This is a genomic window from Pseudomonas sp. GD03903, from assembly GCF_029840045.1.
Classification (GTDB): Bacteria; Pseudomonadota; Gammaproteobacteria; order Pseudomonadales; family Pseudomonadaceae; genus Pseudomonas; species Pseudomonas pseudonitroreducens.
The window spans coordinates 110500-168170 of record NZ_JAOCBT010000001.1 but is presented as its reverse complement, the minus strand read 5'-3'; the positions used below and the strand labels follow the sequence as shown (position 1 = coordinate 168170).

The following is a 57671-nucleotide window of genomic DNA, read 5'->3' as shown; positions in this document are numbered from 1 at the left end:
ACCCTCCTCGGCCCGTCGGGCTGCGGCAAGACCACCTTGCTGCGACTGATCGCCGGCTTCGAACAACCCTCCTCCGGCAGCATTCGCCTGTATGGCGACCCGATGGAAGGTCTTCCGCCCTTCCGCCGTCCGGTCAATACCGTCTTCCAGAGCTACGCCCTGTTCCCCCACATGACCGTGGCGGAAAACATCGCCTTCGGCCTGGAAATGCAGGGCAAGCAGCGCAACGACATCGACGCCACCGTGCAGAAGATGCTCGACCTGGTACGCCTGCCCGACGTCGGCAAGCGCCGCGCCGACCAGCTTTCCGGCGGCCAGCAACAGCGCATCGCCCTGGCCCGCGCGCTGGCCAGCCGCCCCAAGGTGCTGCTGCTCGACGAATCGCTTTCCGCGCTGGACCTCAAGCTGCGCAAGGAAATGCAGATCGAGCTCAAGCGCCTGCAGCACGAGACTGGCATCACCTTCATCTTCGTCACCCATGACCAGGAAGAAGCGCTGACCATGTCCGACCGCATCGCCGTGATGAGCCGCGGCAAGGTCATGCAGATCGGCACGCCCACCGAGATCTACGAAGCGCCGGTCAACCGCCTGGTGGCCGACTTCATCGGCGAGACCAACTTCCTTGAAGGCGAATCCAGCGGTGACAGCGTGCGCCTGGCCGATGGCCAGACGCTGCCGGCCGCCACCACCCTGCCCGGCAAGGTGACCCTGGCGATCCGCCCGGAACGTACCGAGCTGGCTCAGGATGGCCAACTCGAAGGCGTGGTCGAGAACATCGTCTACGTCGGCACCGACACCGTGTACCACCTCAACGTCGCCGGTCAGGGCGGCTTCCGGGTCCGTCAGCAGAACCGCGACGGCGCCCTTTCCACCCACGCGCCCGGCGCGCGGGTGCGGGTCCGCATTCCCGCCACCGCCATCCGGGTGCTGGCCGAATGAGTACACTGCGCGCACAAGCGGAACGCCAATCACTGTTCAAGCGCCTGGCCCTGACCAGCCCGGCGATGATCATGCTGGTGGTGTTCCTGGTCCTGCCGCTTGGCATCATGTTCGCCGTGTCGATCCAGGCACCGGGGGACTACGGCGGCGTGAAATGGGGCCAGCACACCGTCGAGGCCTACATCAACTTCCTCTGGGAACGCGACCTGGACGACAGCCTGGCGTTCAACGCCGACTACCTGGGCATCTTCCAGCGCTCGTTCTGGCTGTCGATCCTGACCACCCTGGGCTGCGTGCTGATCGGCTTCCCCACCGCGCTGTACCTGGCGCTGCAGGACGAACGCCGGCGCAACCTGTTGCTGTTCCTGGTCACCGTGCCGTTCTGGACCAACCTGCTGGTGCGCGTCTACGCCTGGATGCTGCTGCTGCGCAACGGCGGGCTGATCGACGAAGGCCTGCACGGCCTGGGCTTCTCCAACGCGTCGCTGGGCATTCTCTACACCGACAACGCGGTGATCATCGGCCTGCTCTACACCTACCTGCCGTTCATGGTCCTGCCCATCTACACCAGCCTGGAGAAGATGGACTGGCGCCTGGTGGAAGCGGCCTTCGACCTCGGCGCCAACCGCTGGAAGGCCCTGAAGCGAATCATCATCCCGCTGGCCATGCCCGGCATCGTCGCCGGCTGCATCCTGGTGTTCATCCCTTCGCTGGGCAGCTACATCATTCCCGAACTGCTGGGGGCGGTAAGTCGCTGATGATCGGCAACCTGATCCAGTTGCAGTTCGGTACGGCGCACAACTGGCCGTTCGGCGCGGCGCTGTCCTTCGCCCTGCTGGCCTTCGTGCTGCTGGCGATGCTGATCTACAGCATGCGCTTCAAGCAGGGCGCGTCGGGAGGTCATCCATGAAGTCGGCCAATCCGCTCTGGCGATTCACCGGGGTCCGGCCCGCCGCCTGGCTGTTCTTCGCCTTCCTCTATATCCCGATCTTCGTGCTGGTAGTGCTGAGCTTCAACAGCGGCCAGTCGGCGACGCTGTGGGAAAGCTTCAGCCTGAAGTGGTACGCCGTCGTGGCGGACGACCCGGAAATCCTCCGTGCGGCAAAGAACTCGCTGATCGTCGCCACGCTGGCCACCGTGGTCGCCACCACCCTGGCCACGCTCGCCGCGCTGGGCATGCGCGGCCGCTCGTTCCGCGGGCAGACGCTGATGAGTGGCGTGCTGGGCCTGCCACTGCTGGTGCCGGAGATCGTCACCGCCGTGGCGACCCTGATGTTCTTCGCCTTCATCGGCCTGAAGCTGTCGCTGTTCACCATCCTGCTGGCGCACATCGTGTTCTGCATTCCCTTCGCCTACCTGCCGATCCGCGCCCGCCTCGAAGGCATGGACCCACGGCTGGCGGAAGCGGCGGCAGACCTCTACGCCTCGCCGTGGAAAACCTTCTGGAAGGTGACCTTCCCGCTGCTGACGCCGGGGATCGTGTCCGGGGCGATGCTGGCGTTCATCATCTCGATGGACGACTTCGTCATCACCTACTTCGTCGCTGGCGCCGGGGCCACTACCCTGCCGGTGTACATCTTCAGCTCTATCCGAATGGGGATTTCCCCGAAGATCAACGCCATATCTTCAATAATACTGTTGATTTCCATCGCGTTCGTTGCGTTGTCGTACTACGTCGGCCAGCGTCGCCGCTGACCTCCTGCCGCCAAACAAAACAACATTGCAAGGAGCTTCACCGATGAAATTCCGCCGTACCCCACTCGCCCGCACGCTCGTCGCCGCCAGCCTGTTGCTGGCCGGCAGCGCCCATGCCGAAGGCACCCTGCACTTCGCCAACTGGTCCGACTACTTCCCGCCGGAACTGCTGAAGAAGTTCGAGAAGGACACCGGCATCCACGCCACCCTGGACTCCTACGACAGCAACGAAACCCTGCTGGCCAAACTGAAAGCCGGCGGCGGCGCCTACGACGTCGTAGTGCCGTCGGACAGCTTCATCGAGATCTTCGTCAAGGAAGGCCTGCTGCAGAAGCTCGACAAGGCGCAGCTGCCGAACCTGGCCAACCTCAAGGACAAGTTCAAGACCCTGACCTACGACCCGGGCCACGACTACTCCGTACCCTACCTGTGGGGCACCACCGGCTACAGCTACGACAGCGCCAAGGTTCCCGGCGGCAAGCTGGACGAAAGCTGGAAGCCGTTCTTCGAGCCGCCGGAGGAGCTGAAAGGCAAGGTCGTCGCGCTCAACTCCATCGAGGAACTCTACGCCCCGGCCTCCTACTTCCTGGGCATCGACGAGTGCACCGAGGACCCGAAAGAGGCGGCGAAGATCCAGGACCTGCTGCTCAAGCAGAAACCGATGCTGGCCATGTACAACAGCGATGGCACCATCGAGCGCATGGCCGCTGGCGAAGTCTCCATGCACCAGCAATGGAACGGCGCCTTCCACCGCGCCCACGCGCAGCGCGCCAGCCTGGTCTACGTCTATCCGAAGGAAGGTGTGCGCCTGTTCATCGACAACCTGACCATTCCCAAGGACGCCACCAACATCAAGGAGGCCCACGCCTTCCTGAACTGGATGATGCAGCCTGAAAACATTGCCCTGGCCTCCAACTTCGCCAAGTACAACAACGCCATCGAAGGTTCGGACAAATTCATGGACAAGGAGCTGTTCGACGATCCGGCGATCAACACCCCGGCGGACAAGCTGGATCGCCTGAAGCCCTTCAAGCTCTGCTCGCCGAAAGCGCTGCAACTGCGCTCCAAGGTCTGGACCAAGCTGAAGAAATGACCCGCAGGTCACCCGGCGTGGCGGTGCGCGCCGGGTGACCCTGACAGCCATTTTGGCCATTTCGATCCCTTTTTGACCCTTTGCAGGGTTCTGCCCGGTGACCTCGGTTGCTAGAGTCGGGCGGCTCGCGCAGGGAGCGGCTGGAAAGGCGGCCAGCCCTTGCACCATCACTGATGGCGCAGGGAAATCCCGAGGGAACGCGAGCGCGTTATCCACAAGAACAAATGCCCCGAGAACGCCCATGACCAGCTTTTGCGTCACCCTGCAGCAAACACCCTCACTCCTCGCGCGTCGTCATCGCTGCGGCTGAGCCGTAAGCCGATGACTTCAGGACGGCCACCGAACGCCGCCCGCCCGCAAGACAACAACAATCGCGAGGACTCCCCCATGGCCAGCCAACACAGCGCCAGCACTGCAAACATTCAACAAAGCACCCAACAGGGCACCCCGGCCAACGCCGACGCCCGCCTGAAACGCGTCCTCGGCCTGCCCGCCCTGGTCTTCTTCGGCCTGGTCTACATGGTCCCGCTGACCATGTTCACCACCTACGGCGTGGTCACCGAGATGACCGGCGGCCGTACCGCCAGCGCCTACCTGATCACCCTGCTGGCGATGCTGTTCACCGCCGCCTCCTACAGCTTCATGGTGCGCAAGTATCCGATCTCGGGTTCCGCGTATTCCTACACCAGCCTGAGCTTCGGCCCGGTGGTCGGCTTCCTGTCCGGCTGGTCGTTGCTGCTCGATTACCTGTTCCTGCCGATGATCAACTACCTGCTCATCGGCCTGTTCATGAATATCGCCTTCCCGGAAATCCCGGCCTGGATATTCGTGGTCGCCTCCATCGCGCTGGTCACCGTGCTCAATGTGGTCGGCATCAGCCAGGTCGCCGGCATGAGCAACGTCATCGTCGGTGCGCAGCTGGTATTCATCGCCGTCTTCGTGGTCATGTCGATCAAGACCCTGGCTGGCGGCGCCGCGATCGACTTCAGCCTGCCCTTCGTCGGCGACGGCAGCCAGCCCGGCTTTGCCCCGCTGATGGCCGGCGCCGCAGTGCTGTGCCTGTCGTTCCTGGGCTTCGACGCGGTCTCCACCATGGCCGAGGAAACCCGTGACGCACGCCGCGACATCCCCCGCGCGATCATCATCACCACCGTCATCGCCGGCCTGATGTTCACCCTGCTGGCGGTCATCAGCCAGTTGGTCTTCCCCGGCAGCGTATTCCAGAACGCCGACTCGGCGGCCAACGAAGTGATGCTCAAGGCTGGCGGCCAGTTCCTCGGCAACTTCTTCACCTCCGCCTACATCGCCGGCTGCATCGGCTCGGCGCTGGCCTCCCAGGCTTCGGTGTCGCGCATCATCTTCACCATGGGCCGCGATGGCATCCTGCCGCGCAGCCTGTTCGGTGTCCTCCATGCGCGCTTCCAGACCCCGGTGGTGGCAATCCTGGTGGTATCGGCGATCTCCCTGCTGGCGGTGGTGCTGGACCTGACCACACTCGCCTCGATGATCAGCTTCGGCGCGCTGGTGGCCTTCTCCGTGGTCAACCTGGCGGTGATCCGCACCTACCTGGGCGTCGAACGCCGCCGCGGTGCGAAGAACATCCTGGTGTACGGGGCGATTCCGTTCATCGGCCTGTGCCTGACCCTGTGGCTGTGGACCAGCCTCTCGCAGCTGACGCTGGTCGTCGGCCTGAGCTGGTTCGCAGTCGGCTTCGCTTACCTGGCGGTGCATACCGGCGGCTTCCGTCGCAAGGCACCGAGCGTGAATTTCGAGGAAAACGCCTGACGGCAGAGCTATTCAGAACCCAACGGGCGCCCGGAGGCGCCCTCAGGAGCGCGTGATGTTGACGATCTATACCGACGACCATCGCTTGCACCACGGTCAGCACGAGCTGATCGGCGGCCAGTTCACCCCCTGCTTCGAAAAGCCCAGCCGCGCCGACATGGTGCTGGACCGGGCCAAGGCGGTGAAACTGGGCAACATCCAGGCCCCGCGCGATTTCGGCCTGGAGCCCATCCTGAGGGTGCACAGCGAAGGTTTCGTGCGGTTCCTGCAGCACGCCTGGCGTGACTGGCTGGCCACCGGCCGGACCCACGACATGCTGCCGATCTGCTGGCCTACCCGCCGCCTGCGGCAGAAGGAACCGGACAGCATCGACGGGCGCCTGGGCTACTACAGCCTGGACGCCGGCGCGCCGATCACTGCCGGCACCTGGCAGGCGGTGCTCAGCTCGGTGAACGTGGCGATGACCGGCCAGGCCGAACTGGCCAAGGGCGCGCGTTCGGTGTTCTCGCTCTGCCGTCCGCCGGGGCACCACGCCTCGGCGGACTTCATGGGCGGTTACTGCTTCTTCAACAACGCGGCCGTCGCCGCCCAGTCGATCCTCGACCAGGGCGCCAACCGCGTGGCCATCCTCGACGTCGACTACCACCACGGCAACGGCACCCAAGACATCTTCTACGACCGCGCCGACGTGCTGTTCACCTCGATCCACGGTGATCCGCGCTTCGAGTATCCCTACTTCCTCGGCTACGCCGATGAAAAGGGCCAGGGCGTGGGCGAAGGCTTCAACTTCAACTACCCGCTGGCCTCGGGCAGCGACTGGTCGGTGTGGAGCCTGGCGCTGCAGGCGGCGATCCGGCAGATCTCGGCGTACAAGCCGGACGTGCTGATCGTCTCGCTGGGGGTGGATACCTACAAGGAAGACCCGATCTCCCAGTTCAAGCTGGACAGCCCGGACTACCTGCGCATGGGCGAGGCCATCGGCAAGCTCGGCCTGCCGACCCTGTTCGTGATGGAAGGGGGTTATGCGGTGGAAGAGATCGGTATCAATGCGATCAACGTGCTGCAGGGCTTCGAAAGCATCGGTTGAGGGCTGTTTGTAGGAGCGAGCTTGCTCGCGAACCCTGGCAATCCCCAGATAACCCGGCGTGCGCTGGGAAATGTTCGCGAGCAAGCTCGCTCCTACGAAGATCAAATGCGATAAGCCAAAAAGCCGCGCCGGGGATGGGGTTCCCGGCGCGGCTTTTTTATCGAGAGTGGATTACTGGAGGATTTCCACGCGATCCACATCGATATCGGTGGGCTTCTGCTTGTGGTGATCCACTTCACCGGTAAGGCGCACCTTGGTGTTCTCGGAGACCGAGGTGCCGGCCGGCCAATCGTCGTGGTCGATCTCGACCTGGATGCTGCCGGTGGCGTCCTTGAACTCGTAGTGCTCGCTGCTGATGCGCTTGGTGATGGTGCCTTCGAGCACAACCTTGGTGTCATCGGCGGCGGCCTGGGCCTGTTTCACCGTGGTGATCTGTCCGGCAGCCGCGGTAGCGGGCTGGGCATCGCTGCCCGGGCCGGTGTAGCCGCCGGCGGCGAGGGTAACGGTGGAGAACAGGCCAACGGCAGCGATCAGGGGGAGATGACGGAGTTTCATGGAATTGCCTCCTGGGGCGTTTTCGATGGGTTCAGCTTAGTGTCCATGGCTGAAACCAGCCTGAATCAGGACTTAATCCAAGCTTAAGACCGCAGAACCGCCATTTACTCCGATCCGGATCAATCCTTGGCCGGCTGCTCCTCACGCTTGAACACGTAGAACAGGTCCGGCTCGCTGACCATGTAGATGGTGCCCTGCTCGTCGATGGCCACGCCTTCCGCGCGCGGAATCTTGTCGTGCAGGCCGTTCAGTCCACCGAGCAGGCTGATGAAGCTGACCGGCTCGCCCTTCTCGTCCAGCTCCAGCAGCAGGTGCGACTCCGCGGACAGCACCAGGGTGTGCCCGGTACGCGGGTCGATGCTCAGCGCCGAGACGTTGCGCATCATCAACTGCTCGCTGGGCAGCGCCTGCAACGCGCCGCTCAGGCTGGCGCTGCCATCGCTGGCGAGGCTGAACAGGGTCAGCGGGTCGCGCTCCTGGCCGAGCAGCAGGCGATGTTGGCGCGGGTCCCAGGCGATGCCCTCGATGCCTTTGTTTTTCTTGCCACGCTCGCCCAGGTCGAAGCTGGAAAGCTTCTCGGTGCTCAGCTCGCGAGTCTGCGGATCGACGTGGAAGATGGTCAGGGAGTTCTTGCGCTCGTCGGTCACCGCGACGTTGCCGCCTTCGAGCACCGCCACGCCTTCGGGGTTGGCCATGCCCAGCAGCGGAATCACCCGCAGCACGTCGCCGCTGAGCGAGAGCTCGGCCAGCAGGGGCTTCTTGCCGGTGACGGTGAACAGGGTGCGGGTGACCGGATTGTAGGCCAGGTCGGAAGTCTCCTGCCCTTCGATGCCACCCTTGAGCGGTTTGGCCTGGATCACCGCCGTATAGCCCGGCAACCAGATGCTCTCGGCGCGCGCCTGCGCGCTGGTGTCCTGCTCGCGCAGCCACAGGCGCGCACGGTCATCCCAGTGGAAGAGGAAGGTCAGGACGCCGAGCACCACCAGGGCAATCAGCAGGGCCAGCAGCAGCCAGCGAGGACGAAGGACGGACATGGTCATGGCGACTCTTGTTGATCAGCACGGACAAGGCATCCCGCAATAAGCGAAGGCCGCACAAACGGCGGCCTTCGGCGGGACAACGGTGTTAAAGCACGCGGCTTTCGAAGCGGCTGGCGCCGGGAAGTTCCAGCACCACGTCACTGCCGCTCTGCAGCGGGCCGACACCCACTGGCGTGCCGGTGGACACCACATCGCCCGGCTGCAGCGAGAAGTGCCCGCAGATGTGCTGGATCAGCGGCACGATGGGGTTGAGCATGTCGCGGCTGTTGCCGTCCTGGCGGACTTCACCGTCGATGGTCAGGCGAATACCGATGTCAGTCGGATCCGGGAAGTGATCAGCACTGACGAAGGGCGCCAGCACGAAGGCGCCGTCGAAGGACTTGGCCAGCTCCCAGGGCAGGCCCTTTTCCTTCAGCTTGGCCTGCACGTCGCGCAGGGTCAGGTCCAGGGCTGGGGCGTAGCCGGAGATGGCGTCCAGCACTTCCTCGGCACTCGGCTTGCGCGACAGCGGCTTGCCGATCAGCACGGCGATTTCCGCCTCGTAGTGCACCGAGCCACGATCCTCGGGAATGGAGAATCCGCCCGCCTGGGAAACCGTGCAGGAACCGGGCTTGATGAACAGCAAAGGCTCGGTCGGTACCGGGTTGTTCAGCTCCTTGGCGTGCTCCGCATAATTGCGGCCGACGCATACCACCTTGCCCAGGGTGAAATGGATCGGGGTGCCATCGACATACTGATGCTGGTAACTCATGACCGACTCCTGCAACGGATGGAAGAGATGATCCGCGCGGGGCTCGTGATCCCGCGCGGTTGCCCGCATCCTGCCGGCGTACGCGCCACTTCCCGTGACGCTGACGTGCGAAGGGCCGGTAAACCGGCCCTCCTCTATATGCAGCGACTTATTCGGCGAAGATCTTGCCAGGGTTCATGATCCCGTTCGGGTCGAACACCGCCTTGACCGCCTTCATGTAGCCGATTTCAGCCTCGGAGCGAGAGTAACCCAGGTAATCGCGCTTGGTCATGCCCACGCCGTGCTCGGCGGAGATCGAGCCGTTGTACTTCTGCACAGTCTCGAACACCCACTTGTTGACGGTCGCGCACTTGGCGAAGAACTCGTCCTTGGAGAGGTTCTCGGGCTTGAGGATGTTCAGGTGCAGGTTGCCGTCGCCGATGTGGCCGAACCACACGACTTCGAAGTCGGGGTAGTTGGCTTCGACGATGGTGTCGATGTCCTTGAGGAAGGCCGGGACCTTGCTGACGGTGACCGAGATGTCGTTCTTGTACGGCGTCCAGTGGGAGATGGTCTCGGAGATGTACTCGCGCAGCTTCCACAGGTTCTGCAGCTGCTGCTCGCTCTGGCTCATCACGCCGTCCAGCACCCAGCCCTGCTCTACACAATGTTCGAAAGTCGCCAGTGCCTCGTTGGCCACTTCCTCGGTGGTCGCCTCGAATTCCAGCAGCGCGTAGAACGGGCAGTCGGTCTCGAAGGCCGGCGGCACGTCGCCACGGGCCATGATCTTGGCCAGGGCCTTGTCGGAGAAGAATTCGAAGGCGGTCAGGTCCAGCTTGCTCTGGAAAGCATGCAGCACCGGCATGATCGAATCGAAGTCCGGGGTGCCGAGGACCATCGCGGTGAGGTTCTTCGGCTGGCGCTCCAGGCGCATGGTGGCCTCGACCACGAAGCCCAGGGTGCCTTCGGCGCCGATGAACAGTTGGCGCAGGTCGTAGCCGGTGGCGTTCTTGATCAGGTCCTTGTTCAGCTCCAGCAGGTCGCCCTTGCCGGTGACGACCTTCATGCCGGCCACCCAGTTACGGGTCATGCCGTAGCGAATGACCTTGATCCCGCCGGCATTGGTGCCGATGTTGCCGCCAATCTGACTGGAGCCGGACGATGCGAAATCCACCGGGTAATACAGGCCATGCTCTTCGGCGAAGGTCTGCAGCTGCTTGGTGATCACGCCCGGCTGGCAGACCGCGGTGCGGTCGAATTCGTTGAATTCGACGATCTTGTTCATGTAGTCGAAGGCCACGACCACTTCGCCGTTGGCGGCGACGGCGGCGGCGGAGAGACCGGTACGGCCGCCCGAGGGAACCAGCGCGACCTTGTGCTCATTGGCCCAGCGGACGATGGCCTGGACCTGCTCGGTGCTCTTGGGGAAGGCGATCGCCAGGGGTGCCGGGGCGAAATGTTTGGTCCAGTCCTTGCCATAGGTGTCGAGGGAATCGGCGTCTGTCAGCAGCTTCCCGGCATCCAGCAGGGGCTTGAGCGATTCGATCAGGGCGTCGCGGGTCATTGGAGGAACTCTCAAATGGTTCATGGTCGTCCTGAGAACAGCTCAGGTCGCAACCGGGCAAGGAAAAGGGAGAACATGCTAGCATACGCACCCCACGCAGATCGCCACCTGGCGCCAAGCTTGGCACCGGCCGGTCCGGCCTGAGCTGTTCAATTTCTCGCCACATCCCGGGACTACAGGTTCAAAGCAGATGAGCAAGACTTCTCTCGACAAGAGCAAGATCAAATTCCTTCTCCTTGAAGGCGTGCACCAGAACGCCGTCGACACCCTCAAGGCGGCCGGCTACTCCAACATCGAGTACCTCAAGACCGCACTGTCCGGTGACGAGCTGAAGGAAAAGATTGCCGATGCACACTTCATCGGTATCCGCTCCCGCACCCAGCTGACCGAAGAAGTCTTCGACGCTGCCAAGAAGCTGATCGCCGTCGGTTGCTTCTGCATCGGCACCAACCAGGTCAACCTGAACGCGGCCCGCGAGCGCGGCATCGCCGTGTTCAACGCGCCCTACTCCAACACCCGCTCGGTCGCCGAACTGGTGCTGGCCGAAGCCATCCTGCTGCTGCGCGGCATCCCGGAGAAGAATGCCTCCTGCCACCGTGGTGGCTGGATCAAGTCCGCTGCCAACTCCTTCGAGATTCGCGGCAAGAAGCTGGGCATCGTCGGCTACGGTTCGATCGGCACCCAGCTCTCGGTCCTGGCCGAAGCCCTGGGCATGCAGGTGTTCTTCTACGACGTAGTCACCAAGCTGCCGCTGGGTAACGCCCAGCAGGTCGGCAACCTGCACGAGCTGCTCGGCATGTCCGACATCGTCTCGCTGCACGTGCCGGAGCTGCCGTCCACCCAGTGGATGATCGGCGAGAAGGAAATCCGCGCCATCAAGAAAGGCGGCATCCTGATCAACGCCGCCCGTGGCACCGTGGTCGAGCTGGACCACCTGGCCGCCGCGATCAAGGACGAGCACCTGATCGGCGCCGCCATCGACGTGTTCCCGGTCGAGCCCAAGTCCAACGACGACGAGTTCGAAAGCCCGCTGCGCGGCCTGGATCGCGTGATCCTGACGCCGCACATCGGCGGCTCCACCGCCGAAGCCCAGGCCAACATCGGCCTGGAAGTGGCCGAGAAGCTGGTCAAGTACAGCGACAACGGTACCTCGGTATCTTCCGTCAACTTCCCGGAAGTCGCCCTGCCGTCGCACCCGGGCAAACACCGCCTGCTGCACATCCACGAGAACATTCCGGGTGTGATGAGCGAAATCAACAAGGTGTTCGCCGACAACGGCATCAACATCTCCGGCCAGTACCTGCAGACCAACGACAAGGTCGGCTACGTGGTGATCGACGTCGACGCCGAGTACTCGGACCTGGCGCTGGAGAAGCTGCAGCACGTCAACGGCACCATCCGTAGCCGCGTGCTGTTCTAAGCGCTGATTGCGGTAAAGAAAAAGGAGGCCTTCGGGCCTCCTTTTTCGTTTCTGCTCGCTTTGGAATGGCATTCCATGCAGCGTAGGAGCGGACTTTGTCCGCGATCGGCGTCCGGCGCGATGCGAACCTATCGCGGACGGAGTCCGCGCCTGCGCGGATGCCAATCCGGCGCGCGAGGGTGAATCATCACTTCACATTGACGGTGATCTGCTGCGACTCCACCGGCGGGTCGAACGGCACGTGGTTCTTGTCGCCCACCAGCAGTTGCAGGGTGTGCTTGCCCGGCGGCAGCGTTACCTGGGTTTCGGTCTGGCCCTTGCCGAAATGCTTGATCTGGTCGGTCATCGGCAGCGGCATATTCATCGCCGGCTGCTCCTTGAGGTCGATCAGCAGGTGGTGGTGGCCGGTGGCCGGCGAGTCCACGCCAGCGGGCGCGACGCCCATGCCCTTGAGGCCGAATTTGACGGTGAAGGTCTTGTCCACCGTGGCGCCGTCGGCTGGCTCGATGAAGTACACCTTGGCGCCTTCCGGGGCCGGGGTGCGCGGGATATCGGCGGCGACTGCGGAAGTGCCGGCGAGCAGCGCGGCAAGGCCCAGGCAAGGCAGCAGGGTTCTCATGTTCTTCTCCTTCTACTTGGATGACGAAAAGGCGAAGGACCGCTCAGGCCGCCTTCGCCTCCCGCATGGAACGCACAAGCATAGGCGCCCAGGCGCGAGGCTCAAGGAAAATAGTGCGTCTTCGAGTGTCGCCGGGCGCTCTAGCCTCCGGCTTCCAGCCCGGCCAGGCAGACGGCGGCGGCATCCAGCTCTTCCTCGCTGAACACCAGCACGCCCATGCGCTTGAGCGCCGCGGCGGTGACGCCTTCGCCAGCGACCTTCTGGCCACTGAAGCTGCCGTCGTAGTTCTCGCGATTGCCGCAGGAAGGGCTGCGTGCCTTGAGCACCGCCAGGCGGATGTCATGGCGGCGCACCAGCGCCATGGCTTCCTCGGCGCCGAGCAGGAACGCGTCGCTGACGTCTTCGCCCTCCACCGTCAGCACCGGTCGGGCGCGCTCCAGCACGGCCATGCCCTGCCCGCCGGGGATCTCCGCCGGGGCGCGGGGCGTCGGCAGGCCGCCGGCGACTTCCGGGCACAGCGCTACCACCCGCCCCTGGTCCAGCCAGCGTGACAGCAGGTCGAACGGCCCGTGCGCGCCGCCGTCGTAGCGGACGCGATGGCCAAGCAGGCAGCGGCTGACGAGAACCTTCTGCATAGGCGAATCACTCCCTTTTGGAAGGGGACAGACTAGCCGCTCGCCGTTTGGTGGTCACGCCGGGTAACGCAACTTTCATCGGCGCGTGTGTCGCAACAGGTTTCCGCCCCGCCGAAAGTCGGGTTTCAGAGCGGCGCGCCGGTCGTCGGCACAGCGCTGAAACACAACCTTCGACGGGAACAGCCGCCCGGCACTGGCTGCCAGGCGGGCCGCCACCCAGACTCGCGCATCGGCCATTCGCCAAGGAGCCTCTGCCATGCCTCGTCTCTTGCTCTGCACCGCCACCTTTGCTGCGCTGTCCTACCTGCCCCTGGCCTTCGCCGAGCTGCAGGCGCTGGACAACGAGCGCCTCGGCGCCGTCACCGGCCAGGACGGCATCAGCATCCGCGCCGACGTGCTGGCGCACATGGACAGCGTTGCCTGGAATGACGACGGCGGCAGCGTCTCGCTGCGCAACGTATTCATCGACAACGGCTGCGTGAGCGCCGGTGACTGCCCCGACGGTCGCGGCGGCAGCCTGCCCTACGGCCCCGCGCAACTGGGCCTGAGCCTGCCGATCTTCGGCATCGAGCAGCCGACCCTGCAGGTGGACGTGGTGCAGGGCGCCGGGGGCCAGCAGCAACTCGCGCTGACGCTGCCCGATCTCACCACCATCAACCAGCAACTCAACGCCAGCGGCCTGCCCTCGCAGACCATCCGTATGCGGGTGACCGGTGATCTCTACGTGGGCGGCGGAAAGCTGGGGAGCATCGAAGTGCGCGACATCCAGGACATCAGCGGCACCCTGAAGATCTGGGGCCATTGAAGCCTTGCGGGCTTAGCGCAGAGCGTCACCGCGGCGGCGGAACCAGCCGGTGAGCGACAGCCGCTCGTGGCTGGCCGGCAGCACTTCGTGGGGGAAGTCGCCGGAGAGGAATACCACCAGCCGGCCGGCCAGTGGCGGCAGGTCCAGCGTCCGTTCGTCGGGGAGATACATCCGCAGCTCGCCCCCCTGCGCCGCCGACCAGTCGCGGTTGAGGTAGAAGACCGCCGAGACGGTGCGGCGATCATCATCGCGAAAGCGATCCAGGTGCTTCTGGTAGAACGCCCCCGGCGGGTAGAGCGCGAAGTGCCCTTCGAAGTCTCCCAGGCCCAGGAAGAGCGTGCGGTTGATCTGCCGGCGCAACTCGTCCAGTGCATTCAGGTAGAGGTCGCAGGCCTCGGACTGGCCGGGCTCCAGCCACTGGATGCGGTCGCCGCGGACGCCTTCGCGCACGGCCTGCCCGTCGCCCCGGCCAATCGCGGCGGCGGCCAGCTTGCCGGCCGCATCGCGGGCACGGCACTCGCTCGCCAGCTGGGCGATCAGGGCATCGGGAAGGAAGGCGTCCTGCTGCGACCAGCCCTTGTCGGCGAGGTCGTCAACGATGCTTTGTAGAGGAAGGGAATCGGCGTCGAATTGCATGGCGCATTGTAACGTCCGGCGCCAGTGTCTCGACAAGCAGGGCAAGCCTTGCCGACAATAGCCCCCGGCGAGCGAACCCTGCCGCCCAAAAGGAGTTGCAATGCGCGTACTGCTGGCCCTCACCCTTCTTGTACTGGGCATGCCTGCCCTGGCCGACAACTACCAGCGCCTGTACCAGGCCGCCGGCTGGCCGGAACAGCGAGCGCACTTCAATGACGCCCTGCACGCCGCGCAGAAGCGCTACCAGGGCAACCTGCCGCCTGCGCTGTACCAGACGCTGGTGGACAACAGCAACCAGCGCTTCGCCCCCGCCGACATCGACCAGCGTGCCCTCAACGGCCTGCGCCAGAACCTGCCGGACAGCACGGCAGCGGTGAATTTCTTCGAATCCCCGCTGGGCCGCAAGGTCGCCGGTGCGGAGACCCTGGCCACCCGCAGCGACCAGCTGCAGAAATACGCCGGCGGCCTGCCACGCCAGCAGGCCAGCGATGTACGCAAGCAGGTCATTCATCGCCTGAGCCAGGTGCTGCCGGCCCGCGAAGCTGGCGCCGAAGTCAGCCTGGCGTTGGCCAGCGTGGCCGCCGACAGCCTCAGCCAGATGCTCCCCGGCCTGCTGGGTGGCGGCACCACCCAGGGCATGCTCGAAGGCCAACGGCAGAAGCTGATGGGCCAGATCGGCGCCGATCTCGACAACACCCTGCTCTACGTCTATCGCGACCTGAGCGATGCCGAGCTGGGCCAGTTCGCCGACTTCAGCGAATCGCCAGCCGGCCGCAACTACTACCGGGCAGCCCTGGCCGCGCTCAAGGCAGGCTTGTCGGTTTCCTCCAGCGGGCAGTGATAGGAATAGACCTACGCTGCTTGAGGACCACTCCGAGGAACGCTCCCCCTAGAATGGCACCCGCTGTACAGAGGGTGGCGCCTGAGGATCATGGCGCAAGGAGTGAAGGACACACCCTCAACTACAGCGACCCCCTTCCCCGATTTACCCCTGCTACGCCATCCGCTCGCTGAGAAAATCGAAGTAACGCCGCCGCAGCGTTTCGCTCTCGTTCGCCAGATGATGCCGAGCGCCGGTGAGCAGCAGGCATTCGATCTTCTCGAACTTCTCCTCCAGCACTTTCAGGTTGTAGCGCCAGTCCACCGTCTCGTCGGCGTCGCCCTGCACCACCAGCAGACTCTGCGCACCATGGCCAGCCGCCTCGATGCGCGGAATCCAGCGCGCCAGCGCACCGACCCACGCCGTGGGCAGGGTCTTCGGCTGCAGCGGATCCTGGTCGCGCAGGAAAGCGAGGAATTCGGCGTCGTTGGAATTCTCGCTGAAGCGTCGCGGGATGGAGTCCACGAAGGGCCGCAGCAGCTGGTAGCTGAACTTCGACCAAGCCCAGGCGCGTGGTCGCACCAACGGTGCCAGCAGGATGGTCCGCCCGAGCTCCGGACGGGGCGTGCCAGTCAGCAGGTAGTCCAGCAGGATCGCGCCGCCGGTGCTCTGTCCGCAGAGATGCCAGGGCTGCGGCAGGTCCAGCACCTGGGCCTGGTTGAGCAGCGCACCCAGCACTACCTGATATTCAGCGAAGTCGCCGATGCTGGCAGCAGCGCCGCCCGACAGGCCGTGGCCCGGCAGGTCACAGGCGAGCACCGCGAAGCCCATGCCCAGCGCCCAGTCGATCACGTGGCGGTACAGGCCCATGTGGTCGTAGTAGCCGTGCAGCAGCACGACGGTCCCGCGCGCCAGCAACGGCCGCCAGTATTGCGCGGCGATCTGGTAGCCGCCGGCCTCGAAGGTGCCCAGGCGGCTCTGCAGGCCCGGATGCCGCAGGTGCAGGTCCAGGCCGTAGAAATGCTGGTACAGCGCGATGCCGACCTCGTTCGCCTCTGCGGTCAGAGGTCGCAGCAAGGTGCGCAGCAGATCGGGCTGGAAGGCTTCAGGCATGGGCTTTTCGCTTCTGGCAGGCGGGTGACGAAGGTAGCGCGCGCAACGAGGGGATATTCTCGTCGCGCCCGCCCCCGTGGCAAGCTTGTCGGCTATCTTACCGACTCTGCCCCTGGTCGACGCCATGTCCTCACGCCGCAAACCGTTGCTCACCTGGCTGATCGCCGCGCTCTGCCTGGGCGCGCTGCTCGCCACCTACTGGTGGTACGAGAACCGCTACATCCGTCCGTTCAGCCACCAGCCGCAACTGTTTTCCGGCGACCATCTGATGCTGCCCGCGCAACTGGCAGGCCCGGGCAAGATCCGCCTGGTGCACTTCTGGGACCCGGCCTGCCCCTGCAACGTCGGCAACCAGCAGCACCTCGCCGAGCTGATCCAGCGCTTCGGCCCGCAAGGCGTGGAGTTCTTCGCCGTGCAGAAGCCCGGCAGCCGCGGCCAGCTGCCCGATACGCTGAACGCCATGCGCGCGCTGGACTCGCTGCCCGGCGCCGAGCAGTTACCGGCCAGCCCCGCCGTGGCGATCTGGGACGCCCAGGGCAAGCTGGCCTACGTCGGGCCCTACAGCGAGGGCGCGGTATGCACCTCGGGCAACAGCTTCATCGAGCCGATCCTCGACGCCCTGGTGCAGGGGCGCCAGGTGAACGCCACCCATACCCTGGCGGTGGGCTGCTATTGCCCCTGGGGCAGCGCGAAGCACTGAGCCGCATCAACGAAGACGAAGGCCAATCCGTGACTACACTTGGTTCGCCGGCCCATGAAGGGCCGATCGCTACCAAGGAGCTTTTCGCATGCGTCTTCATTCCGCACTCGCCTTCTGCGCCGCTCTCTCCACCGGACTTGTCCTGCCACTGGCCGCCCACGCCGAAGATACTCCCAGCAGCAGCCAGGTCATGCAGCAGCACAAGCAGGCCATCAACAATCGCATCGCCGACATCGACTACAAGCGCAAGCGCATCGTCGAAGCCAACATGAAGCTCACCCCGCAGGAAACCGAGAAGTTCTGGCCGATCTACAACAGCTACCGCACCGAAGCGGACAAGCTGAGCAAGCAGACCCTGGCGATCATCATCGACTACGCCAACAGCTATAACACCGGCACCGTGAGCAACGACGACGCGGCCAAGCTGCAGAAGCAGGTGCTGGAGTTGCAGGACGACCGCCAGGAGCTGAAGGAGAAGTACCTCAAGCGCATCGCCAAGGAAGTCTCGCCGCAGCGCGCATTGCGCTTCCTGCAGATCGAAGACCAGCTCGATGCCATGGCGCTGCTGGAAGTCAGCCGGGAAATCCCGCTGGCCGAGTAACCCTCAGCCTTCGGTGCCGCCCTGCAGGCGCTGGCGATAGCGCTCAGGCGGCACCGAGTACCAGCGCTTGAACGCGCGATAGAACGGCGACAGCTCGGCGAAGCCACAGGCCCGCGCCACTTCACGAATCGCCACGCCTTGCTCCAGCAATTGCGCCGCACGCTGCCGGCGCACCTCTTCCCGCACCTCCCTGAAGGTTTGCGCGCGGCTCGCCAAGTTGCGTTGCAGCAACCCGGGACGCACGCCGAGCTCACGGGCGCAACTCTGCAGCGTGCATGCCTCCTCCCCCAGCCGAATGGCGAGCAGGTAGCGCAGGCGATTGAGCAGGTCATTTTCGTCCAGCGTCCCCAGTTGCTCCCGTGCGTGCTCGGTGAGCAAACGGTGCAGTACCGGGTTGCCGGTGCGTGATGGCCGGGCCAGCAGGGCGCGGTCGAACAGCAATGCATCATTGGCTTTGGCGAAGCTCGGCGTCATGCCGAACAGCCGCCGATGCTCGCTCAACCGGCGTGGCTGGGGATGGCGAAACTCGATGGCCAGGGGCTGGAACTCGTCATCGGTGATCAGTGCCAGTTGCTTGAGGAACAGCAACATCAGGCACTCCATCTGCTGGCGCAGGTTGCTGATGCCCAGGTAGTTGAGGTCGAGGATCAGCCGCACCTGTTCGCCCTCCTCGCGCATCTGTGCGGCAAAGCCGCCGGAAAGGATGTGCTGGAAGCGCAGGAAGCTGTGCAGGGCCTCGCGCAGGTCGCCGCTGGCCATCTGCAGGTAACCCACCACATCGAGCAGGCGCGGCTTCATCGCCTCGCCCAGATGCAGGCCGATGTCGGGGTCGCCGGTGATGTCGTCGAGCGTGGTCCAGAACAGCGGGGCGTCGTCATGCACCAGTCGACCACTCTGCGCCGGCGGCGGCAGGCGCACCTTCTGCAGGGCCTGGCGGTAGACGTCGGTCGGGTCGAAGCCCAGCACCGAGAGCGCCTCGTACAGTTGCCGGCGCAGTGTGGCGGACTGGGTCAGCGCCGGAGTGGCGAGAAAGTTCAACTCTGAGGCGGCCATGATCACTCCTTGGATTGACCAGAGAATTCCAGTCAAGAGACATTTGGTCAATGAGCGACAAGCGACATCCGCTGCAGAATCGCGGCATAACAACAAGGAGTTGCCGCATGAAACGCACTTTGACTGTCCTCGATGTCGTGGTCGCCGCTGCCGCGGCGGGCGCTGGCTGGTACCTGCATGGCAAACAGCCGGTACGCGACGGACAACTGTCCCTCGCCGGCCTTGCCAGCGAAGTCACGGTTCGCTACGACGAACGTGGCGTGCCGCATATCAAGGCTGGCAGTGAGGAGGACATGTACCGGGCGATTGGCTATGTCCACGCCCAGGACCGCCTGTTCCAGATGGAAATCCTGCGACGCCTGTCCCGTGGCGAACTGGCCGAGGTGCTCGGACCCAAGCTGGTGGATACCGACCGCATGTTCCGTAGCCTGCGCATCCGCGACCACGCGGCGGAGTACGTAAAGACGCAGGACAAGAATTCTCCGGCCTGGAAGGCGCTGGTCGCCTATCTGGACGGTGTCAACCAGTTCCAGGACAGCCACCCGCGCCCGGTGGAGTTCGACATCCTCGGCATTCCCAAGCGCCCGTTCACCCCAGAGGACACCGTCAGTGTCGCCGGCTACATGGCCTACAGCTTCGCCGCCGCCTTCCGTACCGAACCGGTGCTGACCTACGTGCGCGACGAGCTGGGCGCGGACTACCTGAAAGTCTTCGATCTCGACTGGCACCCCGAAGGCGTGATGAACCCCAAGGCACTGGCCGCTGCCGACTGGCAGGACCTGAGCGCCATCGCCCGCCTGAGCCATGCCGCGCTGGAAAAGGCCGGCCTGCCTCAGTTCGAGGGCAGCAACGCCTGGGCGGTGTCCGGTAGCCGCACCAAGAGCGGCAAGCCGCTTCTGGCGGGTGACCCGCACATCCGCTTCGCCGTGCCGGCGGTGTGGTACGAGATGCAGGCCAGCGCGCCGGGCTTCGAGCTGTACGGCCACTACCAGGCGCTCAACCCGTTCGCCTCGCTGGGCCACAACCTGCAGTTCGGCTGGAGCCTGACCATGTTCCAGAACGACGACGTCGACCTGGTCGCCGAGAAGGTCAACCCGGACAACCCCAACCAGGTCTGGTACCACGGCCAGTGGGTCGACCTGAAGAGCGAGGAGCAGAGCATCGCCGTGAAAGGCGAGGCACCGGTGAAGATCACCCTGCGCAGCTCGCCCCACGGCCCGCTGGTCAACGACGCGCTGGGCACTGCCGCGGGCAAGACCCCGGTGGCCATGTGGTGGGCCTTCCTGGAGACGCAGAACCCGATCCTCGACGCCTTCTACGAGCTGAACCGTGCCGATACTCTGACCAAGGCGCGCACCGCGGCTTCGAAGATCCAGTCGCCGGGCCTCAACGTGGTCTGGGCCAACGCCCGCGGCGACATCGGCTGGTGGGCCTCGGCACAGTTGCCGGTGCGCCCGGACGGGGTCAACCCGAACTTCCTGCTCGACGGCGCCAGCGGCCAGGCCGACAAGACCGGCTTCTACCCCTTCAGCGAGAACCCGCAGGAAGAAAACCCGGCGCGCGGCTACATCGTCTCCGCCAATTTCCAGCCGGTACCGGCCAACGGCCGCCCGGTGCCGGGCTACTACAACCTGCCCGATCGCGGCCAGCAACTGAACAAGCGCCTGTCTGATGATTCGGTGAAATGGGATCTGCAGAACAGCCAGGCGCTGCAACTGGACACCGCCACCGGCTACGGCCCGCGCTTCCTCAAGCCATTGCTGCCGATCCTGCGCGAAGCGGCGGCAACCGACGAAGAGAAGGCGCTGGTGGACAACCTGGCCAACTGGCAGGGCGATCATCCGCTGGACTCGTTCACCGCCACGGTGTTCAACCAGTTGCTCTACCAGGTGGCCGACGGCGCCATGCGCGACGAAATGGGCGATGCCTTCTTCGACAACCTGCTCTCCACCCGCGTGCTCGACGTGGCCCTGCCGCGCCTGGCCGCAGACGAAAACTCGCCCTGGTGGGACAACCGCAAGACGCCACAGAAGGAAACCCGCACCGATATCGTCAAGGCCGCCTGGAAGGACAGCCTGGCGCACCTGCGCGCCAAACTCGGCCAGGACTCGAAGCAGTGGCAGTGGGGCAAGGCGCACACCCTCACCCATGGCCATCCGCTGGGCCAGCAGAAGCCGCTGGATCGCCTCTTCAACGTCGGCCCATTCGCCGCACCGGGCGGCCACGAGGTACCGAACAACCTGTCCGCCCGCGTCGGCCCGGCGCCGTGGCAGGTAGTCTACGGCCCTTCCACTCGTCGCCTGATCGACTTCGCCGACCCGGCCCATAGCCTGGGCATCAACCCGGTGGGCCAGAGCGGCGTGCCCTTCGACAAGCACTACGATGACCAGGCCGAGGCCTACATCGAAGGCCAGTACCTGCCACAGCACTACGATGACAACGAGGTGAAGGCCAACACCAAGGGCATCCTGCGACTGATCCCCGTCCGTCGCTGAGTCGCCTGCCGGAAATGAAAAACCCCGCTCCTGCGGGGTTTTTCATGGGTGCATGGTCAGAGAGTGTTGCGGGAGATGCCGAAGCTCCCTGGCGCGTTATTTCCCCAAGGGATAACGATCGGGGTGTTGTATTGGGCGCCGTCTCCCGCACGGAGTGCCATAAGGCGTCACTGGAAGTTTGCCGGCGGCGCGGCCCGGTCCTGGTTCGGGGGGGTGACCGGACAACGCATCCGAACACTTCAAGCGTAGTTCGCAATCAGCCGGGAGCGAGCCTTTGCGACCCACGGATTTTTCCGATAAATCCCGATTTTCCAAGCACTTCGGAATAACGTGTATGCAAAAAACACGGGCCACCCGAAGGTGGCCCGTGGTTCGACAATCGCCGGATTCAACCGGCCGACAAGACGGCGTCAGGCGGTGGCTGTCGAACCCTTCTGCCAATCGGTCGCATTGGACTCCATGGCTTCCTGGATCGCGCGCTTGCGACGCTCTTCGGCCTGGCGGGTGAAGTACCAGGCGAAGAAGGTGAACAGCGAAACGGTCAGCAGGATCAGGCTGGCTACGGCGTTGATCTCCGGCTTCACGCCCAGGCGTACGGCGGAGAACACTTCCATCGGCAGGGTGGTGGAGCCAGGGCCGGACACGAAGCTGGCCAGCACCAGGTCATCCAGCGACAGGGCGAAGGACATCATGCCGCCCGCCGCCAGCGACGGCGCGATCATCGGGATGGTGATCAGCATGAACACTTTCCAGGGCTTGGCGCCCAGGTCCATGGCCGCTTCCTCGATGGACAGGTCCAGTTCACGCAGGCGCGCCGACACCACCACCGCTACGTAGGACGAGCAGAAGCTGGTGTGGGCGATCCAGATGGTCACGATGCCGCGTTCCTGCGGCCAGCCGATCAGCTGGGCCATGGCGACGAACAGCAGCAGCAGCGACAGACCGGTGATCACCTCGGGCATGACCAGCGGCGCGGTAACCATGCCGCCGAACAGCGTACGGCCACGGAAGCGCGGGATGCGGGTCAGCACGAAGGCCGCCAGGGTGCCCAGGGCCACCGAGGAGATCGCGGTGTAGCAGGCGATCTCCAGGGAGCGGAACACCGAACCGACGAGCTGCTGGTTGTCCAGCAGGCCGACGTACCACTTCACCGACCAGCCGCCCCAGACGGTCACCAGCTTGGAGCCGTTGAACGAGTAGATGACCAGGATGATCATCGGCACGTAGATGAAGAGCAGGCCCAACACCAGCATGATGTTGGAGAACGACCAACGCTTGTTCATACCTTGCCCTCCAGCTCTTTAGCCTGGTTCTTGTTAAAGAGGATGATGGGGATGATCAGGATTGCCAGCATCACCACGGCAAGGGCGGAAGCCACCGGCCAGTCACGGTTATTGAAGAACTCCTGCCACAGCACCTTGCCGATCATCAGGGTCTCCGGGCCGCCGAGCAGTTCCGGGATCACGAACTCGCCCACCGCCGGGATGAACACCAGCATGCAGCCGGCGATGATGCCGTTCTTGGACAGCGGTACGGTGATCTTCCAGAAGCTGGTGAAGCTGCGCGCACCGAGGTCGGACGCGGCTTCCAGCAGGCTCATGTCGTGCTTCACCAGGTTGGCGTAGAGCGGCATGACCATGAAGGGCAGATACGAGTAGACGATACCGATGTACACCGCGAAGTTGGTGTTGAGGATCGTCAGCGGCTCGTTGATGATGCCCAGCCACATCAGGAAGCTGTTGAGCAGGCCGTTGTTGGACAGGATACCCATCCAGGCGTACACGCGGATCAGGATCGCCGTCCAGGTCGGCATCATGATCAGCAGCAGCAGGACGGTCTGCATTTCCTTGCTGGCGCGAGCGATGGCGTAGGCCATCGGGTATCCGATCACAAGGCAGAGGAAGGTGCTGATCGCCGCCATCTTCAGCGAGCCCAGGTAGGCGTCGATGTAGAGCGGGTCGTCCGTCAGCATCAGGTAGTTGCCCAGGTTCATCACGACCTGGAGCGTCTGGTCGGCGTACTGGAACACTTCGGTGTACGGCGGAATGGCCACGTCCGCTGCCGCCAGACTGATCTTCAGCACGATGGCGAAGGGCAGCAGGAAGAACAGGAACAGCCAGAAGAACGGCACACCGATCACGGCATGCCGGCCGTTCGGCAGGCGTTTCATGAGCGATTTGCTGATGTTCATGATTGCAGTACCACACCGCTGTCGTCGTACCAGCTGATGTAAACCGGCTGGTCCCAGGTCGGGCGCGCGACGTGGCGCTCGGCGTTGGCCATGAAGGCCTGGACGATGAAGCCCGAGGCCAGCTTGATGTAGTACACCGAATGACCGCCCAGGTAGGCGATGTCATGCACGGTGCCCTGGGCGACGTTGAAGCCTTCGTGTTCCAGGTTTTCCGGCTTCTGCGCACTGACCATGACCTTTTCCGGACGCAGTGCGTAGGTCATGCGCTTGTTCTCGGCACGGGTGCTGATGCCGTGGCCGATGTAGATCGGGTTTTCCAGCTGCGGACAGGCGATGACTGCGTGGTCCTGCAGGTCCTCGACGATCTCGCCGTCGAACAGATTGACGTTGCCGATGAACTCGCAGATCAGGCGGCTGGCCGGCGTCTCGTAGATGTCCATCGGGCTGCCGATCTGCTCGATGCAGCCCAGGTGCATGATGGCGATGCGCTGGGCCATGGTCATGGCCTCTTCCTGGTCGTGGGTCACCATCACGCAGGTCACGCCCACGCGCTCGATGATCTCCACCAGTTCCAGCTGCATCTGCGAACGCAGTTTCTTGTCCAGCGCGCCCATGGGCTCGTCGAGCAGCAGCAGCTTCGGACGCTTGGCCAGGGAGCGGGCCAGGGCCACGCGCTGACGCTGGCCACCGGAGAGCTGGTGCGGCTTGCGCTTGGCGTACTGGGTCATCTGCACGAGCTTGAGCATCTCGTCGACGATCTTGTCGATCTCTGCCTTGGGCAGGCCGTCCTGCTTCAGGCCGAAAGCAATGTTCTGCGCCACGCTCATGTGGGGGAACAGGGCGTAGGACTGGAACATCATGTTGATCGGCCGCTCATAGGGCGGCAGGTCGGTAATGTCCTGGCCATCGAGGAAGATGCGACCTTCAGTGGGACGCTCGAAACCAGCCAGCATGCGAAGCAGGGTCGACTTGCCCGAACCCGAACCACCGAGCAGGGCGAAGATCTCGCCTTTCTTGATGTCCAGGGACACGCTGTCCACAGCCAGCGTTTCGTCGAACTGCTTGCTGACCCGGTCGATTTTTACCAGAACCTCTTTCGGTTTCTGGTCGCCACTCAAGGCTTTCTTGTAGGCACCGGAGGCTATTGCCATTACCACAACTCCCAAATCATAGAGGCCCGGCCCCCGCGGCCGGGCATGCTTGGTATTACTCAGGGCTGGCGCAGTTTACGTGCGTCGGAAAACCTTTCGAGAGGCTCTCCGACGCTCCGTGCCCGCGCGGACGGATTTGGGGAAATCCGTCTTACTTGCCCGACTTGATCTTGGTCCAGGAACGGGTCATGAGGCGCAGGATCTTCGGCGGCAGCTCATGCTGCACGAAGAGTTTGTCGAGAACCTCCTGGGATGGGTACACCTCAGGATTGTTGCGCACGGACTCATCCATGAATTCGCCAGCCTTGGGGTTCGGGTTGGCGTAACCGACGTAGTCGCTGACCTTGGCGATCACTTCGGGTTTGAGCAGGTAGTTGATGAATGCGTGGGCCGCCTTCGGATTGGAGGCATCCTTCGGCACGGCGAGGATGTCGAACCAGAGGTTGGCGCCTTCCTTGGGAATGGCGTAGGCGATGTTCACGCCCTTACCGGCTTCCTTGGCGCGGTTGGCGGCCTGGAACACGTCACCGGAGAAACCGGCCGCGACGCAGATGTTGCCGTTGGCCAGGTCGGAAATGTACTTGGAGGAGTGGAAGTAGGTGACGTACGGACGCACCTTCATCAGCTTGTCCTCCACCTTCTTGTAGTCGTCCGGGTTGGTGCTGTTGGGGTCCAGCCCCATGTACTTGAGCACGGCCGGCATCATCTCGTCGCCCGAATCGAGGAAGGCGACGCCGCACTGGCTGAGCTTCTTCATGTTCTCGGGCTCGAAGAGCACGGCCCACGAATCGATCTTGTCGACACCCAGCACGGCCTTGACCTTGTCGACGTTGTAGCCGATGCCGTTGGTGCCCCACAGGTACGGCACGCCGTACTCGTTGCCCGGGTCATTGGCCTCGAGCTGTTTCATCAGATGCGGGTCGAGGTTCGACCAGTTCGGCAGCTGGCTCTTGTCGAGCTTCTGGAACGCACCGGCCTTGATCTGGCGACCGAGGAAGTGGTTGGAGGGCACGACCACGTCATAACCGGTGCGACCGGCCAGGAGCTTGCCTTCCAGGGTTTCGTTGGAGTCGAAGACGTCGTACACCGGCTTGATACCGGTTTCCTTCTCGAAGTCGGCGAGGGTGGTTTCACCGATGTAGTCCGACCAGTTGTAGATGTGGACGGTCTGCTCCGCCTGGGCAAGCGAAGTCAGGCCGAGGAGGGAGACTGCAGCGATCAGGGTTCTGCGGAAGGGAATGCGCACACGTGAGTCCTCTCGTTGTTTTTTACTACTTCAGTCGGTTGCTGCCGGGGTTTCGACGGCCGGTCCGTGGGTAGCGCCGAACCCTTCATCAGCACGAGAGCGCCAGGGCTTGCGCAGCCATTCCACCGATGGAAGCTGTTTGTTGCTGCCGGTTGCGGCGAGGGAGAGCACTCCCCCGCCGCAGTCCCGGACCATCCGCTGCCGCACCAGGCGGCAGCGACTACCCGATTACTTGCCGGACTTGATGGTGGTCCAGCTGCGGGTCATCAGACGCTGGGTCTTCGCCGGCAGGTCCGGGAAGGCGTACAGCTTCTTCATGGTTTCCGGAGTCGGATACACGCCCGGGTCGTTGCGGATAGCGTCGTTCACCATCGGGGTAGCCGCGGCGTTGCCGTTCGGGAACTGCACGACGTTGGTGATCTCGGACATGACGGCCGGCTCAAGCAGGAAGTTGATCCACTTCAGCGCAGCTTCCTGGTTCTCGGCATCCTTCGGAATGGCGACGGTGTCGAAGAACGCGCCGGCACCTTCCTTCGGAATGTTGTACTTCACAGTGACCTTGTTCTTGGCTTCTTCAGCGCGGGACTTGGCCTGGTACACGTCACCCGAGTAACCGATGGCCACGCAGATGTTGCCGTTGGCGATATCGGAAATGTACTTGGAGGAGTGGAAGTAGGAGATGTACGGACGAATCTTCAGGAACAGCGCTTCGGCTTCCTTCAGCTCTTTCGGGTCCTGGCTATCCGGCTTGTAACCCAGGTAGTGCAGGGCCGCCGGGAGCATTTCGGTCGGCGAGTCGAGGAAGCTCACGCCGCAGGCCTTCAGCTTCTGGATGTTTTCCGGCTTGAACACCAGATCCCAGGAGTCCACCGGGGCGTTGTCGCCCAGCGCGGCCTTGACCTTGTCCGGGTTGTAACCGATGCCGATGGTGCCCCACATGTAGGGGATCGCGTACTGGTTGCCCGGGTCGCTGATCTCCAGGGTCTTCATGATGTCCGGGTTCAGGTTCTTCCAGTTCGGCAGCTTGGACTTGTCCAGCGGCTGATACACGCCAGCCTTGATCTGCTTGGCGAGGAAGGAGTTGGACGGCACCACGATGTCGTAACCCGACTTGCCGGCCAGCAGCTTGGCTTCCAGCACTTCGTTGCTGTCGTAGACGTCGTAGACGACCTTGATTCCGGTTTCCTTGGTGAACTTGTCGACCGTGTCCGGCGCGATGTAGTCCGACCAGTTGTAGACGTGCAGCACCTTGTCATCTGCCTGCGCCATACCAGCCACAGCGCCCGCCAGCGTTACAGCGAGCAGGGATTTGCCGAAGGTCTTGAACATGCGGGTAGCTCCAGTTGTTTTTCTTGATGTTCCGGGTGGCGTGGACATCTCCTTCCGTCACCACCCGGTGAGCCTGGCCAACGCACAGGCGCAGTCTGTCAAAGGTCCGGTGAAAGACTCAAGACAGAACGGCTGCGGCGGTTTGATCGAGGCACTTACGCGCCAGGGTGATCAGGTCATCGATCTGCGATTTCTCGATCACCAGCGGCGGCGAGATAATCATAGTGTCTCCCACCGCGCGCATGATCAGACCGTTGCGGAAGCAGTGCTCGCGGCACAGCATCCCGACACCCTTGCCTTCGAAGCGCTCGCGGGTCTTCTTGTTCTTCACCAGCTCCAGTGCTGCCACCAGGCCTACCCCACGGGCTTCGCCTACCAGGGGATGGTCGGCCAGCTCTTGCCAGCGCTGTTGCAAATACGGTGCCGTTTCGTTCTTCACACGCTCTACGATCTTCTCTTCCCGCAGGATGCGGATGTTCTCCAGCGCCACCGCAGCGGCAACCGGGTGACCAGAGTAAGTGAAGCCGTGGTAGAACTCCCCACCCTCATTCAGGGTATGGACGATCTCGTCGCGAACGATCACGCCGCCCATGGGGATGTAGCCGCTGGTCAGGCCCTTGGCGATCGGCATCAGATCCGGGGCGTTGCCGAAGTACTGGCTGCCGAACCATTCACCGGTACGGCCGAAGCCGCAGATGACTTCGTCGGCGATGAACAGGATGTCGTACTTGGCGAGGATCTCGCGGATCTTCGGCCAGTAGGTTTTCGGCGGAATGATCACGCCGCCCGCGCCCTGCAGGGGCTCGGCGATGAAGGCAGCGACCTTGTCTTCGCCGACTTCGAGAATCTTCTTCTCCAGTTGCTCGGCCGCCCAGACGCCGAACTCTTCCGGGTCCATGTCGCCGCCTTCGCCGAACCAGTAGGGCTGGGCGATGTGCTCGATGCCGGGGATCGGCAGGTCGCCCTGCTCGTGCAGCGCCTTCATGCCGCCCAGGCTGACGCCGGCGACGGTGGAGCCGTGGTAGCCGTTCCAGCGACCGATGACCACTTTCTTCTGCGGCTGGCCCTTGATGCTCCAGTAGTGGCGAACCATGCGCAGCACGGTGTCGTTGGACTCGGAGCCGGAGCCGGTGAAGAACACGTGGTTCATGCCTTCGGGGGCAATGTCGGCGATGGCCTTGGACAGCTCCAGCACCGGCGGGTGGGCGGTCTGGAAGAACAGGTTGTAGTAGGGCAGTTCCTGCATCTGCTTGTAGGCGACTTCAGCAAGTTCCTTGCGACCGTAGCCGACGTTCACGCACCACAGGCCAGCCATGCCATCGAGGATCTTGTTGCCCTCGCTGTCCCACAGGTACACGCCTTCGGCCTTGGTGATGATGCGCGCACCCTTCTCGTTCAACTGCTTGTAGTCGGTGAACGGAGCCAGGTGGTGATCGCGGCTGAGCGCCTGCCAGTGTTGGGTGTTGGCGCTGGTCTGGTTAGTCATCTTGATAAAACCTCTTCTCTAAGAAACACGGGGCCCGGCCACGCGCCGGACCCCACGCCGATCAGACAGAAAGCAGGAGGAACTCGCGCTCCCAGGAACTGATTACTCGCTTGAAGTTCTCGTGCTCGGCGCGCTTCACCGCGACGTAGCCTCGAATGAACTTGTCACCCAGGTATTTCTCCAGGGTCTTGCTGCTTTCCATGCACTCCAGTGCCGCCTCGATGGTCAGCGGCAGGCGCAGGTTACGCCGTTCATAGCCACGGCCTTTGACCTGGGCACTGGGTTTGAGGCCTTCGACCATGCCGATGTAGCCGCACAGCAGGCTGGCGGCCAGGGCCAGGTAGGGGTTGGCGTCGGCGCCGGCCAGGCGGTTTTCCACGCGGCGGTTGTCCGGGGTGGAATCCGGTACGCGCAGGCCCACGGTGCGGTTCTCTTCGCCCCATTCCACGTTCACCGGCGCCGAGGTGTCGGGCAGGAAGCGGCGGAACGAGTTGACGTTCGGCGCGAACAGCGGCAGCGCCTCGGGAATCAGCTTCTGCAGGCCGCCGATGTGGTGCAGGAACAGCTCGCTCATGCTGCCGTCGGCGTTGGAGAAGATGTTCTTGCCGGTCTTGATGTCGACGATGCTCTGGTGCAGGTGCATGGCACTGCCCGGCTCGCCGGTCATCGGCTTGGCCATGAAGGTCGCGGCCACGTTGTGCTTGAGGGCGGCCTCGCGCATGGTGCGCTTGAACACCACGATCTGGTCGGCCAGGTCCAGGGCATCGCCGTGACGGAAGTTGATCTCCATCTGCGCGGTGCCTTCTTCATGGATCAGGGTGTCCAGATCCAGGCCCTGCAGTTCGCACCAGTCGTACATGTCTTCGAACAGCGGGTCGAATTCGTTCGCCGCGTCGATGGAGAAGGACTGGCGACCGGTCTCCTGGCGGCCGGAACGGCCGATCGGAGCCTGCAGCGGGTAGTCGGGGTCGTCGCTGCGCTTGGTCAGGTAGAACTCCATCTCCGGCGCCACGATCGGCTTCCAGCCCTTGTCGGCGTAGAGCTGGAGGACGCGCTTGAGGACGTTGCGCGGCGACAGCTCGATGGGGTTGCCCAGCTTGTCGTAGGTATCGTGGATGACCATCGCGGTCGGCTCGATGGCCCAGGGGACGAGGAACACGGCATTCTCGTCCGGGCGGCAGACCATATCGATGTCGGCCGGGTCCAGCAGGTCGTAATAGATGTCATCCTCGACGTAGTCGCCGGTCACGGTCTGCAGGAGAACGCTCTCCGGCAGGCGCATGCCTTTCTCGTTGAGGAACTTCGCAGTCGGCGCGATCTTGCCCCGGGCAATCCCGGTCAGGTCGGCGATCATGCATTCCACTTCAGTGATCTTGCGTTCCTTCAACCAGCCACTGAGCTGGTCTAACTTGCTAGTCATAAAGACCTCAGGGTTTGAGAGCCCGGCCCCAACGCCGGACTCAGCGGTTCCCCGCCCTCTTGCTGCAGGCTTTGCCGAATGCCTGGAAGATAGCGAGATAGTTGGGGTTCGTTTCGACCTGCCATTCCGGGTGCCACTGCACCCCGACGGCGAAGGCCGCACCTTCGACGGAGAAGGCTTCAACCAACCCGTCAGGCGCCAGAGCTTCTACACGAAGGCCGGGCGCCAGACGATCAACGCCCTGGCCGTGAATGGAGTTGACCTGGAACTGCGAGGGTAGCCCGATACCGGCGAAAACGCCGCCCGGCTGCACATCGACGATGTGCCGCAGACCATACTGGATTTCGATCGGCTCACCGGCGGGTTCGCGGTGGTCCATGAAGCCTTCGACCTCGTGCACCTTCTGGTGCAGCGAGCCGCCGAAGGCGACGTTCATTTCCTGGAAGCCGCGGCAGATGCCCAGCACCGGAATCCCGGCCGCGACGGCGCGGCGGATCAGCGGCAGCGTCGTGCTGTCGCGCTCGGGATCATGAGGGGTGCCTGCTACGCTTGCGGAGCCACTATAATGATGGGGTTCGACGTTCGACGCCGAGCCTGTGAAGAGCAGGCCGTCGAACGCGGCCAACATGTCTTCCTGGTCGATGGCATCGCCCAGGGAGGGAATGATCAAAGGAATGCCCGAGGCCCCGGAGATCAGCGCTCTGAGGTATTTGTCGCCAGCAACATGGTAGGGTTTGGAACCGATCTGCTTGATGCAGGCGGACACGCCGATTAACGGCAGGCGAGACATGGGACACCCGTGTTTGTAAGTGTTATGGGCTTGAGGCCGAGCTTAGCCTTGTTCATTTTTTTACACAATAGCCATGTAAAAAATCAAACACGCCCCACTGAACAGCCCGCCAGCAAAGGCTCTCCGCGAATCAAAAGCGGCTCGAAACGCCCCAAAAACGGCCCATCACGACAGGTGCGCCCCACTTTGGTGCGACATTGACAACCCTTGCCAATTCGGATTGACTCACACCTCAGCTTTCGAATGATTGAAATTTTTAACAATAAAGGTGTTACATCATGTCGGTACCCCAGAGTGCCGTTTCGCTCGAAGAAGCGAGTGAGTTCCTGAAGGAACACCCCGAGGTCCAGTTCGTCGACCTCCTTATTGCAGACATGAATGGTGTGGTCCGCGGCAAGCGCATCGAACGCACCAACCTGCCCAAAGTCTATGAGAAGGGCATCAACCTCCCCGCCTCTCTCTTCGCTCTCGACATCACCGGCTCCACCGTAGAAAGCACCGGCCTCGGCCTGGACATTGGCGACGCGGATCGCGTCTGTTTCCCAATCCCCAACACCCTCTCCATGGAACCCTGGCAGAAGCGCCCGACCGCGCAACTGCTGATGACCATGCACGAGATGGAAGAGCGCACGCCGTTCTTCGCCGACCCGCGGGAAGTGCTGCGCCAGGTTGTGCAGAAGTTCACCGACATCGGCCTGACCATCGTCGCGGCCTTCGAGCTGGAGTTCTACCTGATCGACCAGGAGAACGTGAACGGCCGTCCGCAGCCGCCGCGTTCGCCGATCTCCGGCAAGCGCCCGCAATCGGTCCAGGTCTACTCCATCGACGACCTCGACGAGTACGCCGACTGCCTGCAGGACATCATCGACGGCGCCCGCGCCCAGGGCATTCCGGCTGACGCCATCGTCAAGGAAAGCGCCCCGGCGCAGTTCGAAGTCAACATGCACCACGTTGACGACGCCCTGAAGGCCTGCGACTACGCAGTCCTGCTCAAGCGCCTGATCAAGAACGTCGCCTACGACCACGAAATGGACTCGACCTTCATGGCCAAGCCCTACCCGGGTCAGGCAGGCAACGGTCTGCACGTCCATGTCTCGCTGCTCGACAAGGACGGCAAGAACATCTTCACCAGCGAGGATCCCGAGCAGAACGCCGCGTTGCGCCACGCGATCGGCGGTGTGCTCGAGACCCTGCCGGCGTCGATGGCGTTCCTCTGCCCGAACGTCAACTCGTACCGCCGTTTCGGTTCGGCCTTCTTCGTGCCGAACGCACCGAGCTGGGGCCTGGACAACCGTACCGTCGCCCTGCGCGTTCCTACTGGAACGGCAGAAGCGGTACGCCTGGAACACCGCGTCGCCGGTGCCGATGCCAACCCGTACCTGCTGCTCTCGGCGGTTCTGGCCGGCGTCCACCACGGTCTGACCAACAAGGTCGAGCCGGGCGCGCCGATCGAAGGCAATGCCTACGAGCAGCTCGAGCAAAGCTTGCCGAACAACTTGCGCGATGCCCTGCGCGAGCTGGACGACAGCGATGTGATGAACAAGTACATCAGCCCCGAGTACATCGACATCTTCGTCGCGTGCAAGGAGCATGAGATGCAGGAGTTCGAGTATTCGATCTCCGATCTCGAGTACAACTGGTACTTGCACACCGTATAAGTGGTAAACGAAACGCCGGCCCTCGTGCCGGCGTTTCCTTGTGCCTCTGGCACACCCGGGGAACTGCGACATCGCAACGGCGAGGAGGGGCGCCAGGGCGAGTCACATCCGTCGTTCCTTCCTGCTCGCGATGTCTCCATCCGCCCGCTGCGGCGCCCATCGCGTCTGACGTGTCTTTGTTGTTGCGCTTTCGAGCGGCTGACGCCGCATCCGCTGATTACGTGGTTCATTCAGGGAGATCGCCAATGCCACGCCTGTACGCCTTGATTCTGATGCTGTTGTGCCCACTGTCCGCCTGGGCCGACCAGGTCATCCGCGTCTACAACTGGAACGACTACATCGCTCCCGAGGTGCTCAAGGACTTCGAGAAAGACACGGGGATCCGCGTCGAGTACACGACCTACAGCACCGCCGAAGAGGTCAAGAAGGCCCTGGAAAGCGGCGAGAAATTCGACGTCGCGGTGCCCTCGCACAACGACCTGCCGGCGCTGATCCGCGACAAGCGCATCCAGGCGCTGGACTTCAGCAAGTTGCCCAACCGCAGCCACCTCGACACCCAGCTGTTGAGCAAGCTGGCCGCCGTCGACCCCAACAACCAGCACGCCGTCCCCTATCTGTGGGGCGCCGTGGGCCTGGCGATCAACGAGCCCGAGGCGGAGAAGGCCTACGGCGGCAAGCTGCCCGACAGCTGGAGCATCCTCTTCGACCCGCAGCAGAGCCAGCGCCTGAAGGCCTGCGGCATGAGCCTGCTGGACGCCCCGGACGAAGCCTTCTCGGTGCTGATGAACTACCAGGGCCGCAACTTCGCCCGCAGCGCGCCGTCGCAGATCCGCCGCGCCGGCGAAGTGCTCGCCGAGCTGCGCCCGAACCTGCGCTACATCGACAGCGAGCGCTACATCCAGGACCTCAACGCCGGCAAGCTGTGCGTCGCCATGGCCTGGGTCGGTGACGCACTGGGTGCGGCCAACGCCGGCCAGCCGGTGCGCTTCGTGGTGCCGCAGGAAGGCTCGGTGCTGTTCATCGACAACCTGGTGATCCCCACGGCTGCCGAGCACCCGGACCTGGCCCTCAAGTTCATCGACTACATGATGCAACCCAAGGTCGCCGCACAGGTCACCGCCGCTACCCTCTACCCCAACGGCAACAAGGATTCTGCACAGTTCCTCGATGCCGCCCTGCGCGACCAGCCAGGCCTCTACCCGGACCAGGAGACCAAGCGCCGCCTGTTTGCCCTGGAAACCGCGCCGGAGAAGACCGCCCCGGTGATCACCGAAGTCTGGGACAAGCTGCGCGCTGGCGGCAGCTGACTTGCCGAGGACCCCGGAGCTGGCGTCCAATAGCCGCCCAGCTCCGGAGGTCAGCATGCCCACTCCCACCCGCAAGCCCCGCGCCAGCAGCCAGGCACGCATCGGCGTGATCCTCGCAGCCGCCCGCGCCCTGCTGGCCGAGAGTGGCGCAGCGGGCCTGTCGATCTACGCGGTGGCCGAACGTGCGTATATCCCGCCCTCCTCCGTCTATCACTTTTTCCCCAGCGTGCCGGCCCTCCTGCAGGGCTTGACCAGCGACGTCCATGCCGCCTTCCGCGCCTGCCTCGAGCAGCCCGTCGACCACGCAGCCCTGCGTGACTGGCGTGATCTCGCGCGCCTGGTAGAGCAGCGCACCCTGGCCGTGTACGCCGAAGACGCCGCTGCGCGTCAGCTGATCCTCGCCAGCCACGGCCTCGCCGAAGTCACCCAGGCCGACAGCCAGCACGACGTGCAACTCGGCCAGGCCATGCGCGAACTCTTCGAGCGCCATTTCGAGCTGCCACCACTGCCGCAGGACATCGAGGTGTTCAGCCTGGCCATCGAACTGGGCGACCGTGTCTACGCGCTCTCTGTGCAACGCCACGGGCAGATCACCGAGCGCCTGGCCGAAGAAGGCATGCGGGTGATCGACGCCTACCTGTCGCTGTACCTGCCACCCTGCCTGCCAAAACGGCTGTCGCCCCTGAAATAATCGATTTTTATCCGATAACTACCCGGACAGACGGGCGAAATATTTCATAACCACCCTTCATAAACCGATTTTTATCGGATATAAATTCTCCCACACGGAAATGCGTCGCCGCGGCTCCCTGGCAGGCGACCTATACTGGCCGCTCGCAGCACTCGACGGCGACGCCCTCTCGAATGACACAACCCGATCCGTAGGATGGGTGGAGCGCAGCGATACCCATCGCTGGCTATCGGCTCACCCTTCCACGAAGCAAACACCAAGGACCGCCCCATGACCACGCTGACCAGCACTCCCCGCGCCGATGGCTTCCGCATGCCGGCGGAATGGGAACCCCACACGCAAACCTGGATGGTCTGGCCGGAACGCCCGGACAACTGGCGCCTGGGCGGCAAGCCGGCGCAGGCAGCCTTCAGCGCCGTGGCCCGCGCCATCGCCCGCTTCGAACCGGTGACCGTCGGTGTATCCGCTGGCCAGTACGAAAACGCCCGTGCCCAGCTGGCCGACGCGGCCAACATCCGCGTGGTGGAAATCAGTAACGACGACGCCTGGGTGCGCGACACCGGCCCAACCTTCGTCACCAACGACAGCGGTGAAGTGCGCGGCGTGGACTGGACCTTCAACGCCTGGGGTGGCCTGGAAGGCGGCCTGTACTTCCCCTGGCACCGCGACGATCAGGTGGCGAGCAAGATCCTCGGCATCGAGCGTTGCGACGGCTACCGCACCGAAGGCTTCGTGCTGGAAGGCGGCTCGATCCACGTGGACGGCGAAGGCACGCTGATCACCACCGAAGAATGCCTGCTCAACCACAACCGCAACCCACACATGAGCCGCGAAGAGATCGAAGCGGTGCTGCGCGAGCACCTGGCCATCGACACCGTGATCTGGCTGCCGGACGGTCTGTTCAACGACGAGACCGACGGCCACGTCGACAACTTCTGCTGCTACGTACGCCCGGGTGAAGTGCTGCTGGCCTGGACCGACGATGAGAACGACCCGAACTACGAGCGCTGCCAGGCCGCCATGCGCGTGCTGGAAACCGCCCGCGACGCCAAGGGCCGCCAGCTCACCGTGCACAAGATCGTCATCCCCGGCCCGATCCACGCGAGCGAAGCCGAGTGCGAAGGCATCGACCTGGTGATCGGCACCCAGCCGCGCGATCCGTCGATCCGCCTGGCCGGCTCCTACGTCAACTTCCTCATCGTCAACGGCGGCATCATCGCCCCGCGCTTCGACGACCCGGCGGACGCCGAGGCCGAAGCTACCCTCAAGCGCATCTTCCCCGAGCATGAGATCGTCATGGTGCCGGGCCGCGAAATCCTCCTGGGTGGCGGCAACATCCACTGCATCACCCAGCAGCAGCCAGCGCCGCAGAAACGCTGATTCGCTGATTCGCTGATTCGCTGAGCAATGAAAAGGCCGTCGCCCCTAACGGAGCGACGGCCTTTTCATTGGCGGAGGAATGCCTCTGTAGGAGCGAGCTTGCTCGCGAACGACTTCGCGACCCGACTGGTTCGCGAGCAAGCTCGCTCCTACGAAGAGCCGTCTTCCGCACCCATGAAAAAGCCGCCGCCTCTGGCGAGGTCGGCGGCTTCTTCGTTATCCCGCGAGAATTACAGCAGCGGAATGCTGTAGCTGACGATCAGGCGGTTTTCATCCTGGTCACGCTGGGTTGCGGTGCCGGCACCACTGACTGGCAAGCCACTGCGCAAAGCTGCGTTCTTCCAGGCAAAACCCAGGCCCTTGAGGTTGCCGTCCGGAATCACGTAGGCCAGGGAGATATCACGCTCCCATTCGCTCTTGTCGCCGTAACGGGTGTCGATATTGTCACCACGCAGGTACAGGGTCTGGAAGCTCAGGCCCGGCAGGCCAGCCTTGGCGAAGTCATAGCCATAGCGTACCTGCCAGGTGCGCTCGCCGGCATGCTGGAACTTGCCGATCTGCACATCGGTGATCAGGTAGGCGGTGGCGCCATCGCCATCGTTGATGAACGGGAAATCGCTGTCACCGCTGAGCTGCTGGTAACCGGCGCCGAAGCTGTGGCCGCTGATGGTATAGGTGAACAGGCCGCTGAAGGCGTTGTTGTCGACCTTCCCGCGGGTGACGCCGCCACCGTAGTAGCCGGTGGTGGAGTAGGCGGCATCATGGCCATTCTTGCCATCGTTGCGGCTGCGGAAGTAGCGCAGGTCGGTGTTCAGCACGCCGGCGCCCAGCTCCCAGTTGTTCTGCAGGCCGAGGAAGTGCTGTTTGTAGAAGTCCTGCAGGTTGCCGTAGTAGTACTGCAAGGTAGTGTTCTCACCCACCTTGTAGTCGCCACCGCCGTAGTAGAACTTGTTGGTGTAGTGGGCGTTCCCCGACTTACCGCCAGCGTTGGCACCTGCGATGGACAGCCCCTGATCGGAGTTACTCGAGGTACGCCCCTTCATGTGCTCGAGCTGGCCTGCGACAAAGGTCAGGTCGTTGAACTCCTTGGAGGTGACCTGCCCGCCACTGAAGGTCTGCGGCAACAGGCGGCCGTCGTTGTAGGTCACCACCGGCAGCTTGGGCTGCAGGGTGCCGTAGCGCAGCTCGGTCTGCGAAACCTTGACCTTGGCGGTCATCCCCAGGCTGGCAAAGTCGTCCACGGCGCGGCCATGCTCATCGGTGGGGAAGGTGATGCCGCTTAGGTTGCTGCTATCCGGGTTGTAGTGCGTGCCCTTGCCGCTGTCGAGCTTCACGCCCAGCAGGCCGAGAGCATCGACACCGAAACCGACGGTGCCGTCGGTGAAGCCGGAGGCGTAGTTGAACAGGAAGCCCTGGCCCCACTCCTCGGACTTGCTCGGCTGTGCGGAACCGTTGCGGTTATCCTGGTTGATGTAGAAGTTGCGCAGGCCGAGGCTGGCCTTGCTGTCCTCGACGAAGCCGCTGGCGGCGGCCGACTGGGCCAGACCGGCGGTGGCGATGGCCACGGCCAGACCGGAAAACTTGAGCGTGCGGTAATACATAGCAATTCCCCATGACATGTTCGTAAGCGCGTCACCGGGTTGCCGACGCAGTGCGCCCGGCGAAATGGATGACGGCAGTCGTGGTCACGGCGGATGCAGGGATGAGTGAATGTCGACGGAAGCAAGGGAGCCCCGATGGGCGATCTGCGCCGCCTTGCAGCTCCACGGATGGCCGGGTGCGCCAGATGATCAGGGCACATCCCAGGCGGCATTCGCTTCGTCACTCAGTCACCGGAAGACGTGCTCGACGCCCTTCCCCCGGTCCGCGCGACCAGCGCCACCATATGAGAAGGCCTGCTGCCATGTGGGAAATCGCCCGGCAGTTGGCAGCCCCTTGCGCGATCTTTGACCGCGCTCACGCTTGGTTTTTTCGCGCAGCACGCGCCTTCCCGGAAATGAATGGGAAGTCTCCGAAGAGAGGGCTCAGAACACGGATTCGACCAGCGAGATTTCCCCCCGGACAGCCCGGCGCCAGGCCCGCCCGGTGCCATGAAAAAAGCCGCCGCCTCTGGCGAGGTCGGCGGCTTTTTCAGCCCGCGAAGATTACAGCAGCGGAATGGTGTAGCTGACGATCAGGCGGTTTTCGTCCTGGTCGCGCTGGGCCGGAGTGCCCGGCTGGCTGGCGGCCGGCAGGCCGCTGCGCAGAGAAGCGTTCTTCCAGGTGAAGCCCAGGCCCTTGAAGGTGCCGTCCGGGATCACGTAGGCCAGGGAGATGTCACGCTCCACTCGCTCTTGTCGCCCTGGGCGGTGTCGATGTTGTCGCCACGCAGGTAGAGGGTCTGGAAGGTCAGGCCCGGCAGGCCAGCCTGGGCGAAGTCGTAGCCGTAGCGGACCTGCCAGGTGCGCTCGCCGGCGCGCAGGAACTTGCCGATCTGCACGTCGGTGATCAGGTAGGCGGTAGCGCCGTCGCCGTTGTTGATGAACGGGAAATCACTGTCGCCGCTGAGCTGCTGGTAGCCGGCGCCGAAGCTGTGGCCGCTCACGGTATAGGTGAACAGGCCGCTCCAGGCGCGGTTGTCGACTTCACCCTTGAGCGTGTTGCCGCCGTAGTAACCGCTGGTGTAGTAGCTCGAGTCGTGACCGTTCTTGCCGTCGTCGCTGCTGTGGAAGTAGCGCAGATCGGACTTCAGTACGCCCGGGCCGATCGCCCAGTTGTGCTGCAGGCCGAGGAAGTGCTGTTTGTAGAAGTCCTGCAGGTTGCCGTAGTAGTACTGCAGCGTCAGGTCCTTGGTCAGCTTGTAGTCGGCGCCGCCGTAGTAGAACTTGTTGACGAACTGGCCGGTGCGCGCATTGTTGGCACCGGCGATCGACAGCCCTTCGTTGTTGCTGGAGCTACGACCCTTCATGTGCTCCAGCTGGCCGCCGAGCAGGGTCAGGTCCTTGAACTCGTTGGAGGTGATCTGGCCACCCTCGAAGGTCTGCGGCAGCAGGCGACCGTCGTTGTAGGTCACCACCGGCAGCTTGGGCAGCAGGGTGCCGTACTGCAGCAGGGTGTTGGAAACCTTCACCTTGCCCGTGGCGCCCAGGTGGGAGAAATCATCCACCGCGCGGCCATCGCCGTCGGTGGGGAACACGGTGCCGGAGAAGCTCGAGCTGGTCGGGTTGTAGTGAGTGCCCTTGCCACTGTCCAGGCGCACGCCCAGCAGGCCCAGGGCATCGACGCCGAAGCCGACGGTGCCTTCGGTGAAGCCGGATGTGTAGTTGAGCAGGAAGCCCTGGCCCCACTCTTCCTGCTTGCTCGGCTCGGCAGTGCCGTTGCGGTTGTCGCTGTTGATGTAGAAGTTGCGCAGGGTCAGGTTGGCCTTGCTGTCTTCGATGAACCCACCAGCGACGGCGGATTGCGCGAGGCCTGCGGCAGCGATGGCGAGCGCGAGGCCCGATTGCGTGAGAGTGCGGCTTTTCATTGGAATTTCCCCATTTTATTGATCTTGGAAAGCAGGCCATTCGAGACAACGACTGGCTCCAGCGGAGCTCGACCGAACGGCAAGCAGCGACCGTGGCGTGTCAGGCACGCTCGGCATGCGGTTATTCGGCGGTGTACGGCGCTCCCCTAGACAGGGCTCAAGCGCAGGCAAGCAGGCGGGAGGGCAGCAGAAGAATGGAATGGCATGGATCGGATCTCGTGTCTTGTTGTTGTGGCAATGCGCTGGGCATGCGTCAGTGGCTAGGCAATCCCCAGGCCAACCGGCCTTACCTGTCTGACACCCAGTCATTTCCGACACTCGGAACGATCTGCAAGCAAATTCCTTCAGATAAATCAGCGGAAAACCGCCAAGAGCCCCCGTCGTCCTGGCGGATAACCGCCATCCCCTTTCGCTGTCACGGCAACGCTGGGGGCCACGATAAAAGAAGCTCTATAAATCAAAAAAGAATTAATTATTACTATGTAATTTCTTTATGGAATATATGATAGCACGAGCACTGGCCAAGGCCGCCTCCCTGAGGAGGTACCCAGTTTGTACGAATTGACTGACGGACCAGAAAGAGCGCAAGGCAACTGCCTACGTCACTGGCGACCAGGCAAAAAAAACCCGCCGGCGCTGCAACGCGGGCGGGTTCGGGGCCTGTGCTAGGGGGAGGCCCCAAAGGAGAGGGCGGAGTGGGATCCGCCTTGGAGTGGTGCGTCCCTGCACCCGATGGCGGCAATGATGGCCACCACCGGGCGCGGAGTCGATTCCAGCGATCCATCCGCTGCCGTGAGAAAATTCCCGAGCACAGCGGACCCCGCCGGAACGTGCCGTGACCGATCAGTTGCCCCCAACCGCGGCGCTGGTGCTGACGATGTTGGCCGACGGCAGCAGTTGGCTGATGAAGCGGTTCCAGCGGGTGATGTTGGCCGGCCCGATGAACACCACATCCTGCGGCTGCATGGCGAACTCCTTGGCCAGGGCATAGGCGGTCGGGCGCTTGGCCTCCAGGTGGAAGACCTGGGCCTGGAAGGTGCCCGCGGTGCTACCGGCGACCGACTGCGGGTTGCCGCGGATGACGTACACCGAGTCGCCGTCGGAGGTTTCCGGGGCCAGGCCGCCGGCATTGCCGAGCACTTCCAGCAGTGACAGGCCGGTGGTGCGGTAGGTGACCACCTGCGGACGTTCCACCTCACCGACTACGTAGACTTTCTTGCGGTCGTTATACGGCAGGTGGATCTGGTCGCCGTTCTTCAGGTAGATGCCGCTGAGTGTCGAGCCCGAGCGGTTCAACGCATCGACATCGAGCACGTACTCCCGACCATCACGCTTGAGGACCAGGCCGGACAGGTCTGCCTCACCGGTGATCACGCCGGCCTTGCTGACCGCCTGTACCAGGGTGGTGGGCGTGTTGTTCAGTTCGACCTGCCCACCGTTCTGGAAGGCCCCGGAAAGCACCACGTGCTGGCTGGCGTAGCGCAGCACGGTGACATCCACCTGCGGGTCGACGATGCCCTTCTTCGCCAACTGGCTGGACAGGCGTTTGCGCAGTTGCGCCGGCGTCTGCCCTTCGGCGCGCACCACTCCGGCATAGGGGAAGAAGATATTGCCATCGGCGCCGACCACGCGGCCGTTGGCTTCCATCTGCTGGGTGGAGCCGGGGCTGGTCAGTTCCGGGTGGTCCCAGACGGTTACCAGCAACACGTCGCCGCCGCCGATCACGTAGTCTTCCTGCGGCGGGCGATAGTTCAGCAACTCTGCGGCGACCCCGGGTTTGGCGGCGAAGTCGGCCTCCTGGCGTTGCAGCACCTGGGGCGTGATGGGGACGAGGGTGATCTTCATCCCCTCTTTCTGTGCCTCGCGCTGGATATCGGAATCCGTCATGTGCTGACCGGGGGAGAACACGCAGCCTTGTAGCGCCAGACTGCCGACTACAAAGCTGAAAGCGAGCAGGTTTTTCATGGCAATCCTTCCTTGAAACGAGTGTGAAGACTCAGTAGGCGTTGCGGTGTACGAAACCCTTGAACAGGGTCAGCACGACGATCTTCAGGTCCCACCAGACGGACCAGTTCTCGATGTAGTCGAGATCGAACTCGATGCGTTTCTGCATCTTCTCCAGGGTGTCTGTTTCGCCACGCCAGCCGTTCACCTGGGCCCAGCCGGTGATGCCCGGCTTGACCTTGTGACGCAGCATGTAACGGCTGACCTGACGCCGGTATTGCTCGTTGTGCGCCACGGCGTGGGGGCGTGGGCCGACCACCGACATGTCGCCGAGCAAGACATTGAAGAACTGTGGCAGCTCATCCAGCGAGGTGCGCCGCAGGAAGGCGCCCAGCGGGGTGATGCGGCAATCGTTGCGCGAGGCCTGGACGACGGCGGCACCGTCCTCCATGACCGTCATGCTGCGGAATTTCCAGACGCGAATGGGCCGGCCGTCCATGCCGTAGCGGGTCTGGCGGAACAGCACCGGACCGCGCGACGTGAGCTTCACGGCGACGGCGATCAGCAGCATGGGCACGGCGATCAGCAACAGGATCAACGAGGCCAGCAGCACGTCCTCGATGCGCTTGAGCACGGCGTTGGGGCCGTCCATGGGCGTGTCGAAGATGCTGATGGTGGCCAGCCCGTTGATGCTTTCGCTGCGCGCATGCAGCAGGTCGAACATGAACAGGTCGGGGATCAGGTACACCGACACCGTAGTGTCGGAGAGCTCGCGGATCAGCTCGTTGAGCAGCGGCTCGCGCGATAGCGGCAGCGTCAGGTAGACCTTGTCGATCTGCCCCGAACGGGCGGCTTCGATCAACGCCAGGCGGTCACCCTTCACCGGCACTCGCTCGCCGAGCTCCATCTGCTGTGGGCGGTCGTCGTAGAAGCCGATCAGGCGCAGGCCCATCCAGGGCGCGGCGAGGATGGTCTCGGCCAGTCGCGCGCCGACTTCGCCGGTGCCGTAGATGGCCACGTTGCGGCTGTTGAAGCCGTGGCGGCGGGCGACGCGCAGGAGCATGCGGATGGCCAGGCGGTAGCCGCCCATGATCAGCAGCGCCGCGGCGAACCAACCCAGCCGCCGCGGCTCTTCCAGCTCGACATGACGCAGGGAGATGTCCAGCAGCAGCACGGCGAAGAACGCCAGCGACCAGTACAGGGTGACGCTCAGCGACTCGCGCAGCAGCGACTCGCCGCGCCAGGAGCCGTAGAGCTGGTTCAGCTCGCCGAGCCAGTGGAACAGCATGACGCAGAGCAGCACCGAGACCCAGATCTGTGCGTCCAGCACACCATTGCCGGCGCTGAGCAGCATGACCCCGGTGAGCACGATCACCAGGATGTCGCTCAGGCGATGCGCCAGAGAGATCAGCGACTGGTGCGCTCGCAGAATTCCTTTTGTCTTGTTGGGCATGATGACCTCGCGATGTCCGGCATCGCTCCTTGAGCCGCTGCTTCGTTATCGCAGTCCGTTAACGGGCGCAGTGCCGGTGAGCCCGCCACGGGCTCTCCGGGTGCGATTCACTGTCGGTTGTCCAGCAGCAGTTGCTGCAGGTAACGGCCGTAGCCGGTCTTGCTCAGGCGCTCGGCCTGCAGCGCCAGGCTGGTTTCGCTGAGCCAGCCCTGCTGGAAGGCGATCTCCTCCAGGCAGGCGACCTTCAGCCCCTGGCGCTGCTCGATGGTCTGGACGAAATGACCGGCTTCCATCAGCGACTCGTGGGTGCCGGTATCCAGCCAGGCAAACCCGCGACCCAGCAGGCTCACGTGCAGTTCGCCCAGCTCCAGGTAGAGGTTGTTGATGTCAGTGATTTCCAGCTCGCCGCGCGCCGAGGGGCGTATCTGCCGGGCCATCTCCAGCACGCGGTTGTCGTAGAAGTAGAGGCCGGTGACGGCGTAGTTCGAGCGCGGCACACGGGGTTTTTCCTCGATGGAAAGCACCTGCCCCGACGCATCGAACTCGACCACGCCGAAGCGCGCCGGGTCCGCGACCTGATAGCCGAACACGGTGGCGCCGCGGGGGCGCGCGGCCGCTTCGCGGAGGGTTTCGGTGAAGCCCTGGCCGTAGAAGATGTTGTCGCCCAGCACCAGGCACACGGAGTCATCGCCGATGAACTGCGCACCGATCAGGAAGGCCTGCGCCAGACCATCGGGCGAAGGCTGCACGGCGTACTGCAGGCGTACCCCGAACTGCTCGCCGTCGCCCAGCAGGGCACGGAAGTTCGGCAGGTCGGCGGGCGTGCAGATCAGCAGGATGTCGTCGATGCCGGCAAGCATCAGCACCGACAGCGGGTAGTAGACCATCGGCTTGTCGTAGATCGGCAGCAGTTGCTTGGACACGCCCAGGGTGATGGGGTGCAGGCGGGTGCCGGAACCGCCGGCGAGAATGATGCCCTTCATGATCTGCCTCCTTGCTTGGCAATCTGTTTGGCGTCGAAGCGCGCCGGGTAGTCCGAGCGCTCCATCAGAAAGCTGTCGATCAGGCTGGAAAGCCTCAGTGCGGAAATGTCCCAGGAGTAACGCAACACATTCTCCTGCCCGAGCCGGCAGAGCTCGGCGCGCAGCTGGTGATCGAGCAGCACCCGGCGCAGGGCCTTGGCCATGCCCGGGGGATCGAGGGGGTCGAAGTACAGCACCGAGTTGCCCAGCACCTCGGGGATCGAGGCGCTGCTGGCAGCCACCACCGGGCAGCCGCAGGCCTGCGCCTCCAGCGGCGGAATGCCGAAGCCCTCGTACAGCGACGGGAAGGCGAAGACCGCGGCGTGGCGGTACTGCTCGATCAGTTGGTCGTCGTCCAGCCGGCCCAGCCAGCGCACCCGGTCGCCCTGCCCGCTCTGCTGCAACTGGGCATCGACGAAGCTGCGGTTGGCGGCGCCGACGATGTGCAGTTCCACGTCCAGGTCGCCGAGCAGGCGGAACGCCTCGATCAGGCGGGTGAAGTTCTTGTGCGCGGCCGGCGAAGACACCGCCAGCACGTAGGGTCGCTCACGCGTGGCCGCTTCGAGGCCGCTGCAGAACTCGGCGGACACCGCATTGGCGATCACATGGATGCCCTTGGGCGGGATGCCGTAGTGCGAGGCGATCTCCTGGCGGGAGAACTCACTGACCGTGACCTGCGCCAGCGAACGGCGCAGCATCAGCGGGATCATCAGGCGGTACAGCGCGCGGAACTTCCAGGAGAAGCTATCCGGGTGGCGCACGTAGGTGATGTCGTGGTGCGTCACCACCTGCCTCGAGTAGGCCAGCGGCGCCGTGCTGCACAGCGAGACCAGCAGCGGCCGGCCATGGCGAGCCAGCCACAGCGGCAGATCGACCTGCTCCCAGAGGTGCCCGCCACGGCGGCCGATCTGCTCGACACGCAGCTGGTGGGCGATTTCCGGGCGGAGGATTTCGCCCGGCGGCGCAACGAAGTGCAGGTCGCTGCGCAGCCGCGCCAGCGACAGCGAAATCTGCTCGGCGAAACGCTGCACGCCACTGACCTGCTGGGTGAGGAAACGCGCGTTGATCACGATCATGAGGGTTCTCCGCGAGGGAGTCAGCGCAACGACAGTTGCGGGGCCGACGCGCTGCGCACCAGAGTGGGCGAGGCGTCGATGCGGATGCTGGCCTGGCACTCGCCACCGCCGTCGGGGCATTGCCAGGGCACCGGCCGGCCCTCGCGGCGGGCGATGCCCTCCACGGCGTCCAGGCGCCAGAGGGTGTCGCTGCTGCCAGGCTTGCTGGTGATGTTCAGGGTCTGCTCGTGGCCCAGGGTCCAGGCCACCAGGACTTCCTCGCTGGCCTTGGCGAAGCGCAGCAGGTAGACGTTCGGGTCCTGGTTCGGCACGCGGCCGACGAAGCGATAGCGGCCGATGATGTCGGCGACGCTGGCCATGGCGTGGTAGGCCGGCTTGGGCTGGCCGCCGGCGGTAAGCAGGCCGAAGTTGTGTTCCATGTCCGTGCGGTCGATGCCGTCGTCCACCAGGTCGTACCACCAGGCGCCCTTGACGTCCGGCAGGCTGCGCACCAGCACGTAGGCACGGGCCAGGTAGGCGGCCTGGCGTTCACGGCTGATGCCGCAATCGCCTTCGTGGGCTGGCCAGCTGAATTCGGTGAAGTACAGCGGAACCGGTTTGCCGGCAGCGTTCTGCAGCTTCTGGTTGACACCCTGGAACCAGTCCAGCCAGGCCTCGGGCGTGGACATCTCGCCCTCGCAGTACACCGACGGGTGCAGCGAGACTCCATCGACGACGTCGAGCACGCCGCCACCGACGATGCGCTCGGCAAAGCCCTGGCGGATGCCCTTGAGGGTGACGGCCCCGGCGAGCACCTTGGCTTGCGGGTCTTCCTCGCGGATCACCTTGGCGGCCGCGCGCACCAGGGTCAGGTAGTCGTCGCTGAAGTCCTTGTCGGTGGCGTTTTCCGAGTCCCACTCGTTCCACACCTCGTAGAAGGCGACCTGGCCCTTGAAACTGCGCACCACGTAGCGCACGTAGCGCAGATAGCCCTCGCGGGAAGCGTCGTCGCGTGGCTTGGCGTTGCCGTAGAACTGGTTCTCGTTGCCCAGGATCAGCAGCGTACTGATCCCCAGGTTGCGCGTACTGCGCAGCTGTGCGCGCCACGCGGCATCGATGGACAGCTTGCCGCGCTCGCGCTCGACGCTGGACCAGTAGGCATCGTCGCGGAACGAGGTAATGCCGGCCTCGCGGCCGAGGCGATTGATGCCGTCGCGGTTGCCGGCGCGGATGTTCTGGTGGGTGCTGGCGCCGACGATGAATTCCGGCGCGCCGAGGTTCTCCGGCGCTGTTTCCCTGGCCATGCTGGTCGGCGATTGCAGCAGGCCGCCGAGCAGCAGCGCGCAGGCCAGCAGGCTGAGCATGCCGCCCTGCAGTCGCAGGGTACGCGGTGCCGGTTGCGGTGCGGCTTCGCCTGGCAGGCGCAGGGCGCGGCCGATGGCCAGGCCGAGGAACAGGCTGGGAATTGGCGATTCGAGCACGTCGCTGGTCCAGCCGATGAGCAGGATGCAGTAGGCGATGCCGAGCAGTGCGCGCGCTTCGCGGCCGGGCTGGCACTGCAGGCGCATCAGCATCGGCACCGCCAGCAGGTAGAGGGCAACACCCGCCACCCCGAACAGGCACCAGAGGTAGAGCAGCGAGTTGTCCGCCACCGCCAGTTGCTCGACACCGAAGATCGGAAAGGCCGCGTAGGCGCTGCCGGTCATGCCCAACCCGGCGCCGGTGTAGATCCAGCCGTTGTAGTCCATCACCTTGATCAGGTTCGGCCAGGTGTTGACCAGGCGATCCACCATCGAGCCCATCAGGTTATCGCCGGTGGCGCTGGCCAGGTACGGGTCGACCTGCGCATACAGGCCGTACAGCGGCAGCAGCAGCGCGCCCAGCACTACCAGCAGCGAGGCGAACAGGAACAGCAGGCGCTGGCGGGCAATGCTCATCACCATGAGGGCGAGGAAGAAGGCGCCGGCGGAGGACTTGTTGGTGGTGAGCACGATGCCCACCAGCGCCACCGCGTAGAGCAGACCGCGCGCCAGCAGGGGCAGGCGGAACGACCCCAGGTAGAGGCTGAACACCGCCAGCATCATCGCCAGGCTGGAGGACATCCGCGAGAAGCCGGCGATGCGATCCAGGCCGTAGGCGCTCCAGGAGCGGTTGGCGCTGACCTCGACGCCGCCCATGGAGTAGGTATAGCCCTTCCACGGCACATTGATCAGCAGGTCCAGCGCGATACCGATGAGGGAGGCGACCAGGCAGAAGGCGATGATCCAGCCCACCGCCTTGCGGTGCATTTCCAGGTAGGGGCCGCAGAGCAGGCCGAACAGCAGCGGGGCGTAGATGAACACGGCGAAGAAGCCGCTCTTGAACTCGGCGCCATGCAGCCGCCCGAGCAGCAACGAAGCCGCGGCGAGGATCAGCAACAGCCACAGCCCGCGCTGCTGCGGGCGAGTGATCAGCTCCCAGGCCACCGCGATGATGCAGGCCACCTTGGGCAGATAGACGATCGCCGACAGCCCGGCCTGGTCGGTGTAGAAGCGCAGCGCGCCGTTGAATGTCTCCACCAGCAGCAACGCCACCAGCACCCCGAGCGCCAGTAACGAGCGGTCGAAGGTCACGCGACGGTCGAGCTCAAAGCGTGGATACGGGGATTGCAGTTCCATGCTGGACTCCGCGGGTAAGCAGGGTGTGGCGAAGGATGGCTTCGTACTCGTCGAGCATCCGTTCCACGCTGAGCATCGGCGCCACGTACTCACGGGCGCGCGCGGCCAGGCGCTGGCGCAGTGCCGGGTCGCGAACCAGGCGCCCGATGGCCTCGCCCAGCGAGTCGGGGCGCGCCGGCGAGCAGAGCAGGCCGTTGATTTCGTCCTGGACGATTTCCACCAGGCCGCCCATGCGCGAAGCGATCACCGGCAGGTGGTGGGCGCAGGCTTCCAGCGCCACCAGGCCGAAGGACTCCGGCGACAGGCTGGGCACCACGGCAACATCGATCTCGCTGAAGAACTCGGCCGCCTTGCGGTAGCCGACGAAATGCACGCGCTGCGGGTCGGCGGCGGACTTCAGCTGGTTCACGTAGGCCGCGTCGCCGCGTCCGGCGATCAGCAGCGAGGCATCGTCGCCGCGCGCCTGGAACTGCTCGATCAGCCACTCGACGCCTTTGTTCGGCGTCAGCGCACCGATGAAGCCGAAGCGCAGCGGGCGACGCCCGGCGGACGGCGGAGCGATGGCCACTTCCGCCATCGGCGAGCCGTTGTAGACCACATGAGTCTGGCTGCCGGCGAAATAGCCGGCGTCGAGCAACGCGTTGAGCTGGTAGCGACTGACGCCGATCACCGCATCGACGTCGCGCGAAGCCGCTGCGTGGCTGCGCCGCAGCAGCGCGCAGGGCGCACACTGCTGCTCGCAGTGGCGGCCCTTGTGGAAGCGCACGCCACGCGGGCAGGTGAGGTACTGGTCGTGGAGGATCTGCACGATGGGCAGGCCGGCGGCGCGGATCGCATCCCAGGCGGAGATCGACCAGCCCGAGAGATTGTGGCAGACCACCAGGTCCGGCTGGAGCTCTGCCAGCACCTTCGCCAGCACCTTGCGCATGCCGTGGTTGTAGCGATCCCGCGCATGCCAGGCGAGCCGCTTCAGCGCGCCGTAACCCTGCTCGTCGAACGGCCAGTAAAGGTTGCGCAGGCCGGCGCGCAGCACCGCCACCTGGTTCAGCGTTTCGCGCCGCAGCCCCGCCTCCGGGCCGGTGCAGAGCACCTGTACCTCATGGCCACGGGCATGCAGGCCCTCGGCCATGTGCTGCAACATGACCTCTGCCCCGCCACCGATATGCGGGGCGTAGAGGGTGTTGAGCAGCAGCACTCTCATAGCGGGTAGGCCCGGTTCATGCCGAGCGCGCCGGCCTCGCCATCGCGGATCGCCTGCAGCAGCAAGGCCAGGCGGCTCTCGCGCTGGTGGCGGCGGGCGAAGAAGTGCAGCAGGCGAATGAACACCCAGCGGTTGAAGCGGTACATCAGCGGCGAGGTCACCCACAGGTTCTTGTCGAACCAGGCCTGGTTGCGCGCGGCGTAGTAGGCGCGCAGGTCAGAGCTGCCGAGCAGGTAGGTCTCGTAGATGTTGGAGGTGCGCGCCTTGATGTTCCAGGAGTTCTCCAGGTCGTCCAGGCCCGCCTCGGGCACCAGGTAGAGGTGACCACCCAGGTTGCCGATGCGGAAGGTGTATTCGGTGTCGTCGGCGTAGAGCACCAGGTCGCGGCGCGGCAGGCCGATGCGGCGGAACAGGTCGGCGTGGCCGAGCAGCCCGCCGTAGTAGGCGAACGGCAGCTCCAGCAGCGGCTGCGCCGGACGTGGTGTCGGCTTGCCCCAGGGCGTGCGCCGCCAGAGCTTGTAGGGCAGCTGGCGCACGTGGAAACCGAAGTAGCTCGAGCGCGGCGGCGCGATGAAGCGGGTCGGCACGCCCGAAGCGACGTCGGCCTGGTGGGTCGGGCGGAAACCCAGCACCGCCGTGTTGTCGGTGCCATGGCGCAGCGTGCAGTCGATCAGGCGTTGCTTGAGCAGCCCGAACGAGCCCGGTGTCGGCGCGTTGTCGTCATCCATCAGCCAGATGAAATCGCAGCCGCTCTTCAGTGCGGCCTCGATGCCCACGGCATAACCGTTGGCCGAGCCGGTATTGCTGTCCAGCTCGATCACCTGCACGCGGTTGGGCCAGAGCATGAACAGCTGGTCCAGCTCCGCCACCGAGGCATTGCTGACGACGATGGCGCGGGTGATGTCCTTCTCGCGGAAGGCGCGAGCCAGCAGTTCTTCCAGGTACTCCAGGCGATCGCCGTAGGTCAGCGTCACCAGCACAGTGGATCCATTCATCGCGCCACTCCTCCTTGCACTTGATCGTCTGAAAAAGTGGGCGCCTCAGGCGCGCCAGCCGCCGATACCCGCCGCCGAGAGCTGGCTGAGGGGAACCCGGATGCGTTGTTCGCGTTGCAGCAGGTTGAGCAGGATCAGCGCGCGCTCGGTGCCGTCGTCGCAGACGAAGATGGCCTCCACCTCGCAATCGCCGGAGCACTTCACACGCACCACCTGGCCTTCGTGGAAGCCGCTGGACGGGCGCTCGGGCATGGCCAGCAGGCGCTGGCGAATGCCTTCCACCAGCTCGTCGGCGACCGCCAGCGGTTGTGCGCCGAAGCTGACGATGCGCGCCACGCCACGGGTGGAGCGAATCGGGAACCAGTTGTCGTGCTGCTGATCGAGGCGGATGAACAGATAGCCGGGGAACAGCGGCTGCGCCCGACTGCCCAGCTTCACCAGCGGGCGGTAGCAGGTGAAACCCTGGCGCCCGAGGTTCTCCTCGGCACGCAGTTCCTGGTGCGGTTTGGTCTGGATCAGGTACCAGCGGTACTGCGCGGCTTGCAGGCCTACGCTGACAGCGGAATTCATGATTCGTACTCCCCAAGAAGGTCCGACGAGGGAGCGGGTCGCTCCAGGGTGTAGCGGCCTAGCAACCGCTGCATCTCGTCCGGCGGGTTGAACATCAGCACGTCGATGATCGACAGGCTGGGGACGAAATCCGGGCTGAACTGCGGGTAGCTCAGTTCATCCATGCGCAGGAACTGCAGCTCCAGGCCGTGGGCCTGGAACACCTCGGGCGAATACAGGTGACGGCCACCCTCGGGGTTGAGGTAGACGTCGCCGCCGCTCTGCTTCACCGCTTCGATCAGGCGCTGGTCGCGGCCGATGTCGTCGGCCAGGTCCAGCTCGGAGACACGCGCCATGGGGGTATCGATACCCAGGTGTTGGCAGATGCGGCGGATCGAATGTTCGGCGAAGTGCGACAGATTGCGCTCGGGGTGTTCGAGTATTTCCTCCAGCAGGGGCATCACCTGCGGGTAGCACGGCGCACGGTGGTAGGCGTGGCGAATGGTGTGCAGCAGGCGCTGGTTGCTCAGGCACATCTCTTCGCTCAGCCGCCGCTCGTTGATCGCCTGGGTCTGCGAGCCCTGCTCCAGGGGGAAGCTGAACTGCCAGATCTTGCCGCCGACCAGCAGGCGGTTGCGGTTGATCCAGCCTCGCCGGGTGTACTGCAGGCTGTCGCCGAGAATGAACAGGCCGCTCGCGGCGATCAGCTGGAAGTACCCCAGGTAGGGGAACAGGTACGGCTGCATGAGGCTGACGATATGGACCATGGCTGCATCCCTTCCCTAAGTACCTTTCAGTCCTTGGCGTCGTAGCGGTAGGCGTAGGCGCCGTAGTCGTAAGCGGCGGTCGAGGCCTTGCGTTTCACACCGTTGAGGATCGCCCCCTGCAGGTGGATGCCGCTCTGCCCCAGGCGCCGCCGCGCGGTGTCGATCTCGCTCGCCGGGCTCTGGCCGAAGCGGGTCACCAGCAGGCAGATGCCGCACAGCCGGCCGACCAGGGCGGCGTCGGTCACCGCCAGCACTGGCGGGGTGTCGACGATCACCAGGTCGTACATCGCCGAGGCATCGCGCAGCAGCTGGGCGAAGTTGTCGTGCATCAGCAGTTCGGAGGGGTTGGGTGCGGCGAAACCGCAGGAGATGAAGTCCAGATCCGGCACCTCGGTGGGCAGGATCACGTCGCTCAGCGGGCGGTGCGAACTCAGCGCGTCGGACAGACCGTGGCGCGGGGTCAGGCCGAACACCCGGTGCAGGTAGCCCTTGCGCATGTCGGCGTCGATCAACAGGGTGCGCAGGCCCGATTGCGCAACGATGGCGGCGAGGTTGCTGGAGACGAACGACTTGCCGGCACCCGGCGCCGGGCTGGTCAGCATCACCACGTTGTTGCGCGCTTCGAGCAGGGCGAAATGCAGGTTGGTACGCAGGCTGCGGATCGCCTCGTTGGCCAGGTCGCCAGGTGTCGAGGCTGCGAGCAGCTTGGGCGTGTGGCCGAGGATGTCGCCCTTGCGTTCCTTCTCCAGACGCTCCTGCTGCCGCGAGTAGGGAACCGCGGCAAGCACCGAGAGGCCGAGTTGTTCGATCGCCTCGGGGTTCTCCACGCCACGGTAGAAGGCCTGGCGCAGGAACAGGATGCCCAGGGCGACGCAGAATCCGAGCAGAGTGGCGAGCAGCACGATGACCTTGCGCATGGGCTTGGCCGGCTGCTCGACGTTGGCCTGGGCGGTATCGATCACGCGCACGTTGCCGATGGTGCCGGCGCGGATGATGTCCTGCTCCTGGGCCTTGTTCAGCAGGCTGGTGTAGGTCTGCCGGGTGACCTGCATGTCACGCGACAGGCGCAGCAGTTCCTGCTGGGTGGCCGGCAGCGCCTGGATGCGCTTCTGCAGTTGCGCCTTGCGGTCTTCCAGGCTGCTCATCTGCTTGAGCAGGGCCTGGTAGGTCGGGTGCGTCGGGGTGTAGAGGCGATCGTAGTCGGCGCGCTTGAGCCTGAGTTCGGAGAGCTGGTTGTCGATGCCCACCACCTGGTCCAGCACGCCGCGGGTCTCGACACTGATGTCGGCGGACTTGGCGGTGGTCTGATAGGCGTTGTAGGCGGCCTCGGCCTTCTCCAGGTCCATGCGCACCACCGGCAGCTGCGAGCGCAGGAACTGCAGGCGCTGCGAAGCTTCGGCGGAACTGCGCTCGACGTTCTGCAGCACGTAGAGCTGGCTGATCTTGTCGAGGATGCGGTCAGCCTGCAGCGGATTCGGGTCCTCCAGGGTCATGTAGATGATCCCCGAGTCCTTGCCGGCCTCGGCCACCTTGAGCAGCTTCTGGTAGTTCAGGGTGGTGGTCAGCAGGCGGTTCTTCGCCACGATGAACTCGCTGCCGGGGCGCGCCACCAGCTCGTCCACCTCGATGCTGAAGCCCTTGTCCATCACGGTTTTCTTCAGCTCGCCGCGCAGGATCAGCTGGCCGTCGGCGTTGAGCAGGTGATAGGCCTCGCCGCCATCGGCCACCAGGGTCAGCGGCTCGCCCAGGTATTCCTCCGGTACGTCGAGGGAGAACACCTTGATCTGCTCGCCGCCCCAACCGTAGGTGCCCATGCCCAGCCAGGGCGCGGCAAGTGCCTGCCCGGCTTCGGGCTGGTAGCGCCGCGCCAGGTAGTCACCGATCAGCGGCAGGTGCCGCGGCTTGGCGATGATGTCCAGCTTGAGAATCTCCACCGCCTTGCCGAGCACGGCGCGGGACTTCAGCAGCTCGATCTCGGTGGAGGCGATCGACACCGAGTCGGGGCGGTTGATCACCTCCGGCGTGCCGTTCAGGCCGTTCTTCTTCTGCTCGATCTGGATCATCGCGCCGGAGACGTAGATCGGCGTGGCGACCACCGCGTAGAACAGCCCGAGCACGGCGAACAGGCCGGTGACGGCGAGGATCATCTTCTTGTGATCGAACAGCAGGCGCAGCAGGCCGGCAACGTCGATGCGGGTGTCCTGGAGCGTTTCCAGGGACGAGCGGGGCATGACACTCATGGACTTCCATCCTCCAGTGAGTTGGCGCGCGTCAGCGCGCCTGAACCGGGTTGAGCCGCTTGAGCAGATTGGCGCCGTGGTTGCCGATCAGCAGCAGGAACGCCTGGACCTTGCGCACCGGCGAGATGGCCGCCATGGACATCCGGCAGACCTGCATCAGGAAGTACTCGTTGAGCTCCTGGTTCCCCAGGCGCTGGTAGTAGCGCGACAGGCAGTAGTAGGTGTGCAGGGTCATGTGCTGCTGCACGCGAGCAGCCTGCATGGAGAAGATCCCGCCCTTGTGCACGCGGTAGGCGGCCGGGCGGATTTCCTCGATGAAGCGCCCCTTGCCGAAGGCCCCCAGCAGCGACCACCAGCACAGGTCGACCATGCGCGTGCTGAGCAGCTCCGCGGGCATCTCGGTGAGCACGTTGCGGAACACCGTGGTCAGGGTGGAGATCGCCCGCGCCTGCTGCAGCTCCAGGCGGCTGGCATCGCGGCGGAACTTGCCGGTGAGCTGTTGCGGCTTGATCACGCCGTCTTCGTTGAAGGTGTAGGCGTCGTGATAGGTGATCACGTAGTCCGGATTCGCCTCGAGGAAGTCGACCTGGATCTGCAGCTTGCGCGGGTCGGTCCAGTAGTCGTCGCCTTCGCAGTAGGCGATGTAGCGGCCACGCGCCTTGCGGAATACCGGCAGCCCATGGGAGAGGCCCTTGGAGTACTGGTTTTCCTTGTGGAAGATCGGCTTGATGATGTGCGGGTAGCGGGCCGCGTAGTCGGCGATGACCTCGGTGGTGCCGTCGGTGGAAGCGTCGTCATTGACCAGCACTTCGATGCGGAAGTCGGTGATCTGCTCCAGGAAGCTGTCCAGCGTGCGGCCGATGTAGTTGACCTGGTTGTAGGCGAGGCAAACGACGCTCAGCAGGGGCTTGGGGTCTTCCGGCCAGTTGGAAAGGATCTGCAGCTCGGAGCGGATATCCATGTCTAGACACTCGGCTTGTGGGACGGTTTGAACAGGCGCAGCAAAGCCGGGGCAGAGCCCGCGCCCACGAGGAACAGGGTGATCAGGCCGCACACGGCGAGTGCCGCCAGCAGCCACAGGCGCTCGCCGGAACGGGCCAGCAGCGTGTAAAAGGGTTCGCTGAGCAGCAGGCCGGCAGCGCTCAGCGCGGCGATCTGCAGGGTGTCGCGCAACCAAGCGCCGTGCAGGCCGGGAGCAAAGGTGCGGTGCACGATCGCCGGCCAGATCAGGAACGACACCAGGCGCAGGCCGAACCAGCACAGCGCCACGCCGAGCACGCCGTAGAGGTAGGCACTGGCGATCACCAGCGGCACGCTCACCAGGGTGGAGATGACGCTGTACCAGACGTGCATGCGCAGCTGGCCATGGGCGTACTGCAGGTAGAACTGGAAGCTGGCCACCGCCAGCAGGCCTGAGCCGAGTACGTACCAGGCCAGGATCGGCCGGCACCAACTGGCGGCCACGGCATCGCCGCTCCAGGCCAGGACCAGGTCATGACCATGAGCGGCGATCACCGCGACCATCGGGAACAGCAGCACACAGACGAAGCGGTTCGCCTTGAGATAGAGCTGCTGCATGTCTTCGTGGCGTTCTTCGGCGACCAGCATGGTCATGCGCGGCAGCAGCGACTGCGCCAGCGGATTGACCAGCGTGAGGACTCCGCCGGCAATCAGCGCCACCAGGGAGAAGTAACCGTACTGCTGCAGCGGCAGCAGGTTCGACAGCAGGACCTTGTCCAGCTGGGTGAGCACGATCCACAGGCAGGAGGTGAAGGACATGCCCAGGGCGAAGGGCAACACCGGGCGCACCGTGTCGCGGCAGAAGCGGGTCAGCAGGCGCACGTCCATCCACAGGTAGGCCTTGCCGCCCAGCAGCAGCGCCTCGATCAGCGACACCGCCACCTGGAACTGGAAGAACACCAGCGGGTCCTGGCTGACCTGCGCCACCAGCAGCAGGCCACCGAAGTAGCGCAGCGTGGTGATGAACACGTTCACCGCATTGATGAAGCCGTGCAATTCCTGCCCCTGCAGCGCGCTGCGGTACAGGGTGGCGTAGAGCCGCAGGGCCACCAGCAGGCCCATCAGGCTGACGCACTGGGCAACCAGTTCGGGCGAGAGCTGCTGCACCTTGAGCCACTGCCCGGCGATCCAGCCGCTGCCGCTCCACACCGCCAGGCTGCTGAGGAAAGTCAGCGGCAGCAGGATCAGCTCGAAGGAGCGCAGCAGGCGCGCCTGGTCCTGGCCTTCACCGCCAACGTGACGGCCATGGGCGCCACGGCCATGGGCCACCTGGCGCACCAGCGCCGGCGACAGGCCGACATCGAGCAGCAGCAGCCAGCTCTGCAGCACCGCGAAAAAGCCGATCAGGCCATAGGCCTCGGCCCCGAGGTGGCCGAGGTAGAACGGCTGGATCAGGATGCCGATGACGATGGCGTACGCCTGCCCTGCGTAGTTGAGCAGGGTGTTGCGGACCATCGACAGCGAGCGGGCGGTGCGCATGATCGTCCCCTTACACCGCGACGGCGACGCGGCCGCTTTCCAGCAGCAGCACTTCGATCACCGCGCGCTGGATTTCCTGGGGCAGGCCCGGGTACAGCGGCAGGCAGAGGATGCGCTGGCTCAGCTCGCGGGAGAGCACCTGCGGCTCCTGCGGGGCGAGGTAGTCGAGGGTGTCCAGCGACGGGTAGAAATAGCGCCGCGGGTTGACGCCGATCTCGTTCAGCGCTGTACGCACACGCAGCACCTGGGCTTCGTCACGCAAGCCGATGGGGTAGTAGCTGTTGTTCAGCCGGGCATAACTTTCGCTAACCTGCAGGTCGTAGTAGCCGCTGAGCGATGCCGTGTAGCGGGCGGCGATCTCCTCGCGCTGGGCGAGGATGTCGTCGATCTCGTCGAGCACGCACAGGCCCATGGCGGCGGAGAACTCGTTGAGCTTGGCGTTGATCCCCAGGCCGACGATCTGGTCGACCCCGGCGATGCCGAAGTTGCACATCAGGCGGATCTGCCGGGCCAGCTCGTCATCGGCGGTGACGATGGCGCCACCCTCGATGGTGTGGAACAGCTTGGTCGCGTGGAAGCTCAGCGTGGTGGCATCGCCCCAGGCCAGCACCGATCGGTCGCGGTAGCGCGAACCGAAGGCGTGGGCGCCGTCGTAGATCACCTTCAACTGGTTGCGCTGGGCCACCGCCTGAATCTCCTCCACCGCACAGGGATTACCGAACACGTGGGTGGCGACGATGGCGGTGGTATCCGGCGCAAGGCTGGCTTCGATGCGCGCAGGGTCGAGGTTCCAGGTCCGCGGGTCGATGTCGGCGAAGCGCGGGCGGATGCTCTCCCACTGCAGCGTGCTGCTGGTGGCAACGAAGCTGAAGGGGGTGGTCACGGCACTGCCGGTCACGCCCAGGGCGCGGTAGGCCACTTGCAGGGCGATGGTGCCGTTGTTGGTGAGAATCACATGGCGAACGCCGAAATAGTCCTGCAGGCGCTCTTCCAACTCCGTGACGAAGGGGCCGTGGTTGGTGATCCAGCCGGAGGCGTAGATCTGTTCCACGTAGGCCTTGAACTTGTCCAGGTTGCCCAGGTAGGTCTTGGTCACATTGATCACGGTCGCATCCCTCTGTTGGATGGAAAGTCCGTTGGCTGTCGCGTCGCCGCTCAACCCAGCGCCGACAGCGCGAAGGGAGCGTCGTCGATGCCGCTGTCCATGGTTTGCGCGGCTTGCGGCGCGCGGCTGGCCAGGTGCTCCTGCAGGGCCTCGATGACCCGGCCGCTGGCGTCGTTGTGGAACTGCCAGACGCCATAGATACGGCTGTCGAAGGAGCGCTCGCTGCCCAGCATCGGGTTGGCCGCAAGTCCCGAGCCCAGGCCGAAGCTGTAGAGGCCGGGAATCGGCCGGCCGTTGTGGTCACGCAGGCAGCCGGCGGCGTCGGAATCCAGCCCGCCCTTGCTCTCGCGCACCTGCAGTGGCTCGCCGTTGGCACGGCGCAGCGCCGGCAGGCAGGGCTGGTAACCGATGGCCTGGACGATCACGCCGTCGTCGCTGCAGCACTGCTCCAGGCGTTCGCGGGCGGCAGGCGAGCGGTCTTCCAGGCAGAGCAGCTCGACCTTCACCCGCGTACCGCTGACGATCCCGTTGGCCAGCACGTCGGTACCGACCTGGTGGGCGCGGTAGCGCAGGCCGCCGGAGCGGTTGACCCGGCCGGAGACCGGGCACACATCCATGCCTTCGTCGACCACGTAGCCAGCCGCG

47 protein-coding genes and 2 pseudogenes (2 of these 49 only partly in view) are annotated in these 57671 nt (G+C 64.4%); 16 read left to right on the top strand and 33 right to left on the bottom strand.

Going from position 1 to position 57671, the window contains the following annotated elements; all coding sequences use genetic code 11:
• The 6 genes and pseudogenes from N5C91_RS00805 to N5C91_RS00780 form a co-directional block, all read left to right on the top strand.
• Positions 1-939: the 3' portion of an ABC transporter ATP-binding protein gene (locus tag N5C91_RS00805; protein ID WP_236199213.1), read on the top strand. Its footprint begins 111 nt before the window's first position; only the last 939 of its 1050 coding nucleotides appear in the window; its start codon lies off the left edge, out of view; its stop codon occupies positions 937-939.
• A pseudogene (locus N5C91_RS00800) lies at positions 936-1849 on the top strand (ABC transporter permease). Before N5C91_RS00805 ends, N5C91_RS00800 begins: the two are co-directional and overlap by 4 nt.
• Entirely contained in the window at positions 1846-2634 is a 789-nt protein-coding gene (locus tag N5C91_RS00795) for an ABC transporter permease (RefSeq protein ID WP_236174356.1), read from the top strand. Before N5C91_RS00800 ends, N5C91_RS00795 begins: the two are co-directional and overlap by 4 nt.
• Before the next feature lie 43 nt (positions 2635-2677).
• The gene (locus N5C91_RS00790; protein ID WP_236199214.1) at positions 2678-3727 is read left to right on the top strand and encodes an extracellular solute-binding protein; all 1050 of its coding nucleotides are present in this window, start codon (positions 2678-2680) and stop codon (positions 3725-3727) included.
• 387 nt (positions 3728-4114) lie between these two features.
• Positions 4115-5512 (top strand): APC family permease, encoded by a 1398-nt coding sequence (locus N5C91_RS00785; protein ID WP_236174354.1) that lies wholly within the window; start codon positions 4115-4117, stop codon positions 5510-5512.
• A 55-nt stretch (positions 5513-5567) separates the two neighbouring features.
• Positions 5568-6599: a histone deacetylase family protein gene (locus N5C91_RS00780; protein WP_279826978.1), complete on the top strand. Its 1032-nt coding sequence runs from the start codon at positions 5568-5570 to the stop codon at positions 6597-6599.
• Positions 6600-6770: 171 nt separating this feature from the next.
• On the opposite strand, the gene N5C91_RS00775 is transcribed toward N5C91_RS00780, so the two are convergent.
• The 4 genes from N5C91_RS00775 to N5C91_RS00760 form a co-directional block, all read right to left on the bottom strand.
• The gene (locus N5C91_RS00775; protein WP_236174352.1) at positions 6771-7154 is read right to left on the bottom strand and encodes a NirD/YgiW/YdeI family stress tolerance protein; all 384 of its coding nucleotides are present in this window, start codon (positions 7152-7154) and stop codon (positions 6771-6773) included.
• Positions 7155-7273: 119 nt separating this feature from the next.
• Positions 7274-8194 carry an SdiA-regulated domain-containing protein gene (locus N5C91_RS00770; RefSeq protein ID WP_279826975.1) on the bottom strand — a complete coding sequence of 307 codons (921 nt, stop codon included), beginning with the start codon at positions 8192-8194 and terminating at the stop codon, positions 7274-7276.
• A gap of 85 nt (positions 8195-8279) precedes the next feature.
• Complete coding sequence (locus N5C91_RS00765; protein ID WP_236174350.1) at positions 8280-8945, bottom strand: fumarylacetoacetate hydrolase family protein; 666 nt, start codon at positions 8943-8945, stop codon at positions 8280-8282.
• A 148-nt stretch (positions 8946-9093) separates the two neighbouring features.
• The gene (locus tag N5C91_RS00760) at positions 9094-10488 is read right to left on the bottom strand and encodes an FAD-binding oxidoreductase (RefSeq protein WP_024762157.1); all 1395 of its coding nucleotides are present in this window, start codon (positions 10486-10488) and stop codon (positions 9094-9096) included.
• A gap of 190 nt (positions 10489-10678) precedes the next feature.
• On the opposite strand from N5C91_RS00760, the gene serA reads away from it, so the two are divergent.
• On the top strand, positions 10679-11908 hold the full coding sequence (serA, locus tag N5C91_RS00755; protein ID WP_236174349.1) for a phosphoglycerate dehydrogenase: 1230 nt from the start codon (positions 10679-10681) through the stop codon (positions 11906-11908).
• 187 nt (positions 11909-12095) lie between these two features.
• Here the strand turns inward: serA and N5C91_RS00750 are convergent, their stop codons facing one another.
• Both N5C91_RS00750 and N5C91_RS00745 read right to left on the bottom strand, forming a co-directional pair.
• The gene (locus N5C91_RS00750) at positions 12096-12527 is read right to left on the bottom strand and encodes a DUF4399 domain-containing protein (RefSeq protein WP_017520821.1); all 432 of its coding nucleotides are present in this window, start codon (positions 12525-12527) and stop codon (positions 12096-12098) included.
• A gap of 140 nt (positions 12528-12667) precedes the next feature.
• Positions 12668-13162: a DUF523 domain-containing protein gene (locus N5C91_RS00745; RefSeq protein WP_236174347.1), complete on the bottom strand. Its 495-nt coding sequence runs from the start codon at positions 13160-13162 to the stop codon at positions 12668-12670.
• Positions 13163-13418: 256 nt separating this feature from the next.
• Here N5C91_RS00745 and N5C91_RS00740 point away from each other — a divergent pair, with 256 nt between their 5' ends.
• Positions 13419-13967: a DUF6160 family protein gene (locus N5C91_RS00740; protein ID WP_236174346.1), complete on the top strand. Its 549-nt coding sequence runs from the start codon at positions 13419-13421 to the stop codon at positions 13965-13967.
• Positions 13968-13979: 12 nt separating this feature from the next.
• Here the strand turns inward: N5C91_RS00740 and N5C91_RS00735 are convergent, their stop codons facing one another.
• The gene (locus tag N5C91_RS00735) at positions 13980-14603 is read right to left on the bottom strand and encodes a 2OG-Fe(II) oxygenase (RefSeq protein WP_279826965.1); all 624 of its coding nucleotides are present in this window, start codon (positions 14601-14603) and stop codon (positions 13980-13982) included.
• 100 nt (positions 14604-14703) lie between these two features.
• Between N5C91_RS00735 and N5C91_RS00730 the strand changes: the two genes are divergently transcribed.
• The gene (locus N5C91_RS00730; RefSeq protein WP_279826962.1) at positions 14704-15444 is read left to right on the top strand and encodes a hypothetical protein; all 741 of its coding nucleotides are present in this window, start codon (positions 14704-14706) and stop codon (positions 15442-15444) included.
• Between the two features lie 153 nt (positions 15445-15597).
• Here N5C91_RS00730 and N5C91_RS00725 read toward each other — a convergent pair whose 3' ends face one another.
• Positions 15598-16536, bottom strand: a complete 939-nt coding sequence (locus tag N5C91_RS00725) for an alpha/beta hydrolase (protein WP_279826959.1) — start codon at positions 16534-16536, stop codon at positions 15598-15600.
• Positions 16537-16660: 124 nt separating this feature from the next.
• On the opposite strand from N5C91_RS00725, the gene N5C91_RS00720 reads away from it, so the two are divergent.
• Positions 16661-17236: a DUF6436 domain-containing protein gene (locus N5C91_RS00720; RefSeq protein ID WP_279826956.1), complete on the top strand. Its 576-nt coding sequence runs from the start codon at positions 16661-16663 to the stop codon at positions 17234-17236.
• Positions 17237-17324: 88 nt separating this feature from the next.
• On the top strand, positions 17325-17837 hold the full coding sequence (locus tag N5C91_RS00715; protein WP_236174341.1) for a transcriptional regulator: 513 nt from the start codon (positions 17325-17327) through the stop codon (positions 17835-17837).
• A 3-nt stretch (positions 17838-17840) separates the two neighbouring features.
• Here the strand turns inward: N5C91_RS00715 and N5C91_RS00710 are convergent, their stop codons facing one another.
• Positions 17841-18890 carry an AraC family transcriptional regulator gene (locus N5C91_RS00710; protein ID WP_279826952.1) on the bottom strand — a complete coding sequence of 350 codons (1050 nt, stop codon included), beginning with the start codon at positions 18888-18890 and terminating at the stop codon, positions 17841-17843.
• A gap of 107 nt (positions 18891-18997) precedes the next feature.
• Between N5C91_RS00710 and N5C91_RS00705 the strand changes: the two genes are divergently transcribed.
• A complete protein-coding gene (locus N5C91_RS00705; RefSeq protein WP_279826949.1) occupies positions 18998-21385 on the top strand; it encodes a penicillin acylase family protein in 2388 nt (795 codons plus the stop codon).
• Positions 21386-21795: 410 nt separating this feature from the next.
• On the opposite strand, the gene N5C91_RS00700 is transcribed toward N5C91_RS00705, so the two are convergent.
• The 8 genes from N5C91_RS00700 to N5C91_RS00665 form a co-directional block, all read right to left on the bottom strand.
• Complete coding sequence (locus N5C91_RS00700) at positions 21796-22668, bottom strand: ABC transporter permease subunit (protein ID WP_024762146.1); 873 nt, start codon at positions 22666-22668, stop codon at positions 21796-21798.
• Positions 22665-23546 (bottom strand): ABC transporter permease subunit, encoded by an 882-nt coding sequence (locus N5C91_RS00695; RefSeq protein ID WP_089285861.1) that lies wholly within the window; start codon positions 23544-23546, stop codon positions 22665-22667. The genes N5C91_RS00700 and N5C91_RS00695 overlap by 4 nt, the downstream gene beginning before the upstream one ends.
• 26 nt (positions 23547-23572) lie before the next feature.
• Positions 23573-24727: a polyamine ABC transporter ATP-binding protein gene (gene potA / locus N5C91_RS00690; protein WP_015479458.1), complete on the bottom strand. Its 1155-nt coding sequence runs from the start codon at positions 24725-24727 to the stop codon at positions 23573-23575.
• Between the two features lie 151 nt (positions 24728-24878).
• On the bottom strand, positions 24879-25946 hold the full coding sequence (locus N5C91_RS00685) for a polyamine ABC transporter substrate-binding protein (protein ID WP_275094712.1): 1068 nt from the start codon (positions 25944-25946) through the stop codon (positions 24879-24881).
• A 255-nt stretch (positions 25947-26201) separates the two neighbouring features.
• Complete coding sequence (locus N5C91_RS00680) at positions 26202-27302, bottom strand: polyamine ABC transporter substrate-binding protein (RefSeq protein ID WP_054908135.1); 1101 nt, start codon at positions 27300-27302, stop codon at positions 26202-26204.
• Positions 27303-27420: 118 nt separating this feature from the next.
• Positions 27421-28788: an aspartate aminotransferase family protein gene (locus tag N5C91_RS00675; RefSeq protein ID WP_192433254.1), complete on the bottom strand. Its 1368-nt coding sequence runs from the start codon at positions 28786-28788 to the stop codon at positions 27421-27423.
• A gap of 61 nt (positions 28789-28849) precedes the next feature.
• Positions 28850-30208, bottom strand: coding sequence for a glutamine synthetase family protein (locus tag N5C91_RS00670; RefSeq protein WP_236174338.1), 1359 nt, complete (start codon positions 30206-30208; stop codon positions 28850-28852).
• A gap of 40 nt (positions 30209-30248) precedes the next feature.
• The gene (locus N5C91_RS00665; protein ID WP_279826932.1) at positions 30249-30998 is read right to left on the bottom strand and encodes a gamma-glutamyl-gamma-aminobutyrate hydrolase family protein; all 750 of its coding nucleotides are present in this window, start codon (positions 30996-30998) and stop codon (positions 30249-30251) included.
• A 278-nt stretch (positions 30999-31276) separates the two neighbouring features.
• On the opposite strand from N5C91_RS00665, the gene N5C91_RS00660 reads away from it, so the two are divergent.
• From N5C91_RS00660 to aguA, 4 genes are all read left to right on the top strand, one after another.
• Positions 31277-32656: a glutamine synthetase family protein gene (locus tag N5C91_RS00660; RefSeq protein WP_236174337.1), complete on the top strand. Its 1380-nt coding sequence runs from the start codon at positions 31277-31279 to the stop codon at positions 32654-32656.
• A gap of 245 nt (positions 32657-32901) precedes the next feature.
• Complete coding sequence (locus N5C91_RS00655; RefSeq protein WP_236199220.1) at positions 32902-33963, top strand: polyamine ABC transporter substrate-binding protein; 1062 nt, start codon at positions 32902-32904, stop codon at positions 33961-33963.
• Positions 33964-34018: 55 nt separating this feature from the next.
• Complete coding sequence (locus tag N5C91_RS00650; RefSeq protein WP_279826926.1) at positions 34019-34654, top strand: TetR/AcrR family transcriptional regulator; 636 nt, start codon at positions 34019-34021, stop codon at positions 34652-34654.
• Between the two features lie 270 nt (positions 34655-34924).
• On the top strand, positions 34925-36034 hold the full coding sequence (gene aguA / locus N5C91_RS00645) for an agmatine deiminase (protein ID WP_236199222.1): 1110 nt from the start codon (positions 34925-34927) through the stop codon (positions 36032-36034).
• Positions 36035-36264: 230 nt separating this feature from the next.
• Here the strand turns inward: aguA and N5C91_RS00640 are convergent, their stop codons facing one another.
• From N5C91_RS00640 to N5C91_RS00565, 16 genes and pseudogenes are all read right to left on the bottom strand, one after another.
• Positions 36265-37635 (bottom strand): OprD family porin, encoded by a 1371-nt coding sequence (locus N5C91_RS00640; RefSeq protein ID WP_279826924.1) that lies wholly within the window; start codon positions 37633-37635, stop codon positions 36265-36267.
• Positions 37636-38178: 543 nt separating this feature from the next.
• Positions 38179-39539, bottom strand: a pseudogene (locus N5C91_RS00635) (OprD family porin).
• 843 nt (positions 39540-40382) lie between these two features.
• Positions 40383-41504 carry a polysaccharide biosynthesis/export family protein gene (locus N5C91_RS00630; RefSeq protein ID WP_236174331.1) on the bottom strand — a complete coding sequence of 374 codons (1122 nt, stop codon included), beginning with the start codon at positions 41502-41504 and terminating at the stop codon, positions 40383-40385.
• Positions 41505-41535: 31 nt separating this feature from the next.
• Positions 41536-42936: an undecaprenyl-phosphate glucose phosphotransferase gene (locus N5C91_RS00625; RefSeq protein WP_279826918.1), complete on the bottom strand. Its 1401-nt coding sequence runs from the start codon at positions 42934-42936 to the stop codon at positions 41536-41538.
• Positions 42937-43043: 107 nt separating this feature from the next.
• Positions 43044-43919 (bottom strand): glucose-1-phosphate thymidylyltransferase RfbA, encoded by an 876-nt coding sequence (gene rfbA / locus N5C91_RS00620; RefSeq protein WP_236199223.1) that lies wholly within the window; start codon positions 43917-43919, stop codon positions 43044-43046.
• On the bottom strand, positions 43916-45034 hold the full coding sequence (locus N5C91_RS00615; RefSeq protein WP_236174328.1) for a glycosyltransferase family 1 protein: 1119 nt from the start codon (positions 45032-45034) through the stop codon (positions 43916-43918). Before N5C91_RS00615 ends, rfbA begins: the two co-directional genes overlap by 4 nt.
• A 20-nt stretch (positions 45035-45054) precedes the next feature.
• Positions 45055-47670, bottom strand: coding sequence for a hypothetical protein (locus N5C91_RS00610; RefSeq protein WP_279826912.1), 2616 nt, complete (start codon positions 47668-47670; stop codon positions 45055-45057).
• Positions 47639-48871, bottom strand: coding sequence for a glycosyltransferase family 4 protein (locus N5C91_RS00605; protein WP_279826910.1), 1233 nt, complete (start codon positions 48869-48871; stop codon positions 47639-47641). Before N5C91_RS00605 ends, N5C91_RS00610 begins: the two co-directional genes overlap by 32 nt.
• Entirely contained in the window at positions 48868-49866 is a 999-nt protein-coding gene (locus N5C91_RS00600; RefSeq protein WP_279826907.1) for a glycosyltransferase, read from the bottom strand. The genes N5C91_RS00605 and N5C91_RS00600 overlap by 4 nt, the downstream gene beginning before the upstream one ends.
• A gap of 45 nt (positions 49867-49911) precedes the next feature.
• On the bottom strand, positions 49912-50436 hold the full coding sequence (rfaH, locus tag N5C91_RS00595; RefSeq protein ID WP_279826904.1) for a transcription/translation regulatory transformer protein RfaH: 525 nt from the start codon (positions 50434-50436) through the stop codon (positions 49912-49914).
• Complete coding sequence (locus N5C91_RS00590) at positions 50433-51182, bottom strand: WbqC family protein (protein WP_279826902.1); 750 nt, start codon at positions 51180-51182, stop codon at positions 50433-50435. Before N5C91_RS00590 ends, rfaH begins: the two co-directional genes overlap by 4 nt.
• Positions 51183-51208: 26 nt before the next feature.
• Positions 51209-53422, bottom strand: a complete 2214-nt coding sequence (locus N5C91_RS00585) for a polysaccharide biosynthesis tyrosine autokinase (protein ID WP_236174322.1) — start codon at positions 53420-53422, stop codon at positions 51209-51211.
• Positions 53423-53453: 31 nt separating this feature from the next.
• On the bottom strand, positions 53454-54383 hold the full coding sequence (locus N5C91_RS00580) for a glycosyltransferase (RefSeq protein WP_236174321.1): 930 nt from the start codon (positions 54381-54383) through the stop codon (positions 53454-53456).
• Between the two features lie 2 nt (positions 54384-54385).
• The gene (locus tag N5C91_RS00575) at positions 54386-55921 is read right to left on the bottom strand and encodes an oligosaccharide flippase family protein (protein WP_279826898.1); all 1536 of its coding nucleotides are present in this window, start codon (positions 55919-55921) and stop codon (positions 54386-54388) included.
• 10 nt (positions 55922-55931) lie between these two features.
• The gene (locus N5C91_RS00570; protein ID WP_279826895.1) at positions 55932-57026 is read right to left on the bottom strand and encodes a DegT/DnrJ/EryC1/StrS family aminotransferase; all 1095 of its coding nucleotides are present in this window, start codon (positions 57024-57026) and stop codon (positions 55932-55934) included.
• Positions 57027-57076: 50 nt separating this feature from the next.
• A protein-coding gene (locus N5C91_RS00565; protein ID WP_236174318.1) for a hypothetical protein crosses the window boundary here: on the bottom strand, positions 57077-57671 show its final stretch. 815 nt of this gene lie beyond the right edge of the window; the window shows 595 of its 1410 coding nt (coding positions 816-1410); its start codon lies off the right edge, out of view — the gene reads right to left on this strand; it ends in the stop codon at positions 57077-57079.

Coding starts and splice junctions, on each gene's coding strand:
- N5C91_RS00795 (WP_236174356.1), top strand. CDS start 1,846: ATGAAGTCGGCCAATCCGCTCTGGCGATTCACCGGGGTCCGGCCCGCC.
- N5C91_RS00790 (WP_236199214.1), top strand. CDS start 2,678: ATGAAATTCCGCCGTACCCCACTCGCCCGCACGCTCGTCGCCGCCAGC.
- N5C91_RS00785 (WP_236174354.1), top strand. CDS start 4,115: ATGGCCAGCCAACACAGCGCCAGCACTGCAAACATTCAACAAAGCACC.
- N5C91_RS00780 (WP_279826978.1), top strand. CDS start 5,568: ATGTTGACGATCTATACCGACGACCATCGCTTGCACCACGGTCAGCAC.
- N5C91_RS00775 (WP_236174352.1), bottom strand. CDS start 7,154: ATGAAACTCCGTCATCTCCCCCTGATCGCTGCCGTTGGCCTGTTCTCC.
- N5C91_RS00770 (WP_279826975.1), bottom strand. CDS start 8,194: ATGACCATGTCCGTCCTTCGTCCTCGCTGGCTGCTGCTGGCCCTGCTG.
- N5C91_RS00765 (WP_236174350.1), bottom strand. CDS start 8,945: ATGAGTTACCAGCATCAGTATGTCGATGGCACCCCGATCCATTTCACC.
- N5C91_RS00760 (WP_024762157.1), bottom strand. CDS start 10,488: ATGACCCGCGACGCCCTGATCGAATCGCTCAAGCCCCTGCTGGATGCC.
- serA (WP_236174349.1), top strand. CDS start 10,679: ATGAGCAAGACTTCTCTCGACAAGAGCAAGATCAAATTCCTTCTCCTT.
- N5C91_RS00750 (WP_017520821.1), bottom strand. CDS start 12,527: ATGAGAACCCTGCTGCCTTGCCTGGGCCTTGCCGCGCTGCTCGCCGGC.
- N5C91_RS00745 (WP_236174347.1), bottom strand. CDS start 13,162: ATGCAGAAGGTTCTCGTCAGCCGCTGCCTGCTTGGCCATCGCGTCCGC.
- N5C91_RS00740 (WP_236174346.1), top strand. CDS start 13,419: ATGCCTCGTCTCTTGCTCTGCACCGCCACCTTTGCTGCGCTGTCCTAC.
- N5C91_RS00735 (WP_279826965.1), bottom strand. CDS start 14,603: ATGCAATTCGACGCCGATTCCCTTCCTCTACAAAGCATCGTTGACGAC.
- N5C91_RS00730 (WP_279826962.1), top strand. CDS start 14,704: ATGCGCGTACTGCTGGCCCTCACCCTTCTTGTACTGGGCATGCCTGCC.
- N5C91_RS00725 (WP_279826959.1), bottom strand. CDS start 16,536: ATGCCTGAAGCCTTCCAGCCCGATCTGCTGCGCACCTTGCTGCGACCT.
- N5C91_RS00720 (WP_279826956.1), top strand. CDS start 16,661: ATGTCCTCACGCCGCAAACCGTTGCTCACCTGGCTGATCGCCGCGCTC.
- N5C91_RS00715 (WP_236174341.1), top strand. CDS start 17,325: ATGCGTCTTCATTCCGCACTCGCCTTCTGCGCCGCTCTCTCCACCGGA.
- N5C91_RS00710 (WP_279826952.1), bottom strand. CDS start 18,890: ATGGCCGCCTCAGAGTTGAACTTTCTCGCCACTCCGGCGCTGACCCAG.
- N5C91_RS00705 (WP_279826949.1), top strand. CDS start 18,998: ATGAAACGCACTTTGACTGTCCTCGATGTCGTGGTCGCCGCTGCCGCG.
- N5C91_RS00700 (WP_024762146.1), bottom strand. CDS start 22,668: ATGAACAAGCGTTGGTCGTTCTCCAACATCATGCTGGTGTTGGGCCTG.
- potA (WP_015479458.1), bottom strand. CDS start 24,727: ATGGCAATAGCCTCCGGTGCCTACAAGAAAGCCTTGAGTGGCGACCAG.
- N5C91_RS00680 (WP_054908135.1), bottom strand. CDS start 27,302: ATGTTCAAGACCTTCGGCAAATCCCTGCTCGCTGTAACGCTGGCGGGC.
- N5C91_RS00675 (WP_192433254.1), bottom strand. CDS start 28,788: ATGACTAACCAGACCAGCGCCAACACCCAACACTGGCAGGCGCTCAGC.
- N5C91_RS00670 (WP_236174338.1), bottom strand. CDS start 30,208: ATGACTAGCAAGTTAGACCAGCTCAGTGGCTGGTTGAAGGAACGCAAG.
- N5C91_RS00665 (WP_279826932.1), bottom strand. CDS start 30,998: ATGTCTCGCCTGCCGTTAATCGGCGTGTCCGCCTGCATCAAGCAGATC.
- N5C91_RS00660 (WP_236174337.1), top strand. CDS start 31,277: ATGTCGGTACCCCAGAGTGCCGTTTCGCTCGAAGAAGCGAGTGAGTTC.
- N5C91_RS00655 (WP_236199220.1), top strand. CDS start 32,902: ATGCCACGCCTGTACGCCTTGATTCTGATGCTGTTGTGCCCACTGTCC.
- N5C91_RS00650 (WP_279826926.1), top strand. CDS start 34,019: ATGCCCACTCCCACCCGCAAGCCCCGCGCCAGCAGCCAGGCACGCATC.
- aguA (WP_236199222.1), top strand. CDS start 34,925: ATGACCACGCTGACCAGCACTCCCCGCGCCGATGGCTTCCGCATGCCG.
- N5C91_RS00640 (WP_279826924.1), bottom strand. CDS start 37,635: ATGTATTACCGCACGCTCAAGTTTTCCGGTCTGGCCGTGGCCATCGCC.
- N5C91_RS00630 (WP_236174331.1), bottom strand. CDS start 41,504: ATGAAAAACCTGCTCGCTTTCAGCTTTGTAGTCGGCAGTCTGGCGCTA.
- N5C91_RS00625 (WP_279826918.1), bottom strand. CDS start 42,936: ATGCCCAACAAGACAAAAGGAATTCTGCGAGCGCACCAGTCGCTGATC.
- rfbA (WP_236199223.1), bottom strand. CDS start 43,919: ATGAAGGGCATCATTCTCGCCGGCGGTTCCGGCACCCGCCTGCACCCC.
- N5C91_RS00615 (WP_236174328.1), bottom strand. CDS start 45,034: ATGATCGTGATCAACGCGCGTTTCCTCACCCAGCAGGTCAGTGGCGTG.
- N5C91_RS00610 (WP_279826912.1), bottom strand. CDS start 47,670: ATGGAACTGCAATCCCCGTATCCACGCTTTGAGCTCGACCGTCGCGTG.
- N5C91_RS00605 (WP_279826910.1), bottom strand. CDS start 48,871: ATGAGAGTGCTGCTGCTCAACACCCTCTACGCCCCGCATATCGGTGGC.
- N5C91_RS00600 (WP_279826907.1), bottom strand. CDS start 49,866: ATGAATGGATCCACTGTGCTGGTGACGCTGACCTACGGCGATCGCCTG.
- rfaH (WP_279826904.1), bottom strand. CDS start 50,436: ATGAATTCCGCTGTCAGCGTAGGCCTGCAAGCCGCGCAGTACCGCTGG.
- N5C91_RS00590 (WP_279826902.1), bottom strand. CDS start 51,182: ATGGTCCATATCGTCAGCCTCATGCAGCCGTACCTGTTCCCCTACCTG.
- N5C91_RS00585 (WP_236174322.1), bottom strand. CDS start 53,422: ATGAGTGTCATGCCCCGCTCGTCCCTGGAAACGCTCCAGGACACCCGC.
- N5C91_RS00580 (WP_236174321.1), bottom strand. CDS start 54,383: ATGGATATCCGCTCCGAGCTGCAGATCCTTTCCAACTGGCCGGAAGAC.
- N5C91_RS00575 (WP_279826898.1), bottom strand. CDS start 55,921: ATGCGCACCGCCCGCTCGCTGTCGATGGTCCGCAACACCCTGCTCAAC.